This is a genomic window from Streptomyces sp. NPDC001502 (assembly GCF_042894785.1).
Taxonomy (GTDB): Bacteria; Actinomycetota; Actinomycetes; order Streptomycetales; family Streptomycetaceae; genus Streptomyces; species Streptomyces kutzneri.
This window is the reverse complement of sequence record NZ_JBIAVW010000010.1, coordinates 173015-228735: the sequence shown is the minus strand read 5'-3', so window position 1 is coordinate 228735 and position 55721 is coordinate 173015. Positions and strand designations below refer to the sequence as shown.

53 protein-coding genes and 1 pseudogene (2 of these 54 running past the window's edge) are annotated in these 55721 nt (G+C 71.7%); 22 read left to right on the top strand and 32 right to left on the bottom strand.

The window, feature by feature from the left end; genetic code table 11:
- Positions 1-1706, top strand: the 3' portion of a protein-coding gene (gene dnaG / locus ACFY0D_RS19995; RefSeq protein WP_390799494.1) for a DNA primase. Its footprint begins 220 nt before the window's first position; only the last 1706 of its 1926 coding nucleotides appear in the window; its start codon lies beyond the left edge, outside the window; the stop codon is at positions 1704-1706.
- A 7-nt stretch (positions 1707-1713) separates the two neighbouring features.
- Here dnaG and ACFY0D_RS19990 read toward each other — a convergent pair whose 3' ends face one another.
- Positions 1714-2160 carry a gamma-glutamylcyclotransferase family protein gene (locus ACFY0D_RS19990; protein WP_390799493.1) on the bottom strand — a complete coding sequence of 149 codons (447 nt, stop codon included), beginning with the start codon at positions 2158-2160 and terminating at the stop codon, positions 1714-1716.
- Between the two features lie 426 nt (positions 2161-2586).
- Here ACFY0D_RS19990 and ACFY0D_RS19985 point away from each other — a divergent pair, with 426 nt between their 5' ends.
- Together ACFY0D_RS19985 and ACFY0D_RS19980 are read left to right on the top strand one after the other, a co-directional pair.
- Positions 2587-3129 (top strand): hypothetical protein, encoded by a 543-nt coding sequence (locus ACFY0D_RS19985; RefSeq protein WP_390799492.1) that lies wholly within the window; start codon positions 2587-2589, stop codon positions 3127-3129.
- A 130-nt stretch (positions 3130-3259) separates the two neighbouring features.
- Positions 3260-3964, top strand: coding sequence for a class F sortase (locus ACFY0D_RS19980; protein ID WP_390799491.1), 705 nt, complete (start codon positions 3260-3262; stop codon positions 3962-3964).
- A gap of 6 nt (positions 3965-3970) precedes the next feature.
- On the opposite strand, the gene ACFY0D_RS19975 is transcribed toward ACFY0D_RS19980, so the two are convergent.
- The 3 genes from ACFY0D_RS19975 to ACFY0D_RS19965 form a co-directional block, all read right to left on the bottom strand.
- Positions 3971-4747, bottom strand: coding sequence for a TSUP family transporter (locus ACFY0D_RS19975; protein WP_030012032.1), 777 nt, complete (start codon positions 4745-4747; stop codon positions 3971-3973).
- A 36-nt stretch (positions 4748-4783) separates the two neighbouring features.
- Positions 4784-5068: a hypothetical protein gene (locus ACFY0D_RS19970; RefSeq protein ID WP_390799490.1), complete on the bottom strand. Its 285-nt coding sequence runs from the start codon at positions 5066-5068 to the stop codon at positions 4784-4786.
- Between the two features lie 65 nt (positions 5069-5133).
- Positions 5134-6429 (bottom strand): ferric reductase-like transmembrane domain-containing protein, encoded by a 1296-nt coding sequence (locus ACFY0D_RS19965; RefSeq protein ID WP_390799489.1) that lies wholly within the window; start codon positions 6427-6429, stop codon positions 5134-5136.
- Between the two features lie 157 nt (positions 6430-6586).
- Here ACFY0D_RS19965 and ACFY0D_RS19960 point away from each other — a divergent pair, with 157 nt between their 5' ends.
- The 3 genes from ACFY0D_RS19960 to nirD are packed head-to-tail and all read left to right on the top strand — an operon-like array spanning position 6587 to position 10789.
- Positions 6587-7933: an NAD(P)/FAD-dependent oxidoreductase gene (locus tag ACFY0D_RS19960; protein WP_390799488.1), complete on the top strand. Its 1347-nt coding sequence runs from the start codon at positions 6587-6589 to the stop codon at positions 7931-7933.
- 1 nt (position 7934) lies between these two features.
- Positions 7935-10460: a nitrite reductase large subunit NirB gene (nirB, locus tag ACFY0D_RS19955; protein WP_390799487.1), complete on the top strand. Its 2526-nt coding sequence runs from the start codon at positions 7935-7937 to the stop codon at positions 10458-10460.
- On the top strand, positions 10457-10789 hold the full coding sequence (gene nirD, locus ACFY0D_RS19950; protein ID WP_351149440.1) for a nitrite reductase small subunit NirD: 333 nt from the start codon (positions 10457-10459) through the stop codon (positions 10787-10789). The genes nirB and nirD overlap by 4 nt, the downstream gene beginning before the upstream one ends.
- Positions 10790-10807: 18 nt before the next feature.
- On the opposite strand, the gene ACFY0D_RS19945 is transcribed toward nirD, so the two are convergent.
- Both ACFY0D_RS19945 and ACFY0D_RS19940 read right to left on the bottom strand, forming a co-directional pair.
- Entirely contained in the window at positions 10808-11215 is a 408-nt protein-coding gene (locus tag ACFY0D_RS19945) for a VOC family protein (protein WP_390799486.1), read from the bottom strand.
- A gap of 140 nt (positions 11216-11355) precedes the next feature.
- Positions 11356-11820 (bottom strand): group III truncated hemoglobin, encoded by a 465-nt coding sequence (locus ACFY0D_RS19940; RefSeq protein WP_390799485.1) that lies wholly within the window; start codon positions 11818-11820, stop codon positions 11356-11358.
- Positions 11821-12030: 210 nt separating this feature from the next.
- Here ACFY0D_RS19940 and ACFY0D_RS19935 point away from each other — a divergent pair, with 210 nt between their 5' ends.
- Positions 12031-13191 carry an alkaline phosphatase PhoX gene (locus ACFY0D_RS19935; RefSeq protein WP_390799484.1) on the top strand — a complete coding sequence of 387 codons (1161 nt, stop codon included), beginning with the start codon at positions 12031-12033 and terminating at the stop codon, positions 13189-13191.
- Between the two features lie 191 nt (positions 13192-13382).
- Here ACFY0D_RS19935 and ACFY0D_RS19930 read toward each other — a convergent pair whose 3' ends face one another.
- The 3 genes from ACFY0D_RS19930 to dusB form a co-directional block, all read right to left on the bottom strand.
- Positions 13383-14381 (bottom strand): helix-turn-helix transcriptional regulator, encoded by a 999-nt coding sequence (locus ACFY0D_RS19930; RefSeq protein WP_301371298.1) that lies wholly within the window; start codon positions 14379-14381, stop codon positions 13383-13385.
- Between the two features lie 384 nt (positions 14382-14765).
- Complete coding sequence (gene ppdK, locus ACFY0D_RS19925; RefSeq protein ID WP_390799483.1) at positions 14766-17474, bottom strand: pyruvate, phosphate dikinase; 2709 nt, start codon at positions 17472-17474, stop codon at positions 14766-14768.
- A 364-nt stretch (positions 17475-17838) separates the two neighbouring features.
- Positions 17839-18999 (bottom strand): tRNA dihydrouridine synthase DusB, encoded by a 1161-nt coding sequence (gene dusB, locus ACFY0D_RS19920; protein ID WP_390799578.1) that lies wholly within the window; start codon positions 18997-18999, stop codon positions 17839-17841.
- A 33-nt stretch (positions 19000-19032) separates the two neighbouring features.
- On the opposite strand from dusB, the gene ACFY0D_RS19915 reads away from it, so the two are divergent.
- The gene (locus ACFY0D_RS19915) at positions 19033-20484 is read left to right on the top strand and encodes an MFS transporter (protein WP_390799482.1); all 1452 of its coding nucleotides are present in this window, start codon (positions 19033-19035) and stop codon (positions 20482-20484) included.
- 15 nt (positions 20485-20499) lie between these two features.
- On the opposite strand, the gene ACFY0D_RS19910 is transcribed toward ACFY0D_RS19915, so the two are convergent.
- Entirely contained in the window at positions 20500-20955 is a 456-nt protein-coding gene (locus ACFY0D_RS19910) for a MarR family winged helix-turn-helix transcriptional regulator (RefSeq protein WP_390799481.1), read from the bottom strand.
- Positions 20956-21046: 91 nt separating this feature from the next.
- On the opposite strand from ACFY0D_RS19910, the gene ACFY0D_RS19905 reads away from it, so the two are divergent.
- The 4 genes from ACFY0D_RS19905 to ACFY0D_RS19890 all read left to right on the top strand — a co-directional run bounded on the left by ACFY0D_RS19905 (position 21047) and on the right by ACFY0D_RS19890 (position 23982).
- Positions 21047-21391 (top strand): DoxX family protein, encoded by a 345-nt coding sequence (locus tag ACFY0D_RS19905; RefSeq protein ID WP_390799480.1) that lies wholly within the window; start codon positions 21047-21049, stop codon positions 21389-21391.
- A gap of 54 nt (positions 21392-21445) precedes the next feature.
- On the top strand, positions 21446-22504 hold the full coding sequence (locus tag ACFY0D_RS19900; protein ID WP_390799479.1) for an aldo/keto reductase: 1059 nt from the start codon (positions 21446-21448) through the stop codon (positions 22502-22504).
- A gap of 21 nt (positions 22505-22525) precedes the next feature.
- Positions 22526-23119: a TetR family transcriptional regulator gene (locus tag ACFY0D_RS19895; protein WP_390799478.1), complete on the top strand. Its 594-nt coding sequence runs from the start codon at positions 22526-22528 to the stop codon at positions 23117-23119.
- Positions 23120-23268: 149 nt separating this feature from the next.
- Positions 23269-23982, top strand: a complete 714-nt coding sequence (locus tag ACFY0D_RS19890; protein WP_390799477.1) for a VC0807 family protein — start codon at positions 23269-23271, stop codon at positions 23980-23982.
- A gap of 79 nt (positions 23983-24061) precedes the next feature.
- Here ACFY0D_RS19890 and ACFY0D_RS19885 read toward each other — a convergent pair whose 3' ends face one another.
- Positions 24062-25444, bottom strand: coding sequence for a glycine--tRNA ligase (locus ACFY0D_RS19885; RefSeq protein ID WP_373046335.1), 1383 nt, complete (start codon positions 25442-25444; stop codon positions 24062-24064).
- 155 nt (positions 25445-25599) lie between these two features.
- Here ACFY0D_RS19885 and ACFY0D_RS19880 point away from each other — a divergent pair, with 155 nt between their 5' ends.
- The 4 genes from ACFY0D_RS19880 (at position 25600) to ACFY0D_RS19865 (ending at position 28779) form a co-directional block, all read left to right on the top strand.
- The gene (locus tag ACFY0D_RS19880; protein WP_390799476.1) at positions 25600-26571 is read left to right on the top strand and encodes a metal ABC transporter substrate-binding protein; all 972 of its coding nucleotides are present in this window, start codon (positions 25600-25602) and stop codon (positions 26569-26571) included.
- 27 nt (positions 26572-26598) lie between these two features.
- Entirely contained in the window at positions 26599-27393 is a 795-nt protein-coding gene (locus ACFY0D_RS19875) for a metal ABC transporter ATP-binding protein (protein ID WP_390799475.1), read from the top strand.
- Complete coding sequence (locus ACFY0D_RS19870) at positions 27393-28256, top strand: metal ABC transporter permease (protein WP_189736833.1); 864 nt, start codon at positions 27393-27395, stop codon at positions 28254-28256. The genes ACFY0D_RS19875 and ACFY0D_RS19870 overlap by 1 nt, the downstream gene beginning before the upstream one ends.
- 94 nt (positions 28257-28350) lie before the next feature.
- Positions 28351-28779 carry a transcriptional repressor gene (locus tag ACFY0D_RS19865; RefSeq protein WP_365476989.1) on the top strand — a complete coding sequence of 143 codons (429 nt, stop codon included), beginning with the start codon at positions 28351-28353 and terminating at the stop codon, positions 28777-28779.
- On the opposite strand, the gene ACFY0D_RS19860 is transcribed toward ACFY0D_RS19865, so the two are convergent.
- The 5 genes from ACFY0D_RS19860 to ACFY0D_RS19840 all read right to left on the bottom strand — a co-directional run bounded on the left by ACFY0D_RS19860 (position 28776) and on the right by ACFY0D_RS19840 (position 33882).
- Positions 28776-29351: a YcxB family protein gene (locus ACFY0D_RS19860; RefSeq protein WP_390799474.1), complete on the bottom strand. Its 576-nt coding sequence runs from the start codon at positions 29349-29351 to the stop codon at positions 28776-28778. The two genes, ACFY0D_RS19865 and ACFY0D_RS19860, sit on opposite strands and share 4 nt — an antisense overlap.
- Positions 29352-29370: 19 nt before the next feature.
- Positions 29371-30192 (bottom strand): isoprenyl transferase, encoded by an 822-nt coding sequence (locus tag ACFY0D_RS19855; protein WP_301371274.1) that lies wholly within the window; start codon positions 30190-30192, stop codon positions 29371-29373.
- An 11-nt stretch (positions 30193-30203) separates the two neighbouring features.
- Positions 30204-30950, bottom strand: coding sequence for a DNA repair protein RecO (gene recO, locus ACFY0D_RS19850; RefSeq protein WP_030757462.1), 747 nt, complete (start codon positions 30948-30950; stop codon positions 30204-30206).
- Between the two features lie 109 nt (positions 30951-31059).
- Positions 31060-32535 (bottom strand): nucleobase:cation symporter-2 family protein, encoded by a 1476-nt coding sequence (locus tag ACFY0D_RS19845; protein WP_390799473.1) that lies wholly within the window; start codon positions 32533-32535, stop codon positions 31060-31062.
- Between the two features lie 651 nt (positions 32536-33186).
- On the bottom strand, positions 33187-33882 hold the full coding sequence (locus ACFY0D_RS19840) for a TerB family tellurite resistance protein (RefSeq protein WP_390799472.1): 696 nt from the start codon (positions 33880-33882) through the stop codon (positions 33187-33189).
- Positions 33883-34053: 171 nt separating this feature from the next.
- On the opposite strand from ACFY0D_RS19840, the gene ACFY0D_RS19835 reads away from it, so the two are divergent.
- On the top strand, positions 34054-34812 hold the full coding sequence (locus ACFY0D_RS19835; protein ID WP_390799471.1) for an SDR family NAD(P)-dependent oxidoreductase: 759 nt from the start codon (positions 34054-34056) through the stop codon (positions 34810-34812).
- Positions 34813-34924: 112 nt separating this feature from the next.
- Here ACFY0D_RS19835 and leuA read toward each other — a convergent pair whose 3' ends face one another.
- Positions 34925-36688 carry a 2-isopropylmalate synthase gene (gene leuA, locus ACFY0D_RS19830; RefSeq protein ID WP_390799470.1) on the bottom strand — a complete coding sequence of 588 codons (1764 nt, stop codon included), beginning with the start codon at positions 36686-36688 and terminating at the stop codon, positions 34925-34927.
- Between the two features lie 366 nt (positions 36689-37054).
- Here leuA and ACFY0D_RS19825 point away from each other — a divergent pair, with 366 nt between their 5' ends.
- From ACFY0D_RS19825 to ACFY0D_RS19810, 4 genes are all read left to right on the top strand, one after another.
- Positions 37055-38131, top strand: coding sequence for a M4 family metallopeptidase (locus ACFY0D_RS19825; protein WP_390799469.1), 1077 nt, complete (start codon positions 37055-37057; stop codon positions 38129-38131).
- Positions 38132-38140: 9 nt separating this feature from the next.
- Positions 38141-38410, top strand: coding sequence for a protealysin inhibitor emfourin (locus ACFY0D_RS19820; RefSeq protein ID WP_390799468.1), 270 nt, complete (start codon positions 38141-38143; stop codon positions 38408-38410).
- Between the two features lie 52 nt (positions 38411-38462).
- Positions 38463-39281 (top strand): GNAT family N-acetyltransferase, encoded by an 819-nt coding sequence (locus ACFY0D_RS19815; protein ID WP_390799467.1) that lies wholly within the window; start codon positions 38463-38465, stop codon positions 39279-39281.
- A gap of 119 nt (positions 39282-39400) precedes the next feature.
- Positions 39401-40072, top strand: coding sequence for a class I SAM-dependent methyltransferase (locus ACFY0D_RS19810; protein WP_390799466.1), 672 nt, complete (start codon positions 39401-39403; stop codon positions 40070-40072).
- A 115-nt stretch (positions 40073-40187) separates the two neighbouring features.
- On the opposite strand, the gene era is transcribed toward ACFY0D_RS19810, so the two are convergent.
- The 4 genes and pseudogenes from era to ACFY0D_RS19790 form a co-directional block, all read right to left on the bottom strand.
- On the bottom strand, positions 40188-41138 hold the full coding sequence (era, locus tag ACFY0D_RS19805) for a GTPase Era (RefSeq protein WP_389114276.1): 951 nt from the start codon (positions 41136-41138) through the stop codon (positions 40188-40190).
- Positions 41139-41633: 495 nt separating this feature from the next.
- Positions 41634-41945 (bottom strand): annotated as a pseudogene (locus ACFY0D_RS19800) (WxL protein peptidoglycan domain-containing protein); the annotation flags it as partial.
- A 275-nt stretch (positions 41946-42220) separates the two neighbouring features.
- Positions 42221-43516 (bottom strand): beta-xylosidase, encoded by a 1296-nt coding sequence (locus tag ACFY0D_RS19795; RefSeq protein WP_390799577.1) that lies wholly within the window; start codon positions 43514-43516, stop codon positions 42221-42223.
- A gap of 117 nt (positions 43517-43633) precedes the next feature.
- Positions 43634-44671, bottom strand: coding sequence for a GlxA family transcriptional regulator (locus ACFY0D_RS19790; RefSeq protein ID WP_390799465.1), 1038 nt, complete (start codon positions 44669-44671; stop codon positions 43634-43636).
- Between the two features lie 71 nt (positions 44672-44742).
- Between ACFY0D_RS19790 and ACFY0D_RS19785 the strand changes: the two genes are divergently transcribed.
- The gene (locus ACFY0D_RS19785) at positions 44743-46050 is read left to right on the top strand and encodes an MFS transporter (RefSeq protein WP_390799464.1); all 1308 of its coding nucleotides are present in this window, start codon (positions 44743-44745) and stop codon (positions 46048-46050) included.
- Positions 46051-46240: 190 nt separating this feature from the next.
- Here the strand turns inward: ACFY0D_RS19785 and ACFY0D_RS19780 are convergent, their stop codons facing one another.
- The 11 genes from ACFY0D_RS19780 to dnaJ form a co-directional block, all read right to left on the bottom strand.
- Positions 46241-46597, bottom strand: coding sequence for a cytidine deaminase (locus ACFY0D_RS19780; protein ID WP_390799463.1), 357 nt, complete (start codon positions 46595-46597; stop codon positions 46241-46243).
- A gap of 67 nt (positions 46598-46664) precedes the next feature.
- Positions 46665-47027 carry an MmcQ/YjbR family DNA-binding protein gene (locus tag ACFY0D_RS19775; RefSeq protein WP_390799462.1) on the bottom strand — a complete coding sequence of 121 codons (363 nt, stop codon included), beginning with the start codon at positions 47025-47027 and terminating at the stop codon, positions 46665-46667.
- Positions 47024-48328, bottom strand: coding sequence for a hemolysin family protein (locus ACFY0D_RS19770; protein WP_390799461.1), 1305 nt, complete (start codon positions 48326-48328; stop codon positions 47024-47026). The genes ACFY0D_RS19775 and ACFY0D_RS19770 overlap by 4 nt, the downstream gene beginning before the upstream one ends.
- A complete protein-coding gene (gene ybeY, locus ACFY0D_RS19765) occupies positions 48325-48822 on the bottom strand; it encodes an rRNA maturation RNase YbeY (protein WP_150257383.1) in 498 nt (165 codons plus the stop codon). Before ybeY ends, ACFY0D_RS19770 begins: the two co-directional genes overlap by 4 nt.
- Before the next feature lie 13 nt (positions 48823-48835).
- The gene (locus ACFY0D_RS19760) at positions 48836-49885 is read right to left on the bottom strand and encodes a PhoH family protein (protein WP_390799460.1); all 1050 of its coding nucleotides are present in this window, start codon (positions 49883-49885) and stop codon (positions 48836-48838) included.
- 320 nt (positions 49886-50205) lie between these two features.
- Positions 50206-51300, bottom strand: coding sequence for a carbohydrate kinase family protein (locus ACFY0D_RS19755; RefSeq protein WP_390799459.1), 1095 nt, complete (start codon positions 51298-51300; stop codon positions 50206-50208).
- Positions 51301-51528: 228 nt separating this feature from the next.
- Positions 51529-52434, bottom strand: coding sequence for a ribonuclease Z (locus ACFY0D_RS19750; protein WP_390799458.1), 906 nt, complete (start codon positions 52432-52434; stop codon positions 51529-51531).
- Positions 52435-52437: 3 nt separating this feature from the next.
- A complete protein-coding gene (locus ACFY0D_RS19745; protein WP_030010177.1) occupies positions 52438-52797 on the bottom strand; it encodes a histidine triad nucleotide-binding protein in 360 nt (119 codons plus the stop codon).
- A gap of 73 nt (positions 52798-52870) precedes the next feature.
- Positions 52871-53617, bottom strand: a complete 747-nt coding sequence (locus ACFY0D_RS19740) for a 16S rRNA (uracil(1498)-N(3))-methyltransferase (protein ID WP_266596581.1) — start codon at positions 53615-53617, stop codon at positions 52871-52873.
- Positions 53614-54705, bottom strand: coding sequence for a nitronate monooxygenase (locus ACFY0D_RS19735; protein WP_390799457.1), 1092 nt, complete (start codon positions 54703-54705; stop codon positions 53614-53616). The genes ACFY0D_RS19740 and ACFY0D_RS19735 overlap by 4 nt, the downstream gene beginning before the upstream one ends.
- A 156-nt stretch (positions 54706-54861) precedes the next feature.
- Positions 54862-55721: the 3' portion of a molecular chaperone DnaJ gene (gene dnaJ, locus ACFY0D_RS19730; protein WP_030384644.1), read on the bottom strand. The gene runs 277 nt beyond the window's last position; only the last 860 of its 1137 coding nucleotides appear in the window; the start codon falls outside the window, past its right edge — the gene reads right to left on this strand; it ends in the stop codon at positions 54862-54864.

Here is a 55721-nt window from a genome sequence, read left to right as displayed (position 1 = left end):
TCGTCATGAAGATCGACCACCTCTCCTTCTCGGAGGCTGTCGAGCGCCTGGCCGGCCTGGCCGGCATCACCCTGCGGTACGAGGAGGGCGGCTACACCGCCGGCACCAGCGGCCGCGGTGACCGCATCCGGCTGGTCGAGGCGCACAAGGCCGCCGCCCAGTTCTACGTCGACCAGCTGGGCAGCCCCGAGGCGGAGATCGGCCGCAAGTTCCTGGCGGAGCGCGGCTTCGACCAGGCCGCGGCCGCGCACTTCAGCGTGGGCTACAGCCCGGCCGGGTGGGACCACCTGACCCGCTTCCTGCGGGGCAAGGGCTTCAGCGACAAGGAGCTGATCACCTCCGGGCTCGCCCAGGACAGCCGCAGCGGCAAGCCGATCGACCGCTTCCGCGGCCGGCTGATGTGGCCGATCCGCGACATCAGCGGAGAGGTGGTCGGCTTCGGCGCGCGCAAGCTGCGCGACGACGACAACGGGCCGAAGTACCTGAACACCCCCGAGACCGCGATCTACAAGAAGTCCCAGGTGCTGTACGGCATCGACCTGGCGAAGAAGGAGATCGCGAAGACCTCCCGGGCCGTGGTCGTCGAGGGCTACACGGACGTGATGGCCTGCCACATGGCCGGGGTCACCACCGCGATCGCGACCTGTGGCACCGCCTTCGGCGGGGACCACATCAAGATCCTGCGCCGGCTGCTGATGGACAACGCCACCGCCGAGGTGATCTTCACCTTCGACGGCGACGCGGCGGGCCAGAAGGCCGCCCTGCGGGCCTTCGAGGACGACCAGAAGTTCGCCGCGGAGACCTCGATCACCATCGCCCCCGGCGGCATGGACCCCTGCGACCTGCGCCTGGCACAGGGCGACGCGGCCGTGTCCGGCCTGGTGGAGGCCCGCACGCCGCTGTTCGAGTTCGCGCTGCGGCACATCGTCGCCCGGCACAACCTGGAGAACCCGGCGGGCCGGGCGGCCGCCCTGGACGAGGCCGCGCCGGTCGTCGCCCACATCAAGAACATCGCGATCCAGCACGAGTCGGCGGTCCAGCTGGCGGGCATGCTGGGCATCCGCGACGAGCAGTTCGTGGTCAAGCGGGTCGCACAGCTGGCGCGCTGGGCCCGCGAGCGCGGCCAGGGCGACGGTCCGCAGGGCGGCCGGCCGGGCGGGAAGCCGCAGCGGGGCCGCCCGTCCTACGAGGACGTTCCCGCGCCCGCCGCCCAGCCGGCCGGGGGCCCCGCGCTGAACCTGCGCAGCCCGGCCCACCGCACCGAGCGCGAGCTGCTCAAGCTCGCCCTCCAGCGGCCCGCCCTGGTCTCCCCGGCCTTCGACGCGTACGGGATGGACGAGTTCACCGCCCCGCCCTACGCGGCCGTGCGCCAGGCCATCCTGGACGCGGGCGGTGCCTCGCTCGGCACGGACGACTACCTGGCCCGCGTCCGCGAGGCCGCCCCGAACGACACCGTGCGCGCGCTCGTCACGGAGCTGGCGGTCGAGGCCATCCACGCGAAGACGGTGGACGAGATCTACGCGGGGGTCCAGCTGGTCCAGGTGCGGCTGCGCGCCGTCGACCGCCGGGTCCACGAGATCCAGGGCACGCTGTCGCGGCTGGGCCCGCAGGCTCCGCCGGAACAACTGGCGGCCGTCCAGGAGGAGCTGTGGGTGCTCCAGCAGTACGGCCAGCGGCTGCGCAACCGCGGCGCCGAGGGCCTGTAACTGCGGTTCAGCGGCGGTCGAACCAGTCTCCGCCGGGTATCTCGGTGCCCGATTCGCGCAGGTCGCGGGCGATCAGCGGGGCCGCCAGATAGACCCAGGCGCGGACCGTGGTGCCGCCCTGGCGCAGGGCCGGCCGGGCGATCCGGTCGTAGATGTTCCCCGGGCGGCCCGGTCCCTGGTACTCCTCCAGCTGGTCCAGCGCGGCGAGCAGCTTCCCGTACTCACCCGGCGCCGCCGTGATCAGCTCGCCGACGACCACGGTGCCGGGGCGGTGGACCGCGTACGGATATCCGGGCCCGTCGTAGAGCGCCGTGTCCGGGAGGACGGCCGGCTCCTCGGAGGCCGTGCGGCCGCGCAGGAAGAGGTCGTGGTTGACCTCGCCCGGGCGCAGGGTCCCGTAGACGAAGAACGGGAGCGGATCGCTCGGGTCCGGTAGCCGTTCGAGCGATGTCACGGGGCCCTCCCTCGGGTATGGCGCGGCGGTGCGCGGGCCGGGCCGAAAGTCCCGGCTTTCCCGCCCCACCACCGTACGCACCGCTTCAACACGACCTCCCGGCGGCCGTGACCCGCGCCGCCGGGCGAACTGGACGCGCGTATCGTGCCGTCGGGGATGCCGGGTGCGCCCGAACGCAGCCAGGGCACGGGGCTGGGCCTGACCATCGCCCTCGGCCACGGTGGGGCTCCCGCCGCGTGACCCCCCGGCAGCCGGAGTCACCCGGACGGCGCGGGGCGCTCCGATGGCCGCAGCACCCGCGTTGACCTGCGAAGACATCCCGCAGGTGGGCCGAGGGAAGGCATACCTGACGGAACATCAGCAGGCGCGCGGCGGGCGGGCCGGGTTTCCTCGGAAACACGACCCCGTGTCTCCAGGAGAGTCCCCATGCGCCGACGTACCGCACACCTGCTGACCGCGACCGCGCTGACCGCCGCCGCGTTCACCGGGCCGGTCGCCGGCGCGGTGGCCGCCGCGGACCTCGGCGTGGTGGGCTTCGCACCCGGGGACTTCGCGCCGCTGGAGGTGTGGCCCAAGTCCGCCGCCCCCGGCGCCACCGTCACCGTGAACACCACGGCCTGCGGCAGCGGCAGCCACGCGGACGGCGATGCCACCACGGTGGGCGGCGGCCGGTTCAAGCTGGTCCCGGGCACCCACAAGGAGGTGGTCGTGGGGCAGTTCCAGATCGCCCACGGCACCCGCGGCGGCACCTACGGCATCGGCGTGACCTGCGCGAACGGCAAGTTCGCGACCGGCAACCTGATCGTCACCGAGCGCGGCCCGCAGGGCCACGTCAACACCGGGGTGGGCGGTGGCACGACCACCACCACCGACCCCGCCAAGATCGCGGCGGGGGCGGCCGTACTGGCCGCTGCCGCCGTCGGCGGTACCTGGCTCCTGCGTCGCCGGGCGAGCGGCACGCGGAGCTGACGGACGCCCACCGCGGCTCCGGCCGCGGTCCGACCGGTACCGTCCCCCGTCGCCCGCCCCGCGAGGTCCCCCCCGTTCGCGGGGCCGGGCGACGGCCAGTCACCCCGAAACGGAAGCCGAGGGGGTACGCATGGGTGGCGATTTCGGTGGCGCGCGGGGCCGCGACCGCCCGGGATCCGCAGCGCACCCCAGGCGGCGAGCGGCGGGCCGGGCGGTCCGCACCCCCACCGCCCGCCACGGCGGACTCGTCGCGCTCGCCGCCTGCGTCGGCATCTGGCTCGTGACCAGCGGTTCGCGTGAACCCGTCGGACCGCCGCTGCCCTCCCCCGCCGAGTCACTGACCGCCGCCGGCGTGGTGGGCCCCGGGATCGCCCCGCTCCCCGGCTCCCCGCCGGCCCGGATCCGGATCCCCTCCATCCGGGTCGACGCCCCGCTGACCGGGCTCGGCCTGGACCCGCGCGGCAGCCTCGAAGTGCCGCCGCCGGACCGGCGCGACCTGGCCGGCTGGTACCGCGACGGCACCACGCCGGGCGCCACCGGCACCGCCGTCGTCGCCGGGCACGTGGACGACGCGGCCGGGCCGGGGGTCTTCTACCACCTGGGCGCGCTGCGCCGCGGGGCCTCCATCGAGATCCCGCGCGCGGACGGCCGTACGGCGGTGTTCACGGTGCACGCGGTCGAGGTGTACGACGCCAAGGCCTTCCCCGACACCCGCGTCTACGGGCCTTCGGCGCGCGCCGAGCTGCGGGTGATCACCTGCGGCGGCGGCTTCTCGCCGCGCACGGGCTACCGCGGCAACGTGGTGGTCTTCGCACACCTCACCGGGACGTACTAGGGGGTCCTATCCCCACTGCTCGAAGCCGAGCTTGAGCACCAGCGCGCCCACGACCGTCAGCAGCACGCCCCGGACGAAGCCGCTGCCCTTCTTGAGCGCCATACCGGCGCCGATCATGCCGCCGGCCAGGTTGAACACCGCCATCAGCGCGGCCAGCTGCCACAGCACCATGCCCTGGTAGGCGAACATCGCGAGCGCCCCGGCGTTGGTGCAGCAGTTCACGATCTTGGCGGTGGCGGAGGCGGTGACCAGGTCGAGGTGGAGCAGTGCCGTGAGCGCGAGCACCAGGAAGGTGCCGGTGCCGGGCCCGATGAGGCCGTCGTAGAAGCCGATGCCCAGGCCCGCGAGCCCGATGGCGAGCAGCACCCGCTGCCGGCTGACGGGTGCGGTCGAGGGGGCGGTGCCGAAGCCCGGCTTGAAGATGACGACGCCCGCGACGATCACGAGTACCACCATGATCAGCGGGCGGAGAGCGTCCTTGCTGATGCCGCCCGCGAGTGCGGCACCGCCCATGGAACCGGCGAGCGCGGCCAGGCCGATGCGGACGGCCAGTTTCACGTTCACCGGGGCCTTGCGGGCGTACGTCACGGCCGCCCCGGCGGTGCCGACGATGGCCACGGCCTTGTTGGTGCCGAGGACGGTGGCGGGGTGGGCGTTCGGCAGGCCGAGGAGGAGCGCGGGCAGGAGCAGCAGGCCGCCGCCGCCCACCACCGCGTCGATCCAGCCGGCCGCGGCCGCGGCCACGCACAGGACGATGATCATGGTCGTTGATATGTCAGGCACGGCTCGACCCTACGGAGCAGTTGGGTGCAGTGACCATCAATCCCCGGAAACTTGCGCAAAGGTTGAGGTTGGCCGGGCCGGCGCGCGGTCCGGGGCCACCGGAGCCGCCGGGTCCACGGCCGCCGTCAACACGGTCGCGGCCAGCACACTCGCCGCCCCCAGCCCCGCCGCCAGCCGCCGCGCGGGCGGTACGCAGGCCAGCGCGGCCAGGGCGGCCCGTACCGGTGACGGGCGGCGCGGCTTGCGGTGCCGGGCCACGGCCGCCGCAGGAGCCCCGGCGCCGACGGGTACGGAGAGGGCGACGTGCAGCGGGTGACGCATGGGGCGGTGACTCCTCGGGGAAACGCGGGACACTCAGGCAGGGGGGCGGGCCGTGGGCACGCAGCTCAGAAGCTGAAGCACTCCGAATGGATACGGCCGGCCGGCACCCCGGCCCGCAGCAGCGCGGCCCGGGTCGCCTCGGCCATCCCCGGCGGCCCGCACAGGTACACGTCGTGCTCGGTCAGGTCGGGCACCAGCGCGGTCAGCGCCTGCGGGGCCAGCGGGTCGTAGGCCGCTCCGGACGGCCCGAGCAGGTAGTGCAGACCGGCCTGCCGCTCGGCGGCGATGGCCTCCAGCTCGGCCCGCAGCACGAGGTGCTCCTCGGCCCCGGCCCGGTAGAGCAGGGTGATGTCCCCGGGGCCCCCGGGCAGCGTCTCGAACAGGGCCCGCATCGGGGTGATTCCGACCCCGCCGGCGATCAGCAGCACCTTGGGCCGGGTCCGCCGCGCGGCGGTGAGCGCGCCGAACGGCCCGGTGGCCAGCACCCGCGTCCCGGGGCGCAGCCGGCGGATCCGGCGGGAGTGGCCGCCGAGCCCCTTCACGGTGATCCGCAGGGCGTTCCCGCGGACGGGCGCGGACAGCGAGAACGGCAGGGCGGTGTGCCACAGCCGCCGCTGGAGGAACCGCCAGCGCAGGAACTGGCCCGGCTCCGCCCGCAGTTCCGCGAGGTGCTGTCCGTAGACGACGACGGAGACCACCCCGGGCCCCTCGACCCGGACGTCCGCGACCCGCAGCGCGTGCCGCAGGGCCTGCCGTACGGGAACCACGGCGCGGTACCAGATCAGCAGGACGGCGACCACGGTGTGGGCGAGCGCCCAGAACCAGGCGGCCGCGGCCAGATCGGGCCCGGCGAGCTGGTGCCCGAAGGCGAGGGCGGCGGAGAGGTAGACGAGCAGGTGCACCCCGCGCCAGGTTTCGTGCGGCACCCGGCGGCGTACCGCCCGGGCGGAGGTCACGCCGACCGCGGCCAGGAGGACGGTCCCGGCTGCGGCGGCGGCGAGCGCGGGGTAACCGAGCAGCTCCGAGGCGGCGGAGACCACGTCGGTTCCCTCGTGCACGGCGTAGCCGAGCAGGGCGAAGAGCCCGTGCCCGAAGACGAGCAGCAGGACGTACCGGCCGCCGAAGGCGTGCCAGCGGGCGAGCCGGTCGGCGCCGACCCCGTGCTCGACGGCGGGTACCCGGGCCATCAGGAACAGCAGCACCAGCACCCCGTACCCGGCGAGCAGGCCGGACAGGTGCGCGGCGGTGGCGAACAGCGCGTCGGGCCGGGCCGAGGGCCGCACCTGCGCCGCCCAGAGCAGGGTCACCACCCCCGCACCGGCCAGCATCCCGCCCCTCACCCGCACCACCGCATTCCGCATACGGATCACGCTAAGGCCGCAGGTGGCGGCCCTGATGACCCTTAAGGCGGCCTTGAGGAAGGCCTCACCGACCCTTAACCCGGGTGCTGAGGCGGGCGTTCCGTCCGGGTAACAGAGGCGATGCCGTGGGGAAACAGCGGCCGCGCACGCTCGTGGCATGACCTCGGAACAGCGTGTGGTGGTGATCGGCGGCGGCCTCGCGGGCCTGCGGCTCGCGCAGCGGCTCGGCCAGGCCGCGGCGGTGACCGTCCTCGGCGAGGAAACCCACGTGCCGTACAACCGGGTCCTGCTCGCCGAGGTCCTCGCGGGCCGGTACGCCCCGGAGGTGACGGCCCTCCCGGCGCCCGGCCCGGTGCTGCGGCGAGGGGTCCGGGCGGTGCGCGTGGACCGCGCGGAGCGGGCCGTGCGCTGCGACGACGGCACGGTGGCCCGGTACGACACGCTGGTGCTGGCCACGGGGTCGAACGCGGTGCTCCCGGCGCTGCGCGGGCTGTTCGAACCCGACGGGCGGGACCTCCCGGACGGGGTGCACGCGTTCCGCACGATGGACGACTGCCTGGCCCTCTCGGCGGCCGTGCGGCCCGGGGTCCGCGTGGTGGTGATCGGCGGGGGCCTGCTGGGCGTCTCGGCGGCCCGTGCGCTGGCCGCGCGGGGGGCGCAGGTGGTCCTGGCCCAGCAGGGCGAGCGGCTGATGGAGCGCCAGCTGGACGCGGACGCCTCCGCCCTGCTGCACGCGCACCTGACCGGACTCGGCGTCGAGATCCACACGGAATGCCGGGTCCGCGGCCTGATCACATCTGCGGCGCCGCTGCAAGGGGCTCTGCCCCAGGACCCCCACGCCTCAAATGCCGGCGAGGCCGCGCAAAATCCAGCCCCTGCGGCGTTTGAGGAGCGGGGTCTGGGGCGGAGCCCCAGCAGCGGCGCCGCGCAAAGTCATCGCAAGGTCACGGGGGTCGAGCTCGCCGACGGCTACCGGCTCGACGCCGATGTCGTCGTGCTCGCCTGCGGCGTACGCCCCCGCACGGGCCTCGCCCAGGCCGCCGGCCTGGAGGTCCGCAAGGGCATCGTCGTCGACGACCACCTCCGCACGAGCGACCCCCGCATCCACGCCATCGGCGACTGCGCCGAGCACGCCGGCCAGGTGTACGGCCTCGCGGGCGCCGCCCTGGAGCAGGCCGACGCCCTGGCCTCGCTCCTCACCGGCGAGCCCACGCAGTACACCGGCACCCGCGCCCTCACCCGGCTCACCCTCACCACCGACGGGGACCGCTCCCTCGATCTCGCCGCCTTCGGCGAGACCACCCCCCTCCCCGGCGACGACGTGGTCCGCCTCGCCGACGCCACCCGCCGCACCTACCGCAAGGTCGTCCTGCGGGGCGACCGCCTCGTCGGCGGCGCGCTGCTCGGCGAGCTCTCCACCGTGGGGGCCCTCGCCCGCACCTGGGAGGGCGAGGAATCACCGCACGACCTGTTCCACCTGCTCACCGACGACGGAGGCCACTGACATGACCGAGCCCCTGCCCACGATCGTGCTCATCGGGCACGGCATGGTCGGCCAGCGCTACCTCGAAGCACTCGCCGAGCGCGGGATCACCGCCACGCACCGGATCACCGTGCTCTGCGAGGAGCCCCGGCCCGCCTACGACCGCGTGCACCTGACCTCGTACTTCTCCGGCAGCACCGCCGAGGACCTGTCCATGACGCCCGCCGGGTTCATGGAGGAGCACGGCATCGCCCTCCACCTCGACGACCCCGCCGAGCACATCGACCGGGCCGCCCGTACCGTCACCTCCCGGTCCGGGCAGGTGTTCGCGTACGACGTCCTGGTGCTGGCCACCGGCAGCTATCCCTTCGTGCCGCCGGTCCCGGGCAAGGACGCCCCCGGCTGCTTCGTCTACCGCACGATCGAGGACCTGCTCGCGATCGAGGAGTACGCGAAGAGCCGCGGCTCCGGCGCGGTCGTCGGCGGCGGTCTCCTCGGGCTGGAGGCCGCCGGCGCCCTCCAGGGGCTGGGCCTCGCCACCCGTGTCGTCGAGTTCGCCCCGCGCCTGATGCCCGTACAGGTCGACGAGGGCGGCGGCGCGGCCCTGCTGCGCACCATCGAGTCCATGGGGCTGACCGTCCACACCGGCGTCGGCACCCAGGAGGTGGTGACCGGCGAGGACGGTCACGTCAGCGGAATGCGGCTCTCCGACGGCTCCGTCGTCGACACCGACCTCGTCGTCTTCTCCGCCGGTGTCCGCCCCCGCGACCAGCTGGCCCGCGACGCCGGACTGGACGTCGGCGAGCGCGGCGGCATCGCGGTCGACGCCCGCTGCCGCACCTCCGACGCGCACGTCTACGCCATCGGCGAGTGCGCCCTCGCCGTCGACGGCCGGGTCTACGGACTGGTCGCCCCCGGCTACGAGATGGCCGAGACGGCCGCCGACGATCTGCTGGGCCGCGAGAAGGAGTTCACCGGAGCCGACCTCTCCACCAAGCTCAAGCTCCTCGGCGTGGACGTGGCCTCCTTCGGCGACGCCCACGGCGCCACCCCGGACAGCCTCGACGTCGTCTGGTCCGACTCCCGCTCCGGGGTCTACAAGAAGCTGGTCGTCTCCCCCGACGGGGTCCTCCTCGGCGGGGTGCTGGTCGGCGACGCGGACTCCTACGGGCTGCTGCGCCCGCTCACCGGCAGCGTCCCGCCCGTGGCCCCCGAGCAGCTGGTCCTGCCCGCCGGGGTCGGCGCCCCGGTCGCGCTGGGCCCGTCCGCGCTCCCCGACCACGCGGTGATCTGTTCCTGCCACAACGTCACCAAGAAGGCCATCGCCGCCTGCGCCACCCTCGCCGAGGTCAAGAAGTGCACCAAGGCGGGCACCGGCTGCGGCAGCTGCGTCAAGGTGATCGGCCAGCTGCTGCCCGCCGCCACCGACAAGGGGCTGTGCGGCTGCTTCCCCTTCACCCGGGCCGAGCTCTACGAGATCGTCCGCACCCGCCGGCTGACCTCGTACGAGGAGATCCTCGACGGCCACGGCCGCCCGGAGGCCCGCGGCGGGGACGGCTGCGAGGTCTGCAAGCCCACCGTCGGCTCGATCATCGCCTCGCTGGCCCCGACCCTCGGCGCGAGCGGCTACGTCCTGGACGGGGAGCAGGCCGCCCTCCAGGACACCAACGACCACTTCCTCGCGAACATGCAGCGCAACGGCTCCTACTCGGTCGTCCCCCGCATCCCCGGCGGTGAGATCACCCCCGACAAACTGATCGTGATCGGTGAGGTGGCCCGGGACTTCGGCCTCTACACGAAGATCACCGGCGGCCAGCGGATCGACCTCTTCGGGGCGAGCGTGGACCAGCTCCCCCGGATCTGGGCACGGCTCGTCGACGCCGGGTTCGAGTCCGGGCACGCGTACGGGAAGGCCCTGCGCACGGTGAAGTCCTGCGTGGGGCAGACCTGGTGCCGCTACGGGGTCCAGGACAGCGTCCGGATGGCCATCGACCTGGAGCTTCGCTACCGGGGGCTGCGCGCCCCGCACAAACTGAAGTCGGCGGTCTCCGGCTGCGCCCGCGAGTGCGCGGAGGCGCAGAGCAAGGACTTCGGCGTCATCGCGACGGCGAGTGGCTGGAACCTGTACGTGGGCGGCAACGGCGGGGCCACCCCGCGCCACGCCGACCTGCTGGCGCAGGACCTGTCGGACGCGGAACTGGTCCGGCTGATCGACCGGTTCCTGATGTTCTACATCCGCACCGCGGACCGGCTGGAGCGGACCTCCACCTGGCTGGAGCGGCTGGAGGGGGGCCTGGCCCACCTGCGGGACGTGGTCGTGCACGACTCGCTCGGGCTGTGCGCGGAGCTGGAGGCCCTGATGGCCGACCACGTGGCGCACTACCGGGACGAATGGGCCGAGACGCTCCAGGATCCGGAGCGGCTGCGCCGGTTCGTGTCCTTCGTCAACGCGCCCGGCGCCCCCGACCCGACCGTGAAGTTCGTCCCCGAGCGCGACCAGGTCAAGCCCGACCTGGCCGTCCTGACCATAGGAGGACCCGTCCGATGACCGTGGAACTGCAGGTTGCGCAGGGCTGGCTGACGGTGTGCGAGCTGTCCTCGCTCATCCCCGGGCGCGGGGTGGCGGCGCTGCTGCCCGACGGGAGCCAGGCCGCGGTGTTCGTCGACCGCGCGGGGCGCCCGTACGCCATCGGCAACCAGGACCCCTTCACCGGCGCGCACGTGCTCTCGCGCGGGCTGGTGGGGACGGCGGGGGGCCGGCCCTTCGTGGCTTCCCCGCTGCTGAAGCAGCGCTTCGACCTGGAGTCGGGGCGCTGCCTGGACGACGAGGAGACGGTGGTCCGCACCTACCCGGTCCGGACCGCCGCGACCTCGTGACCGCAGGCGGTGACGCCGTCAGCCCTGGACCATCGACGGGTCCATCCACATGATCTCCCAGGTGTGACCGTCGAGGTCGTCGAAGGCACGGCCGTACATGACGCCGTGGTCCTGGGCGGGGCGGGGTTCGGTGGCGCCGGCCGCCAGGGCTCCGTCCACCAGCTCGTCGACCGCGGTGCGGCTCCCGGCGCTCAGACAGAGCAGCACCTCGGACGTCTTCGTGGCGTCCGCGATCTCCTTGTGGGTGAAGTCCTTGTAGCGGGCCTCGGTCAGGAGCATCGCGACGATGGTGTCGCTGATGACCATCGAGGCGCAGTTCTCGTCGGTGAACTGGGCGTTGAAGGTGTAGCCCAGCTTGCCCCAGAAGGCCTTGCTGGCGTCCAGGTCCTTGACCGGCAGGTTGACGAAGATCATGGTGGCGGACATCGAGGTCTCTCTTCTCTCGTGTGCGGTGCTCGGTGCGTGCTGCCCGGTGCTTTCGAGAGGTAGACCGCGGGTCTCCGGGAAACTCATCGCTTCCAGCGAAGTTTCTTCGAATTTTCTTTCCTGATCTACGAAATCGCAGGTCAGGCCATAGATACGAGGCTCAGCTCCAGCACCGCCAACGGGATGAAGCCGACCGCGTCCTCGCCCTGGAGCGAGGCCCCTGGCCCGGCGAGGCGCTGGTGGAGGGCCAGCGCGATCCGCTCCCCCTGCCCCTTGGCCCGCTCGGCGTTCGGCCCCCGGTGCAGTCCGTCGATCGCGGCCCTCCACAGCTGCACCCAGCGGCCGAAGTCGGCGGCGGTCAGCTCCCGCACCGCGTGCAGAGCGGCGTGCGGGGCGAAGGCGTCACGCCGGTAGTCGGCGGTGCGGAAGAGGGCCCGCTCCCAGAAATCGGTGATCCGGGGCAGGTGGGACTCCAGGTCCGTGCCCGCGAGTTCGGTGAAGAAGGGCCCGATCCGCGGGTCGGCGAACGCGGCCGCGTAGAAGCGGCGCAGCACGACGTCGAGGTCGGCACGGCCTGAGATGTCGGCGGCGGCGAAGTGGTCCATTGCTGCACCATCCTCCCCCACCGGGAGCCCGTCCCGGGCGGAAAGTCCCGCGGTGCGCCCCGCCGTGGCGCGGTCGGCGTATTGCACGTCGAGCGGTCGCCCGCGCGTCATGGGGAGTTGGCGCCACGGCAACTGGCGCCTCCTAGGTTCCTCGACGCGTGCGACCCCGCGTCCGATCGGCCGCGGGGCCTTCCTCCCACAGGAGTGACCGTGGAACGTCGTACCTTCCTGCGCGGCGCAGTGATCGGTTCGTCTGCCGCCGCCTTCGGCGGCACGTTGATGCACGGGGCCGCCTACGCCGCCCCCGCCCAGCCGGGTGCCGGACCCTACGGGGCGCTCGGCGCGGCCGACGCCAACGGCATCATGCTCCCCAGCGGCTTCACCAGCCGGGTCATCGCCCGCTCGGGCCAGACCGTCAGCGGCACCTCGTACGGCTGGCACAGCGCCCCCGACGGCGGTGCCTGTTTCGCCGACGGCTCGGGCTGGATCTACGTGTCGAACTCGGAGATCAACCCCTCCGGCGGCGCGAGCGCCGTCAGGTTCAACTCCTCCGGCACCATCACCGGCGCCTACCGCATCCTGTCCAACACCCGGCAGAACTGCGCGGGCGGCAAGACCCCCTGGAACACCTGGCTGTCCTGCGAGGAGGTCGACCGCGGCTTCGTCTACGAGACCGACCCGTACGGGGTGAACGCGGCCGTGCAGCGCCCTGCGATGGGCCGGTTCAAGCACGAGGCGGCCGCCGCCGACCCGGTGCGCAAGGTGATCTACCTGACCGAGGACGAGACCAACGGCTGCTTCTACCGCTTCATCCCGACCACCTGGGGCAGCCTCTCCTCCGGCACCCTCCAGGTCCTGAAGGCCGGCACCGCCACCTCCGGCTCCTTCACCTGGCAGAACGTCCCGGACCCGGACGGTTCGCCGACCGTGACCCGCAGCCAGGTCTCGGGCTCGAAGAAGTTCAACGGCGGCGAGGGCTGCCACTACGCCAACGACACGGTCTGGTTCACCACCAAGGGCGACAACCGGGTCTGGCAGCTGAACCTCGCGAACAGCACGTACGAGCTGGCCTACGACGACTCGCTCGTGCCCGGCGGGGCGGCCCCGCTGACCGGCGTCGACAACGTCACGGGGTCCTCGTACGGCGACCTGTACGTCGCCGAGGACGGCGGCAACATGGAGATCTGCGTGATCACCCCGGACGACGTGGTGGCGCCCTTCCTGCGGATCACCGGCCAGTCCTCCTCGGAGATCACCGGCCCGGCCTTCTCCCCGGCCGGCAACCGCCTCTACTTCTCCAGCCAGCGCGGCACGAGCGGCAGCTCCTCCGCCGGCATCACCTACGAGGTCACAGGCCCCTTCCGCGTCTAGATCTAGCCCCGCCGGCGCTCCTCTCCAGCCCCGCCCGGCCATCTTCCAGCCTCGCCGGCGTTTGAGGCGCGGGGGCTCGGGGGCTCGGGGGCAGCGCCTCCGCAACGGCGCCGTACCCGATCGCACGACCGCCGCGCCCCGACGGGTACGAACCCCGCCGGGGCGCGGCATCGTTGAACGACGCGGCAGCGTCACGAGGCCACGGCCCCACCCTTCAGCAGCGCAGCCCCCAGCGGCGTCACGGTGTGCAGCACCGCGTTCCCCCGCCGCAGCGTGGTCACCAGCCCCGCCTCCCGCATCACGCACGCGTGCTGGCTCGCGGAGGCCAGCGAGACCCCGGCCCGGCGCGCCAGCTCACTGGTGGTCGCCCCGTCCCCTATGGCCCGCAGCACGACCGAGCGGGTGTGCCCGACCAGCTTGCCCAGGGTGCGCTGGCGCTGCTCCTCCACGGGCCGCGCCGCCTCACCCCCGGCCGGCGCCGAGGCCAGCTGCGCCGCGGCCGGGTAGACCAGCACCGGCGGCAGCTCCGGATCGTGCAGGGTCACCGCGGTGCGCCGGCAGAAGAAGGACGGCTGGAGCAGCAGCCCGCGCCCCCGCAGCCGTACGTCACGGTCCACGGGGTAGTCGCACTCCAGCACCGGCGCCCGCCAGCGCAGCATGGGCGGCAGCGAATCCAGCAGCTCGTCCGCGCCGCCGTCCAGCAGGGCCCGGCCGCGCGCGGCGCGCTCGGCCTCGATCTGGGCCTGGATATGCGTCCAGTACGGCTCCACGGCGGCCCGGTGGTACGCGCGGAGCTCGCCCATGAGCCGCGGCAGCTGCTTGTCACCGCCGTCCATGAACTCCCGTAGCCGCGGCGTCATCGGCGCACCGGCCGCCAGCAGCTGCAGCTCGCGCCGCATGCGCTCGGGACGGATCCCGCGCAACGCGTCGAGGCCCACGTCCCACCCGTACTGCCCCTCCACAGGGGTCAGGAAATCGGGGAAATAACCACGACTCGGTATGAGCATACCGAGCGTGCGTGTTTCACTATTCAACCTGCTCCGGGTTTCCGTACGCCATTCACCGAACAACCGGGCGTCACGCCGGTCTCTTAAGCGGTGAAAGCTCAGAATCGTTTCCCACAACGCATCGGGACGCCCTGCCATCCGTACGCGTGCCAGGTCCACTCCAGTGAAATGGATACGCAGCACCGAACCCCCACCTGTGCAACCGCAATCCCCCCGCCCCATGAGTATGCATGCCGTCACACGTTGTCACCACGCCCTTTCGGCCACAGTTGAAACCCCTTTCGGCGGGGGCGTGACAACCGAAATCCTGTACTCCGCCGGGCACACTCCGGTGCGACCGAAACGCTCCGCGAAGGCCGTGGGGGGCTTTGCGGGGCCTGGCGGTCGGTCGCACCGGGAAGCGCCGACGTGCCCGGCAGAATGACAGCGGCGGTGGACGGGTGGGGATCCGTCCACCGCCTGCTGGCGTAAAGATTTGTTGAACAACAAAAATAGGCGCGCCCGCCCCCGGGCAGTCAGGGAACCCGGGGACAGGCGCGGTCTATGGGGCCCTTGGCGGGCCGTGGGTCAGCGGCTGTCGCTGCCCTTCGCCTCGGCGGCCGCACGGCCGGCCTCAAGGCGCGCCACCGGAATCCGGAAGGGCGAGCAGGAGACGTAGTCGAGGCCGACCTCGTGGAAGAAGTGGACGGACTCGGGGTCGCCGCCGTGCTCACCGCAGACGCCGAGCTTGAGGTCGGGGCGCGTGGCCCGGCCCAGCTTGGCCGCGTGCCGGACGAGCGAGCCGACGCCGTCCTTGTCGATGGTCTCGAAGGGCGAGACCCCGAAGATGCCCTTCTCCAGGTAGGCGGTGAAGAAGCTGGCCTCGACGTCGTCGCGGGAGAAGCCCCACACCGTCTGGGTCAGGTCGTTCGTGCCGAAGGAGAAGAACTGCGCGGCCTCGGCGATCTGGTCGGCCGTCAGGGCGGCGCGCGGCAGCTCGATCATCGTGCCGATGGTCAGCTTGAGGCTGGTGCCGGTCGCGGCCTCGACCTCGGCGATGACCTGGACGGCCTCGTCGCGGACGATCTCCAGCTCCTGGACGGTGCCGACGAGCGGGACCATGATCTCGGCGCGCGGGTCGCCCTTGGCGTTCTTGCGCTCGGCCGCGGCCTCGGCGATCGCCCGGACCTGCATCTTGAACAGGCCGGGGATGACCAGGCCGAGGCGGACACCGCGCAGACCCAGCATCGGGTTCTGCTCGTGCAGCTTGTGCACGGCCTGGAGCAGGCGCAGGTCGTTCTCGTTGTGGTCCTTGCGGGACTCGGCGAGGGCGACGCGCACCGACAGCTCGGTGATGTCGGGCAGGAACTCGTGCAGCGGCGGGTCCAGGAGGCGGACGGTGACGGGCAGGCCGTCCATCGCCTCGAACAGTTCGACGAAGTCCTTCTTCTGCAGCGGCAGGAGGGCACTGAGTGCCTCCTCGCGCTCGCCGTCGGTGTCCGCGAGGATCAGTCGCTCCACGAGTTCACGGCGCTCACCGAGGAACATGTGCTCGGTGCGGCACAGGCCGATGCCCTGGGCGCCGAAGCGGCGGGCACGCAGCGCGTCCTCGGCGTTGTCGGCGTTGGCGCGCACCCGCAGGCGGCGGACGCGGTCCGCGTAGGCCATGATCCGGTGCACGGCGGCGACGAGCTCGTCGGCGTCGTCGGCGCCGGCGTGCATGCGGCCCTCGAAGTACTCGACGACCGGGGACGGTACGACGGGTACCTCACCGAGGTAGACCTTGCCGGTGGAGCCGTCGATGGAGACGACGTCGCCCTCTTCGATGACCGTGTCGCCGACCGTCATGCGGCGGCGCTTGGTGTCGACGTCGAGCTCCTCGGCGCCGCAGACACAGGTCTTGCCCATGCCGCGGGCGACGACGGCGGCGTGCGAGGTCTTGCCGCCGCGCGAGGTCAGGATGCCCTCGGAGGCGATCATGCCGTCCAGGTCGTCCGGGTTGGTCTCGCGGCGGATCAGGATGACCTTCTCGCCGGAGCGGGACCACTTGACGGCCGTGTAGGAGTCGAAGACGGCCTTGCCGACCGCCGCGCCCGGGGAGGCGGCGATACCGCGGCCGAGCAGGGTGGTCTTCGCGTCCTCGTCGAAGCGCGGGAACATCAGCTGCGCCAGCTGGTGACCGGTGACGCGCTGGAGGGCCTCGGCCTCGTCGATCAGGCCCTGGTCCACGAGCTGGGTGGCGATGCGGAAGGCGGCGCCGGCGGTGCGCTTGCCGACACGGGTCTGGAGCATCCACAGCTGGCCGCGCTCGATGGTGAACTCGATGTCGCAGAGATCCTTGTAGTGGGTCTCCAGCGTCGTCATGATCGTCATGAGCTGGTCGTACGAGGCCTTGTCGATGGCCTCCAGGTCCGCGAGCGGCACGGTGTTGCGGATGCCCGCGACGACGTCCTCGCCCTGGGCGTTCTGCAGGTAGTCGCCGTAGACGCCCGCGTGGCCGCTGGCGGGGTCGCGGGTGAAGGCGACGCCGGTGCCGGAGTCGGGGCCGAGGTTGCCGAAGACCATGGAGCAGATGTTGACCGCGGTGCCCAGGTCGCTCGGGATGCGCTCCTGGCGGCGGTAGAGCTTGGCGCGGTCGGTGTTCCACGAGTTGAAGACGGCCTCGACGGCGAGGTCGAGCTGCTCGCGGGCGTCCTGCGGGAACTCGCGGCCGGCCTGCTTGGCGACGATCTTCTTGAAGCGGGTGACCAGCTTCTTCAGGTCGGCGGCGTCGAGGTCGGTGTCGACGGTGACCTTCTTGGCGGCCTTGGCCTCGTCGAGGGCTTCCTCGAAGAGCTCGCCGTCGACGTCCAGCACGGTCTTGCCGAACATCTGGATGAGGCGGCGGTACGAGTCCCACGCGAAGCGCTCGTTACCGGCCTGGGAGGCAAGGCCGGTCACGGACTCGTCGGAGAGGCCGATGTTCAGGACGGTGTCCATCATGCCGGGCATCGAGAACTTCGCACCGGAGCGCACGGAGACCAGCAGCGGGTCGTCCGACTGTCCGAGCTTCTTGCCCATCTTCGCCTCAAGGGCGGCAAGGTGGGCACTGACCTCTTCGCGCAGCGCGGCCGGGGCCGTACCGCTCTCGAGGTAGACCTTGCAGGCCTCGGTGGTGATGGTGAAGCCGGGAGGGACCGGCAGACCCAGGTTGGTCATCTCGGCGAGGTTGGCTCCCTTGCCGCCGAGAAGGTCCTTGAGGTCGCGGTTGCCCTCGGTGAAGTCGTAGACGAACTTCTGATCTTTGTTTTCCGACACGGGTCTCGACTCCTCGAGGCTCGGTGGCTGCCCTGACGGCCAGGAACATACCCAGATCGAAGGCTTCTGGGTACGTCCACTTGGTCGTCATACGGCTGTAACCACCCGTGCGCCAGCAGATCGAAAGTAACTCATGGGTAATCAGAAAGTACGAAGAGCCTTCACATCCCGAAGGATGAGGGGGCTCCTGAGGCCTGTTCACGCTCGGATGAGCGATCATCGATACATTTGCCTTCAAGTCTTGAACGCACAAAGGGTGGCACCCAGTGCCACCCTTTGAAAGTCTTACCCGTGACTTCTGTGCTCATCTGAGCGAAACCCTTCCCATGCGTGGCGTATATCACGCACCACGGAGGGCGATTTGTCAGCCTCCGGAGGTGTCCAGTTCAGCGTCCTCGCTCACACCCGCGCAGTCGTACGGGTCCTTCAGCCAGCCCTCGGGCAGGACAACTCGGTTGTTTCCGGACGTCCGACCGCGAGGCCCGTCCGCGCTCTCCGGCCATGCTTGATCCAGATCGAGCTCGCTCAGATGAGCGTCCAGCTCGGCCAGGGAAGAGGTGACCGCGAGCTTCTTGCGCATCTCGGAGCCCACCGAGAAGCCCTTGAGGTACCAGGCCACGTGCTTACGGAAGTCGATCACCCCGCGCGCCTCGTCGCCGATCCACTCCCCCAACAGCTGTGCGTGGCGGTGCATGGTGGTCGCCACCTCGCGCAGGGTGGGCTTGTGGAAGTCCTCGGGGCGCCCCTCGAAGGCCGCCACCAGGTCGTTGAACAGCCACGGCCGCCCCAGGCAGCCGCGTCCCACGACCACGCCGTCGCAGCCGGTCTCGCGGACCATGCGCAGCGCGTCCTCGGCGCACCAGATGTCGCCGTTGCCGAGCACCGGGATCTCCGGCACGTGCTCCTTGAGCCGCGCGATGGCGTCCCAGTCGGCGGTGCCGCCGTAGTGCTGGGCGGTGGTCCGGCCGTGCAGGGCTATCGCGGTGACCCCCTCCTCGACGGCGATCCGGCCGGCGTCGAGGTAGGTGAGGTGGTCGTCGTTGATGCCCTTGCGCATCTTCATGGTGACCGGAAGGTCGCCGGCGCCCGCGACGGCCTCGCGCAGGATCGCGCGCAGCAGGTTCCGCTTGTAGGGGAGGGCCGAGCCGCCGCCCTTGCGGGTCACCTTGGGGACCGGGCAGCCGAAGTTGAGGTCGATGTGGTCGGCGCGGTCCTCTTCGACGATCATGCGGACCGCCTTGCCGACCGTGGCCGGGTCCACCCCGTACAGCTGAATCGAGCGAGGCTTCTCGGTCTCGTCGAAGTGGATCAGCTGCATGGTCTTCTCGTTGCGCTCGACCAGGGCGCGGGTCGTGATCATCTCGCTCACGAACAGCCCCTTGCCGCCCGAGAACTCCCGGCAGAGGGTACGGAACGGGGCATTGGTGATGCCGGCCATGGGTGCGAGCACCACCGGGGGCTGCACGGTGTGCGGGCCGATCGCGAGGGGCGGAGGGAGCGTGGTCATCCGCCCATTGTCCCGCATGCCGAGGGGGTGCGGGGGACGTAGCATCGGCGCATGATCGAGCCGAGTCCCCGGCAGCGCATGCTCGTCCTCGCGATCTGCTGCATGAGCCTGCTGATCGTCAGCCTCGACAACACCGTGCTCAACGTCGCCCTGCCCTCGATGCGCCGTGACCTGGACGCCTCGGTCGCGGGGCTGCAGTGGAGCATCGACGCCTACACCCTCGTACTGGCCTCCCTGCTGATGCTCGCGGGCTCCACGGCCGACCGGATCGGGCGCCGGAAGGTGTTCGTGGCCGGTCTGGTGGCCTTCACCGGCGGCTCCCTGCTCTGCTCGCTCGCTCCCAGTCTCAACTGGCTCATCGTCTTCCGGATGGTGCAGGCGGTGGGCGGCGCGATGCTCAACCCGGTGGCGATGTCGATCATCACCAACACCTTCACCGATCCCGCCGAGCGGGCCCGGGCCATCGGCGTGTGGGGGGCGGTCGGGGGCATCTCCATGGCGGCGGGGCCCCTGATCGGCGGGGTGCTGGTGGACTCCGTGGGCTGGCGCTCGATCTTCCTGATCAACCTGCCGATCGGGCTGGCGGCGTTCGCGCTGACCCTGCGGCACATCCCCGAGTCCCGGGCGGCCCGGCCGCGCCGCCCGGATCCGCTGGGGCAGGTGCTGGTCATCGCCCTGCTGGGCAGTCTGACGTACGGGATCATCGAGGCGCCGGCCGCCGGCTGGCGCTCGCCGCTGATCATGGGGTGCGCGGTGGTGGCCGTCGCCTCGTTCCTGGGGCTGCTGATCCACGAGCCCCGCTGCAAGGAGCCGCTGATCGATCTCCGGTTCTTCCGGAGCGCGCCCTTCAGCGGGTCGACCGTGATCGCGATCAGCGCCTTCGCCGGGCTCGCCGGCTTCCTCTTCCTGAACACGCTGTACCTCCAGGACGTACGGGGGCTCAGCGCCCTGCACGCCGGGCTCTACATGCTGCCGATGGCCGGTCTGACCGTCCTGTTCGCCCCGCTGGCCGGGCGGCTGGTGGGCAGCCGCGGGCCGCGGATCTGCCTGCTGATCGCGGGGGTGTCGATGGCGGCGAGCGGGCTGCTGTTCGCCCTGTTCGAGGCCGAGACGTCCAACCCGCTGCTGTTCACCGGGTACATGCTGTTCGGGCTCGGCTTCGGCATGGTGAACGCACCGATCACCAATACGGCGGTGTCCGGGATGCCGCGCTCCCAGGCCGGGGTCGCGGCCGCCATCGCCTCCACCAGCCGGCAGACCGGCGGCACCCTGGGCGTCGCGGTGATCGGCTCGGTGCTGGCGGCCGGGCTGGCGAACGGCGCGGACTTCTCGGCGGCGGCCCAGCCGGCCTGGTGGATCATCACGGTCTGCGGGCTGCTCGTCCTGGTCGTGGGCGCGGCGACGAGCGGCACCTGGGCCCGCGCGACGGCGGAACGGACCGCCCGCACCCTGGAGGAGGCGGTCGGCACCACCGCGACGACGACGGGTTCGCCGCGCGGCTGAGGCGTCTCTTCCGGGCTACTCGCCGCAGTTGAAGTCCTCGGCCGAGGTGTTGACCCGGTCGAGGAGGCCGCGCAGGAGGTCGCGCTCCGCGCCCGACAGGCCCGCGAAGATGCCGCTCTCGACCTCGTCGAGGGCGGTGTTCGTCTTGTGGAGGGCCGTTTCGCCGGCGTCGGTGATGGCCACGTTGTGACGGCGGCGGTCGGCCGGGTCCCGGCGGCGTTCGGCCAGGCCCTCGCCCTCCAGGTCGTTCAGGATCCCGACGAGCACGCTCGGGTCCACCTCCAGCCGGTCGGCGAGCGCCCGCTGGCTCATGGGGCCGCCCTCCAGGTGCATCAGCGTCATCGCGTGCCGCGGGGTGAGCCCGGCCGCGCCGAGTGCCCGCTTCATCCGCGTCTGGGTGACCGATCCGTGCCAGGCCAGCAGCAGGCCCAGCCGCTGGGGAGGGTGCGGTCCGTCCTGATCTGCCGTCATGGTCCACATCGTAGCAACCAGGAAATGATTGCATTGGAGATATCGTTGATGCTATTCAATGGTTTCACATCACCGACCGTTGGAGTCCTTCATGTTCATCGCCTACGCCGTCGTCGGCGTCCTGCTCGCCCTCGTCCTCACCGCCTCGGCCACCTTCACCCTCCAGCGCAACGACCAGATCGTGGCGAGCATGCAGAAGGTCCAGGTCCCGGACTCGTGGCTGCCGCGCCTGGCCACGCTCAAGGCCGCGGGCGCGATCGGCCTGGTGGCCGGCCTGTGGGTGACTCCGCTCGGCGTGGCCGCGGCCGTCGGCGTGACCCTCTACTTCATCGGCGCGGTCATCAGCCACCTCCGGGTCAAGGACTACGAGCTGGCACCGGCGGCCGTACTGACCCTGGTCTCGGCGGCCGCCCTGGTGCTGCGGATCCTCGCCTGACCCTGACGAGTGACAGATATTGAAATCTGTCACTCGTCATGCCATTCTCGTTCCATGACGAAGAACGAGAGCACCTACGTGACCGCCGACCGCCGCACTCTCGGCAGCACCGGCCCCACCGTCTTCCCGCTGGGGCTGGGCTGCATGGGGATGTCCGCCCTCTACGGGGAGGCGGACCGCGCCGAGTCGATCGCGACCATCCACGCCTATCTGGACGCCACCCCCGACGGCACGCACACGCTGCTGGACACCGGCGACTTCTACGGCATGGGGCACAACGAACTGCTGATCAACGAGGCCCTGCGCACGGCGCCCGCCGAGGCCCGCGAGCGGGCGCTGACCAGCGTCAAGTTCGGCGCGCTGCGCACGGTCGAGGGCGGCTTCACCGGTTACGACGGCCGGCCGGAGGCCGTCAAGAACTTCCTGGCCTACTCGCTCCAGCGGCTCGGCCGGGACCACATCGACATCTACCGGATCGCGCGCGTGGACCCGGACGTGCCGATCGAGGAGACCGTCGGCGCCATCGCCGAGGCGGTCGAGGCCGGGCACGTGCGCCACATCGGCCTCTCGGAGGTCGGCGCGGACACCCTGCGCCGGGCCGCCGCCGTGGCCCCGATCTCCGACCTCCAGATCGAGTACTCGCTGATCTCCCGCGGCATCGAGGCCGAGATCCTGCCGACCGCCCGCGAGCTCGGCATAGGGATCACGGCGTACGGGGTGCTGTCCCGCGGCCTGATCAGCGGCCACTTCACCCGCGACCGCGCACTGACCCCGGGCGACTTCCGCGGCATGAGCCCCCGCTTCCAGGGCGGCAACCTCGACCGGAACCTCGACCTGGTGGAGGCGCTGCGCAAGGTGGCCGAGGGCAAGGGCGTGAGCGTCGCCCAGACCGCGATCGCCTGGGTGCTCGCGCAGGGGCCGCGGCACGGGGTCGACATCGTGCCGCTGGTGGGCGCACGGCGCCGGGACCGGCTCGCCGAGGCACTGGGTGCCATGAACGTCTCCCTCGACGCCGCCGACCTGGCCGCCGTCGAAGAGGCCGTCCCTGCGGGCGCCGCGGCCGGCGAGAGGTACCCGGCGGCCCAGATGGCCCACCTCGACAGTGAGCACTGAGCTGACGGTACGGTCGTACCCATGCCTCCCGCTGCTGCCGAGCCCCTGACTCCCGAGCGCATCCTCGCGACCACCGAGGAGGTGCTGCGCCGCTTCGGTCCCACCAAGGCGACCGTGGTGGACGTGGCCCGCGCCCTGGGTGTCAGCCACGGCAGCGTGTACCGGCACTTCCCGTCGAAGGCGGCGCTGCGCGAGGCCGTCACGGACCGCTGGCTCGCCAGGAGCGTGGTCATGCTGGAGGAGATCGCCTCGGCCCCCACCGGGAGCGCCCCCTCCAAGCTGGAGGCGTGGCTGGAGGCCCTCTTCGAGGCCAAGCGCCACAAGGCCGGCGACGACCCGGAACTGTTCGCCACCTACACCGTGCTGCTCGCCGAGAACAGCGGCGTGGTGGACGCGCACCTGACCGAGCTGATCGACCAGCTGGGCCGGATCATCGCCGAGGGCGTCGCGGCGGGCTCGCTCGCCGCCGACGATGTGCCGGCGGCGGCCCGCGCGGTGTTCGACGCCACCGGCCGCTTCCACGACCCGCAGTACGCGGCCGACTGGCTCTCACCGACGATCATCACCGAGTTCGAGGCGGTCACCGCCCTCGTAGTCCGGGGCCTGCGCGCCTGACGCGGGGCCGCCACCAGCCGGAATCCGTCCGGAATCAGTCAGTCCGGACAACTTGATGATCATTTTGGGCGCGTTTGGGTTGTCCGCGTCCCGTCAATGTCCCTACGGTCCCCCTACCGCACGTCATCAGGCACGTTCCAGGGGGAACCTTGTCCACTCCGGCAACTCACGTCGCACAACCGGCACCTCCGAAGCGCTCGGGCGGCGCCGCCGCCCTCGGCTGGATCCTGACCATCGGGCTCAACGTGGTCGCGCCGATCATCACGTACAACGTCCTCACCGAGGACCACGGCTGGAGCGAGTTCTCCGCGCTGCTGCTCAGCAGCGCGTGGCCGGTGCTCGACAGCGTCATCAGCCTGGCCTGGCGGCGCAAGCTCGACGAGTTCGCCGTCGTCACCCTGGTGTTCCTGGTGATCACCGCCGTCGTCTCGCTCGTCGGCGCGCACTCGGCCCGCGCGCTGCTCATCAAGGACTCGGGGGTCACCGGGCTCTTCGGGCTGCTCTGCCTGGGAACGCTGCTCGCGCCGCGCCCGCTGATGTTCTATTTCGGCCGCAAGTTCGCCACCGACGGCACCCCGGAGAGCACCGCCTGGTGGAACGGCCTGTGGCAGTACGAGGGCTTCCGCACCACCATGACCCGGATGACCCTGGTGTGGGGCCTCGCGTACGTCGCCGAGGCGATCGTCCGCGTCGTGCTGGCCTACACGCTCAGCACCAGCACCATGGTGGTGCTCAGCCCGATCATGATCTACGGCGTGCTGGCCGCACTCGGCGTGTGGACCGCCCTGTACGGGAAGCGGTCCCAGGCCGAGGGCGAGCGCCGCGCGGCCGAAGCGGCGGCCCAGGCGGCAGCGGCCTCCTGATCCGGGCCCGCCCCGCGAAAAGACCGGTGGCCCGGTGCGCTCGCAGCGCACCGGGCCACCGGTCTTCGTACAACAGGACCTAGCAGCCGAGCAGGCGGCTGCCGAGGTAGGTCTGGATCTGGTCCAGGGAGACGCGCTCCTGCTTCATGGTGTCGCGCTCGCGCACGGTCACCGCGTTGTCGTCCAGGGTGTCGAAGTCGACGGTGACGCAGAACGGCGTACCGATCTCGTCCTGGCGGCGGTAGCGGCGGCCGATGGCGCCCGCGTCGTCGAACTCGATGTTCCAGAACTTGCGCAGGTCGGCGGCCAGGCCCTTGGCCTTCGGCGACAGCTGCGCGTTGCGGGACAGCGGCAGGACGGCGACCTTGACCGGGGCCAGGCGCGGGTCGAAGCGCATCACGGTGCGCTTCTCCATGACGCCCTTGGCGTTCGGGGCCTCGTCCTCGTTGAACGCGTCGAGCATGAAGGCGAGCATCGCGCGGTTCACACCGGCGGCCGGCTCGATGACGTACGGGGTGTACTTCTCCTTCGTCTCCTGGTCGAAGTAGACGAGCTCCTGGCCGGAGGCCGCGGAGTGCGCCTTCAGGTCGAAGTCGGTGCGGTTGGCGACGCCCTCCAGCTCGGAGAACTCGTTGCCGCCGAAGTTGAAGCGGTACTCGATGTCGGCCGTGCGCTTCGAGTAGTGGGAGAGCTTCTCCTTCGGGTGGTCGTACCAGCGGATGTTCTCCTCACGGATGCCGAGGTCGCGGTACCAGTTCCACCGCTCCTGCATCCAGTACTCCTGCCACTGCTCGTCCTCGCCCGGCTTGACGAAGAACTCCATCTCCATCTGCTCGAACTCGCGCGTGCGGAAGATGAAGTTGCCCGGAGTGATCTCGTTCCGGAAGGACTTGCCCATCTGCGCGATGCCGAACGGGGGCTTCTTGCGCGAGGTGGTCTGCACGTGGGCGTAGTTGGTGAAGATGCCCTGGGCGGTCTCGGGGCGCAGGTACGCCTTCGAGCCGGTGTCCTGGGTCGGGCCGAGGTGGGTCTCCAGCATGCCGGAGAACTGCTTGGGCTCGGTGAACTGGCCCTTCACACCACAGTTGGGGCAGTTGATGTCGGCGAGACCATTGGCGGGCAGACGGCCGTGCTTGGCCTCGTACGCCTCTTCAAGGTGGTCCGCGCGGTGGCGCTTGTGGCAGGAGGTGCACTCGGTCAGCGGGTCCGAGAAAGTGGCGACGTGGCCGGAGGCCACCCAGACCTCGGGGGCCAGGATCACGGAAGAGTCGAGGCCGACGATGTCCTCGCGCCCGGTGACCATGGCCTTCCACCACTGGCGCTTGATGTTCTCCTTGAGCTCGACACCGAGCGGACCGTAGTCCCAGGCGGCCTTGGAGCCGCCGTAGATGTCACTGCACGGGAAAACGAAGCCACGGCGCTTGCTCAGGCTGACGATGGTTTCGATCTTGTCGGCGGCCACGGTGCTCTCTTCATTACGAGGACGAACGGCGAAGTCTTTAGATTACCGGCGCCCGCACCCCCCCTTTCAAATCGGTTCCCCTTCCACGCCCGCCCACACAGGCCTCCCACCTGGGTTTTTGACAATCGTTTCCATCTTTGATGAAAATGGATGTCATGAACGTACGACGCCTCATACCCACCGCCGCCCTCGCCGGAGCCGTCGCCCTCGGCGCCACGGCCCTGACCGCCTGCTCCGGAGCCGGCGCCACCGGCAGCAAGGACGGCAAGGTCGGCGTGACGGCGTCGTTCTACCCGCTGCAGTTCCTGGCCGAGCAGATCGGCAAGGACCACGTGAAGGTCGACGGCCTGACCAAGCCCGGCGTCGAACCGCACGACCTGGAGATCACCCCGAAGCAGACCGCGCAGCTCGGCGAGGCCGACGTGGTCCTGTACCTCAAGAGCCTGCAGCCCGCCGTCGACAAGGCCGTGGCCCAGTCCGGCGTGAAGAACATCGTCGACGCCGCGACCCTCACCGAGCTGGAGGTCCACGGCTCCGGCCACGACCACGGCGCCGAAGAGGCCCACGCCGAGGGCGAGGACCACGACCACGGCCACGGCGAGGGCGGCAAGGACCCGCACGTCTGGCTCGACCCCGTCAAGTACGCGGAGATCGCCAAGGGCGTCGGCGCCGCCCTGGAGAAGGCCGACCCCGACCACGCCGCGGACTACAAGAAGAACACCGACGAGCTCGTCGGCAAACTGGCCGCGCTGGACACGGAGTTCAAGGACGGTCTGAAGAACACCGCCTCCAGGACCTTCATCACCACCCACTCCGCCTTCGGCTACCTCGCCGAGCGCTACGGCCTCGACCAGGAGGGCATCTCCGGCGTCGACCCCGAGTCCGAGCCGAGCCCGGCCCGGATGAAGGATCTTCAGGCCGTCGCGAAGAAGGACAATGTCACCACCGTGTTCTTCGAGACCCTGGCCAGCGACAAGACGGCCAAGACCCTCGCGGCGGACACGGGCCTGCAGACCGATGTCCTGGACCCGCTCGAAGGAATCACCGACACGTCCCAGGGCGCTGACTACTTCGAGGTCATGCGGTCCAACCTGAAGAACCTCCAGAAGGCGCTCGGAGCCAAGTAGATGACAGCAGCAACGGAGGCGCGAGCCATGCAGTCCACACCGGGGCAGGCAGCGGACCAGCCGCCCGTCATATCCCTGCGCGGGGCCACGGCCTCGCTCGGCTCGCGCCCCGTGCTGCGCGGGATCGACCTCACCGTCCACCGCGGTGAGGTCGTCGCGCTGCTCGGTGCCAACGGCTCCGGCAAGTCCACGGCCGTGCGCGCCGTGGTCGGCCAGGTCCCGCTGGCCGACGGAACCCTCAGCCTCTTCGGCACGGACTTCAAGCGCTTCCGCGACTGGTCGCGCATCGGATACGTCCCCCAGCGCACCACCGCCGCCGGCGGCGTCCCGGCCACCGTCCGCGAGGTCGTCTCCTCCGGCCGGCTCGCCCGCTCCCGCTTCGGCCTCCTGCGCAAGGCCGACAGGGCCGCCATAGAGCACGCCCTGGCCCTGGTCGACATGGACTCGTACGCCGACGCCTCGGTGGACGCCCTCTCCGGCGGCCAGCACCAGCGCGTGCTCATAGCCCGGGCGCTCGCCGTCGAACCCGAGCTGCTGATCATGGACGAGCCGATGGCGGGCGTGGACCTCGCCAACCAGGAAGTCCTGGCGAACGCCCTGCGCGCGCAGGTCGCCGCCGGCTCCACCGTCCTGCTCGTGCTGCACGAGCTGGGCCCGCTGGAGCCCCTGATCGACCGCGCCGTCGTCCTGCGCGACGGCTGCGTCGTCCACGACGGCCCGCCCCCGGAGGCCGTGGGGCAGCACGCCCTGCCCGGCCACGACCACGTACACCCCCACGCGGCGCACGACGCCGGGCCCCTGCGGACGGGACTGCTGAGCTGATGGACATCCTCGACTACGCCTTCATGCAGCGCGCACTGATCGCGGCGGCCCTGGTCGGCATCACGGCGCCCGCCATCGGCACGTACCTCGTCCAGCGACGCCAGGCGCTCATGGGCGACGGCCTCGGCCACGTCGCCATGACCGGTGTCGCGCTCGGCTTCGTGCTCCAGACCAGCCCGGTCTGGATGGCGACGCTCGTCGCCGTCGTCGGCGCCGTCGGCATGGAACTGATCCGGGCCCGCGGCAGGACCAGCGGGGACGTCGCCCTCGCCATGCTCTTCTACGGCGGCCTCGCGGGCGGCGTCATGATCATCAACCTCGGGGGCGGGCAGACGGCCAGCCTCCTCGGCTCCATGTTCGGCTCGATCACCACGGTCGCCGCCGAGGACGTGACCGCGATGGCGATCCTCGCCGCCTTCGTCCTCGCCGTGGCCATCGGCCTGCGCAGGCAGCTCTTCGCCGTCTGCCAGGACGAGGAGTTCGCCCGGGTCACCGGCCTGCCCGTGCGCGCCCTGAACCTGCTGATCGCGGTCACCGCCGCCGTCACCGTCACCGTCGCGATGCGCATCGTCGGCCTGCTGCTGGTCAGCGCGATGCTGGTGATCCCGGTCGCGGCCGCCCAGCGCCTCACCCGCAGCTTCGCGGCCACGCTGGGCCTGGCCATGGCCATCAGCGTGACCGTCTCGCTGACCGGCACGGCGGCCACCTACTACATCAACGTGCCCTCGGGCGCGACGATCGTGCTGCTCGCGATCGGCGTCTTCATGGTGATGACCGCCCTCTCCGCCCCCCTGGCCCGGCGCCGGGCCAGAGCCGCACTCGCGGCCGAAGAGGTCTGCACGCGCGACGATGTGAAGGTCTAGGCCGTCTTCCGGATCTCGCCGGGCCCGGCGAGATCCGGAAGACACGGCCTGGCGGGCTGGCACAATGGCCGCAGGCCTATACGAGGAGGAACCGGTGGCGACTGCGCCTGGCGAGATGAATACCGCGCCAGTACGAGGACGATCCACCCGGCAGCGGGCCGCGGTCGCGGCGGCGCTGGACGAGGTGGACGAGTTCCGCAGCGCCCAGGAACTCCACGACATGCTCAAGCACCGTGGCGACTCCGTGGGCCTGACCACCGTCTACCGCACCCTCCAGTCCCTCGCGGACGCCGGCGAGGTCGACGTGCTGCGCACCAGCGACGGCGAGTCCGTCTACCGCCGGTGCTCCACCGGGGACCACCACCATCACCTGGTCTGCCGCAAGTGCGGCAAGGCCGTCGAGGTGGAGGGCCCGGCCGTGGAGAAGTGGGCGGAGTCCATCGCGGCCGAGCACGGCTACGTGAACGTGGCGCACACGGTGGAGATCTTCGGCACCTGCGCCGACTGCGCCGCCGCGTCCTAGACCCGCTTCAGGTTCTGGGCCAGGATCGCGCGCATGCGGTCGATGTCGTCCGGGTGCCGGGCGCCCCGCTTCGGCAGTGTCGCCACGGCAGCCGCACGCGTGCCCCCGAACAGGACGAACAGCTCCGGCGTCTCCGTGTACTGCGCGAAGAGCGTCCAGTCCATCGTGTACGACATGGTCTCGCCCGTGGTCGCGGTGCCCCGCTCGTCGGCCACCGTGCGGCACTCCCCGTACGGCTCCGCCACGGAGTACAGCCGGCGGGCCGTGCTGCGCCGGATCCAGAAGACGCCGAAGACCGCGACGGACAGGGCCGCGACCGCCGAGACCACGATCACGGACGGCCGGGAGCCGTCGAGCAGGCCCAGCCCCACGGTGGCGACGGCCGTCAGCAGCGGCAGGAGCAGCGTCTCCGCCCGGCCCGCCGGCGTCCGGCGGGCCCGGGCCCGAACTGCTCCCCTGATGTCGGCGAGCGTCAGCCGGTAGGTGAAGGCGACCTGCTCCTGCTCCTCCGTCACCCCGGCCCGGCCGGTCTGCTCCGCCACCTGCCGACTGTGATCCCCGCCCATGTTCATGCGGTGAGGATACGGCAGCTCAGCCCGCCGAGCCCTCGGCCTGGTTCGGGACGGCGCCGCCGAAGCGACGGTCGCGCTGGGCGTACTCCAGGCAGGCCGCCCAGAGGTTCCGGCGGTCGAAGTCCGGCCACAGCACGTCCTGGAAGACCATCTCGGCGTACGCGCTCTGCCAGAGCAGGTAGTTGGAGGTGCGCTGCTCGCCGCTGGGGCGCAGGAAGAGGTCCACGTCCGGCATGTCCGGGTAGTACATGTACTTCGCGAAGGTCTTCTCGTTCACCTTCGACGGGTCCAGCCTGCCGGCCGCCACGTCACGGGCGATGGCCTGAGCCGCGTCCGCGATCTCCGCACGCCCGCCGTAGTTGACGCAGAAGTACAGGGTCATGGCGTCGTTGTCGACGGTCTGCTCCTGCGCGACCTGGAGCTCCTGGACGACCGACTTCCACATCTTCGGCATGCGGCCGACCCAGCGGATGCGGATGCCCAGCTCGTTCATCTCGTCGCGGCGGCGCCGGATGACATCGCGGTTGAAGTTCATCAGGAAGCGGACCTCGTCGGGCGAGCGCTTCCAGTTCTCCGTCGAGAAGGCGTACAGGGAGAGGTTCTTGACGCCCATCTCCAGGCAGCCCTTGAGCACGTCGAGCACGACGCCCTCGCCGACCTTGTGGCCCTCGGTACGCGGCAGACCGCGCTCCTTGGCCCAGCGGCCGTTGCCGTCCATGACGACCGCGACGTGGTTCGGGACCAGCTCGCCGGGGATCTTCGGCGGGACCGCGCCGGACGGGTGCGGCTCGGGAACCTTGTACTCGCGGCGAGAGCGCCCCAGAATCCCGCGTCGTGCCATGTGTCCAGCTCCTATTTCTCGACGTATCGCAGGGAGCGTAGCCCGCGCTCCAGATGCCAGTGCAAATAGGCGGAGACCAGCCCGCTGCCCTCCCGCACGTGACGCGCCTCGCACGCGTCGGCATGCCCCCAGTCGCCCGTCAGCAGGGCGCTGAGCAGGGCGATGGCCTCTGATGAGGGTACGACGCTGCCGGGCACCCGGCAGTCCCCGCATATGACTCCGCCCGCGGCGACGGAGAAGTGCCGGTTGGGTCCGTGGATGCCGCACTTCGCGCAGTCCTCGAAGCTGGGCGCGTAGCCGTTGACGGCGAGGGAGCGCAGCAGGAAGGCGTCGAGGATGAGGTGGGGCTCGTGCTCGCCGCGCGAGAGGGTGCGCAGGGCTCCGACGAGCAGCAGGTACTGCTGCACGGCCGGCTCGCCCTCGTTCTCGGTGAACCGCTCGGCGGTCTCCAGCATGGCGGTGCCGGCGGTGTAGCGGGCGTAGTCGGTGACGATGCCGTTGCCGTACGGCGCGATGATCTCGGTCTGGGTGCAGAGCGGGAGGCTGCGGCCGATCAGTTCGCTGCCCCGGGCGAAGAACTGCACGTCGGCGTGGGAGAAAGGTTCCAGCCGGGCGCCGAATTTGGACTTGGTGCGCCGGACCCCGCGGGCGACGGCCCGCACCCGTCCGTGGCCGCGGGTCAGCAGCGTGATGATGCGGTCCGCCTCACCCAGCTTCTGGGTGCGCAGCACGATGCCGTCGTCGCGGAACAGACTCATGCGCCCATTGTCCCGTACGGCGGCGGAACCACGGGCAGCGTGTCCCCGCCGTGAACGGCAGCGGCCCCGGCCGGGCGCGGGGCCCGGCCGGGGTCACCCCTTGGGAGGGTCAGGAGGCCGGCGTCCGGGCTTCTTCGCCCTCACCCGACGGGGCCGGTACGGCTGCCGCGGACTCCTCGCCCGCCGTCGGCTGGGCGGGCAGTTCGACCTTCGGGGCGTCGTGGGCGCCTTCCTTGCCCAGGCCGTTGAAGACCAGGTTGAGGACGATGGCGGCCGTGGCACCGAGCGTCACACCGCTGTTGAGCAGCGAGGACAGGTCCGGGTCCATGTGCTTGCTGAAGAGGACCGGGACGGTCGCGGGGAGCAGGGCGAAGGCGAGGGAGACGCCGACGATCAGCGCGTTCTTCTCCTCCTTCAGGTCCACCTTGGCCAGGGTCTGGATACCGGCCAGGGCGACCATGGCGAACATGACGGTCGCGGCGCCGCCGAGGACTCCGTGCGGGACGGCGGCGACGATCGCGGCGGCCTTGGGCAGCAGACCCAGGACGATCATGAAGACACCCGCGGCGACCACCACGAACCGGCTCTTCACCTTCGTCATCCGCACCAGGCCGACGTTCTCGGCGAAGGCCACGTACGGGAAGGAGTTGAGGACACCGCCGAGCGCGGTCGCGGCGCCGTCGGCACGCAGGGCGCGGGCCACGGTCTCGCTGTCGACCTCCTTGCCGACGATGTCACCGACGGCGTAGGTGTCACCGGTCGTCTCGACCATGGTGATCAGCATGACGATGAGCATCAGGACGATCGGGAACCACTCGAACTTCGGGGCACCGAAGTGGAAGGGGGTGGTGATCCCGATCCACTCGGAGCTGCTCACGTCGCCGAACTTCGCGTCGCCGAGCAGGAAGGCGACGGTGGTGCCGACGACCAGGCCGAGGAGGATCGAGATGCTGGAGAGGAACGGCTTGCCGATCTTCATCAGGATGAGGATGAAGAGCATCGTGCCGCCGGCGTAGGCGAAGTTCTTCGGGTCTCCGAAGTCGGGGCTGCCGAGGCCGCCGGCCGCGTCGTTGAGACCGACCGGGATCAGGACGATGCCCAGCACGGTGATCACCGTGCCGGTGACGACCGGCGGGAACAGCCGCATCACCGTCCGGAACGCCTTGGCCGGGAGCCAGGCGAAGGCGAAGGTGGCGATACCGGCGGTGATCACCGCGCCGTAGATGACCAGCAGGGCGGCGGTACCGCCGCCGGCGCCGAGACCTATGGCGATCATCGGGGAGACCGCGGTGAAGGTCACGCCCTGGATCAGCGGCAGGCGCGCACCGATCCGGCCGATGCCCCAGGCCTGGATGATCGAGGCGATACCGCAGGTGAAGAGGTCCGCGTTGATCAGGTAGACCAGCTGTTCAGGGCTCAGCTTCAGCGCGTTGCCGACGATGATCGGAACGATCACCGCGCCGGCGTAGAAGGCGAGTACGTGCTGGAAGCCGTACAGCGCGAGCTTGGGGAGGGGGAGCACCTCGTCGACCGGGTGCGTGCTCTGCTCTCCGTCGGTGGAAAGCCGGGCGGCGACACGTGCCATCTCAGCCTTGCCCTTCAAGGTAGGTAAGTGAGAGGAGATCTGGTTATCCCTGGGCGTAGTGGGTCGCTAACCCGTTGGTACGCCAGGGTTGTCAGTGCATTCACGTTGAGGTGAATCGAAGCCGCGCTGTGTTAACGGCGCCGTCTTGTCGTGTGACCGGAATTGAACGCCTGTGGGTGGCCTCACACATATCGTCGACTTCGACAAACTGTTGACGTTCAGGCCTGTTCGATCTGTAGGTTTCTCCAGTGGTGCGGAGCCCTCGGCAGGGGTATGAGCGCAGCGGCGCGGAGCCGGACGTTCTCGCCGCGCACCCGTGAAGCATCTGCCCCGTGACGTGCGGATACGGAGTTTGCGGCCCTTCGGAGGGGCAAACTCGAAGCCACTGTTCCGGCCGTCCGACTGGTGGACACATCGGGCACGGCGCGTGCGCCCGCACCCTTCACACGGCGTTCACACGTCCCGAAATGGGCCCCGTGAGGCCGGATCGTTACGTCGCGGAAGGCCGTTTCGGACGGAACGGGCCCGTCCGGAGTCCACGGATCGGACACGAGCGGCCCTGCGCGATGAATGCGCACAGGGCCGCTCGGGGTCAAGGATCCGTTTTCGGATCCGTTTCCGGATCCGCGCCGGATCCGTGGAACACGCCCGTCAGGGAGCGCGTACCGCCGACAGCAGTCGGGTCACCTCGTCCGTGTCGATCCGCAGCGCCGCGCCGACCGTCGCGAGCACCTCGCGCTCGGCCGGGGTGTACGGGCCGTCCGCGAGTGCGATACGGGCCCCCTGGAGCAGGATCGATTCGCGGCCCGGGCCGGCCAGGTGCGGGGCCAGCGGTTCCAGGGCTTCGTGGAGCTCTATCGACAGCGCGGCCCCGCAGCACTCCGGGACGTCGTACAGCCCGAGCCGGCCCTCGTCCGTGGACAGCGCCTCCACGAGGGACTCCAGCTGCTCCTCGGTGCAGTCCTGGAAGCCCGCGGTCCGTACGGCGCCCACCGCGGCCTCCAGCGCGCTGCGCGAGGCCGTTCCGCCCGCGGTGAGCACGGCCAGCGCCACGGTGTGCACGGCGTCGCGCAGGAGGGCCGTGAAGCGGGTCGTGGTGAGGTGGTCCAGGACGTCGGTGGCGAAGCGCGCACGGCAGCCCTGGCACTCGATGACGGGCCCGGCCTGCCCGCGGGGCAGCAGCGGCACCCCGAGGACGGTGAACCGGCGCCGTCCGGTCCTCCTGCGGTAATTGCGGTCCCCACCGCAGGCGGGGCAGAAGAACTCCCCGTCCCCCACGGTGCTCCAGGTGGTACGGGTGCCCCAGACCGTCAGCTTCCGGCCGTCCCCACCCCGAACTGGCAGCACGTCGCACCTCCGTAACCTTCCGGCAACATCGCCGGGTGGGCGTGATGTTAGCCACATCGGTGAGGATGCGTCAGTCGTGTGACAAGACAACATGTCCCGGGCCCCGGACTTGGCCGGTCTGCGTCCCCGGCGTCCCCCCGTCCCCTCGCCGCCCCCTCTAGGGTTCGCCGCATGAACGAGAAGTCCTGTCTGGTCACCGGCGCCGCGAGCGGGATCGGCCGGGCCACCGCCCTGCTGCTGGCCCGCTCCGGGGCCCGGGTGACCGCGGCCGACATCAACGGCCCCGGGGTCGAGGCCCTGCGTACGGAACTGGCCGACGAGGGGTACGCGATCACCGCGGTCGCCGGTGACGTCGCCGATCCGCAGGCCAACCGCGCGATGGTCGCGGCCGCCGTCGGGGCCTACGGGCGCCTGGACGTCGCCGTGGCGAACGCCGGGGTGCTCCCCCTCTCCGACGTACGGGAGACCAGTCCCGAGGACTGGGATCACGTCATGGCGGTCGACGGCCGCGGAATGTTCCTGACCTGCAAGTACGCCATCGAGGCGATGACCGCGCAGCCGCGCCCCGGCGGGGCTCTGGTCTGCGTGTCCTCGATCTCGGGAGTGGCCGGGCAGGCCCGCCAGGCCGCGTACGGACCCGCGAAGTTCGTGGCGTCGGGGCTGACCAAGCACCTCGCGGTGGAGTGGGCCGCGCACGGGATCCGGGTCAACGCGGTGGCACCGGGAACCATCCGTACGGAGCGGGTGATCGCGCTGCAGGACGAGCCGGGCGGGCCGGAGTACCTGTCGGAGATCACGGGGGCGCACCCGATGGGCCGGCTCGGGGAGCCCGAGGAGGTGGCCCGTGTCATCGCCTTCCTGGCCTCGGACGCGGCCTCGTTCGTGACGGGCGTGATCCTGCCGGTGGACGGCGGCTACCTGGCCCGCTGACCCCGGCCGGCGGGCCGGACCATGGGCCGGACCACGGGTCGCCGGGCCCGCGTGGGAACGAGAGAACCCCGCCCCCTCCGGAAGGGAGGGGGCGGGGTTCACGTACGAGGGATCAGCGGCCCGCGCGGTTGACGGCCGAGATGACCGCCTTCAGGGAGGCGCGGGTGGTGTTGGCGTCGATGCCGATGCCCCACAGGACACGGCCGTCGATCGCGCACTCGATGTACGAGGCGGCCACGGCGGAGGCGCCCTCGCTCATGGTGTGCTCGGTGTAGTCCAGCAGGCGGGCGTCGATCCCGATGCCGGCCAGCGCGTCGAAGAAGGCCGAGATCGGACCGTTGCCGGTGCCGTCCAGGACCGTCTCCACACCGTCCACGACCGCCTCGACGGTCAGCGTGTCCGTGCCGTCCTTGTCGGTGGCCGTCGAACCGGAGCGCAGCTGGATGCGGCCCCACGGGTTCTCGGGGTTGGGCAGGTACTCGTCCTCGAAGACCGACCAGATCGCCTTCGGCGTGACCTCTCCGCCCTCGGAGTCGGTCTTGGCCTGGATGATCCGGGAGAACTCGATCTGCATGCGGCGCGGCAGGTCCAGCTTGTGGTCGTTCTTCAGGACGTACGCGATGCCGCCCTTGCCGGACTGCGAGTTGACCCGGATGACCGCCTCGTAGGAGCGGCCGACGTCCTTCGGGTCGATCGGCAGGTACGGGACCGCCCATTCGATGTCGTCGACGGTCTTGCCGGCGGCGGCCGCGTCGGCCTCCATCGCGTCGAAGCCCTTCTTGATGGCGTCCTGGTGGGAGCCGGAGAAGGCGGTGTAGACCAGGTCGCCCGCGTAGGGGTGGCGCGGGTGGACCTCCATCTGGTTGCAGTACTCGCTGGTGCGGCGGATCTCGTCGATCTGCGAGAAGTCGATCTGCGGGTCGATGCCCTGGGAGAACAGGTTCATGCCCAGGGTGATCAGGTCGACGTTGCCGGTGCGCTCGCCCTGCCCGAACAGGCAGCCCTCGATGCGGTCGGCGCCGGCCATCAGGGCCAGCTCGGCGGCGGCGACGGCGGTGCCGCGGTCGTTGTGCGGGTGCACGGAGATGCAGACGTGCTCGCGGCGGGTCAGGTTGCGGGCCATCCACTCGAAGCGGTCCGCGTGCGTGGACGGCGTCGAGCGCTCCACGGTGGCGGGCAGGTTCAGGATGATCTCGCGGCCCTCGGCCGGCTGCCAGACGTCACAGACGGCCTCGCAGACCTCCAGGGCGAAGTCCAGCTCGGTGTCGGTGAAGATCTCCGGGCTGTACTGGTAGCCGAAGGTGGTCTCGGGACCCAGCAGCTTGTCCGCGTACTCCATGACCAGGCGGGTGCCGTCGACGGCGATCTGCTTGATCTGCTCCTTGGAACCGCGGAAGACGACCCGGCGGAAGGTCGGGGCGGTCGCGTTGTACAGGTGGACGGTGGCGCGCCTGGCGCCGACCAGGGACTCCACGGTCCGCTCGATCAGGTCCTCGCGGGCCTGGGTCAGTACGGAGATGGTGACGTCGTCCGGGATCGCGCCCTCTTCGATGATGGAGCGCACGAAGGCGAAGTCGGTCTCGCCGGAGGAGGGGAAGCCGACCTCGATCTCCTTGTAGCCCATGCGCACCAGCAGGTCGAACATCTCGCGCTTGCGGGCGGGGGTCATCGGGTCGATCAGCGACTGGTTGCCGTCGCGCAGGTCGGTGGAGAGCCAGCGGGGGGCCTTGGTGACGCGGGCGTCCGGCCAGGTGCGGTCGGGGATGTCCACCTGCTCGTACGAGCCGTACTTGTGGATCGGCATCCCGGAGGGCTTCTGGGTGTGGGTCGCGTTCGTGATGGGCGTGGGGCGACCGACAAAAGGCTGCTGGCTCATGGCGTTGGGCTCCTCGCGTGTCCGCGTGTAGTTCGCTGGGACGGCCGACGGCGGTAGTGAAAACCGCAACACCAAACTCCGCGGGGAGGGGGTCGGCCTACGACTACAGACCCTCGCCGCGGCAGCTAAGGAGAAGCAGCCCGAAACGCATGATGGGCCGAGCCTAGCCGAGCCGCGCCGTAACGCGAGGACCTGTTTCAGTATGCAAGACCCGAGGGTCCGATTTGCACCAAATGTGAGCCAAGCCTCTTTCGCTCCGGCTGGGTCCGGTTGTTCCGTCAATCCAGCGTTACCGCTTTCAGACAAGTGAATGAATCATGGTCGCAGGTAGTGACACCGCCATGACCCACTGCCACATTGCCGGGCATGAATGCCTCCCACGCTCGCCGCCATCACCCCGTCTTCTGCACGGTCGTACCGCCGCACCTCCTCGACAAGGCCGCCCTGTCCGAGGACTCCCGCCGTGCCGACCTCGCCCAGCGCACCCTGGAGCGGGACTCCCTGCTGCGCACCCGGCGCCGGGTCACCGCCGTCCGGGGAATCGTCCCCACCCTCGCCGCGCCGGCCTCCGACGACCCGGAGCGGACGATCTACGACGCCCAGCACCGCACCCGGCTGCCCGGAACGAAGGTCCGCGGGGAGGGCGACCCGCTGAGCAAGGACGCCACCGTCAACCGCGCCTACGCGGGGCTCGGGGCGACGTACGAACTCTTCCTGAAGGGCTTCGGCCGGCGCTCGATCGACGACTCCGGGCTCCCCCTGGACGCGACCGTCCACTACGGCGAGGACTACAACAACGCCTTCTGGGACGGCCAGCAGATGGTCTTCGGCGACGGCGACGGGGACCTCTTCCTCGACTTCACCGTGTCGGTGGACGTCATCGGCCACGAGCTGACCCACGGGGTCACCCAGTACACGGCGAACCTGACCTACCGCGGCCAGTCGGGCGCCCTGAACGAGTCGATGTCGGACGTCTTCGGCTCACTGATCAAGCAGTACTCACTGGAGCAGACGGCCGAGGAGGCCGACTGGCTGATCGGGGCCGGCCTGCTCGGCCCCAACGTCACCGGGGTCGCGCTGCGCTCGATGAAGGCCCCGGGCACCGCGTACGACGACGACGAGCTCGGCAAGGACCCGCAGCCGGCCACGATGGACGACTACGTGAACACCCACAGCGACAACGGCGGCGTCCACATCAACTCCGGCATCCCCAACCACGCCTTCTACATCGTGGCGACCGAGCTGGGCGGCAAGGCCTGGGAGCGGGCCGGTCAGATCTGGTACGACACCCTGACCGGCGGCGACCTCACCCCCCGGGCGGACTTCGCGGACTTCGCCCGGCTCTCGACCGCGGCGGCCGTGACCCGTTACGGGGACGGCGGCGCGGAGCACCAGGCGCTCCAGAAGGCGTGGTCCGCGGTGGGTGTCCCGCTCGCCGGGTAGAGGGCTCCCATGCGCATTCAGGTGATACGGACGGGCGGCTTCGCGGGCATCGAGCGCCGGGCCGAGGTGGACACATCGGGCCGGCCGGACGAGAACGAGTGGCAGGCCCTGGCCCAGCTCGCGCTGCGGCCCGGTCCGCCGGGCGACCCGGCGGACCGCGTACGGGACGGCTTCTCGTACCGCATCACGGTGGACGGGCGGACGGTGGCCTGCGCGGAGCCCAACCTGTCGGACGCCCAGCGGGCGCTGATCTCGCGCGTGCTGAAGGAGGGCGCCTGAGCGGGTCCGGAAAGGAGGTGCCCGCGCGGCGCCCCTTTGTTTGGATGGCCGGATGACCGACCACATGATCGATTCGACGCTGTCCGAGCTGGAGCGGTACTACGACACGGTGCCGCGGGTGGGCGGGGCCCGCGCCGAGGACTTCGGCGCGCTGACCCTCTTCGTCCAGGAGGGCACGGGCTGGCCGTACTACGCGCGGCCCGCACTCGGCGGCCCCGAGGCGACCCGGGCCGACGTGGAACGGGTCTGGGAGCGCCAGCGGGAGCTGAAGGTCCCCGAGGCCTTCGAGTGGGTGGCCGAAACCAGCCCCTCGCTACGGGCCGCGGTGGAGGCGGCGGGACTCCATGTCCACGCGCACCCGCTGATGGTCCTGGACCCCTCGGCCGAAGTCCTTCCCCCGCACCCGGAAGTCCGCCTGCTCGACGCCGACGACCCGCTGCTCGCCGCCGCGGTGACGGTCCCGTCCCTGGCCTTCGCGGCCCCGGGAACGGCGGTCGGCGAGGCGGGCCCCGCCGAACTGGCGGCGGCGCTGACGGATCCGGTGGCCGAGGCGGGCCGGGCCCGGGTGTCCGGGAAGCTGGCGGCGGGCAGCACGGTCCTGGCCGCGGCCGTACGGGACGGCGTGGTGCTCTGCGCGGGCCAGTACAACCCGGTCGGCGACGTCGTCGAGGTGGTGGGCGTCGGCACGCTGCCGTCGGCCCGCCGCCAGGGCCTGGCCCTCGGGGTCACGGCCGCCCTGGTCGCGGAGGCACGGGCGCGCGGGGCCCGCACCGTCTTCCTGTCGGCGGGCGACGAGGACGTGGCCCGCGTCTACGCCCGCATCGGCTTCCGCCGGGTGGCCACGGCCCTGATCGCCGAACCGCAGGTGTGACGCGCCCGCTCGGGCAGCGGGCTGCGTTCCTCTTTGCCGGGTCGGCAACAAAGTTTGCCGCAGGCCGCCGGGCGGGCGGAGCATCGGCCCTGCCGGCACCCGTACTGGAAGAGGAAGCCATGACCGAGCACGCGCACACCCACCCGCACGCCCAGCACCACCCCGAGCCCGGGACGGCTGCGGGCGAGGAGTTCTGGGACGGCCGGTACGGGGAGAACCACCGCATCTGGAGCGGCGAGGCCAACGCCATGCTGGTGCACGAGGTGTCCGCCCTCGCCCCGGGCCGCGCCCTGGACCTGGGGTGCGGGGAGGGCGCCGACGCCGTATGGCTGGCCCGCCGCGGGTGGACGGTCACCGGGACCGACATCTCCGGGGTCGCCCTCGGCCGGGCGGCCGAGCACGCGGCGGAGGCCGGGGTCACCGACCGCGTCTCCTTCGCACGGCACGATCTGACGGAGTCCTTCCCGCAGGGGGAGTTCGATCTCGTCTCCGCGTGCTTCCTGCACAACTACGGGGACTTCCCCCGTGACGCGGTCCTGCGCAGGGCCGCCTCGGCCGTGGCCCCCGGCGGCACCCTGCTGGTGGTCGGGCACGCGGGCTGGGCGCCGTGGCAGGAGGAGCGGGAGGAGGCGCACTTCCCCACGCCCGAGGAGGTCCTCGCGCAACTGGAGCCCGTCACGGCGGGCTGGGAGGTGCTGCGGGCCGAGGAGACCGAGCGGGTCCAGAACCAGCCCGACGGAACGCCCGGGACCCGTACGGACAACGTGGTCCGGGTGCGCCGGCCCGCGTAGCCGGACCGAACGACGGCCGGACGGACGGAACGACGAACGGACGCCGCCCCGCACGGGGGCCGGCGTCCGTTCGTCGTCGTGCCGTGGTGTCGTCGCTTCGTGCGCGGTTCGCGCCTCAGAAGCCGAGCTTGCGCAGCTGCTTGGGGTCCCGCTGCCAGTCCTTGGCGACCTTCACGTGCAGGTCGAGGAAGACCGGGGTGCCGAGCAGCGCCTCGATGTGCTTGCGCGACTTCATCCCGACCTCCTTCAGGCGGGAGCCCTTCGGGCCGATGATGATGCCCTTCTGGCTCGGCCGCTCGATGTAGACGTTGGCGTGGATGTCGAGCAGCGGGCGGTCCGCCGGACGGTTCTCGCGCGGGATCATCTCCTCGACGACCACGGCGATGGAGTGCGGGAGCTCGTCCCGGACGCCCTCCAGCGCGGCCTCGCGGATCAGCTCCGCGACCATGACCATCTCGGGCTCGTCGGTGAGGTCGCCCTCGGGGTACAGCGGCGGGCTCTCCGGCAGCAGCGGCGCGATCAGGTCGGCCAGCAGCTGGACCTGGGTGTCGCCGACCGCCGAGACGGGAACGATCTCGGCCCACTCGAAGCCCAGCTCCTCGGCGAGCTGGTGGACGGCGATGAGCTGCTCGCCCACCACCTTCGACTCGACCAGGTCGGTCTTGGTGATGATGGCGATCTTGGGGGTCTTCTTGATCCCCGCGAGCTCCTTGGCGATGAACTTGTCGCCGGGGCCGAGCTTCTGGTCGGCCGGCAGGCAGAAGCCGATGACGTCGACCTCGGCCCAGGTGGTCCGTACGACGTCGTTGAGGCGCTCGCCGAGCAGGGTGCGCGGCTTGTGCAGGCCGGGCGTGTCCACGAGGACGAGCTGGGCGTCGGGGCGGTGCACGATGCCGCGGACGGTGTGGCGGGTGGTCTGCGGCCGGTTGGAGGTGATCGCGACCTTGGTGCCCACGAGTGCGTTGGTGAGGGTCGACTTCCCCGCATTGGGGCGGCCGACGAAACAGGCGAACCCCGCACGGTGCGGGGCGGTGGACTCGGGGGAACGATCGCTCATACGGGCCATTCTCCCCGATGCGGCTCCCAGCGCCGACCAGATCACGGCGGCAAGGGCCGGTACGGCCGTGAGCGAGGGGTACTCGGCGAGGTCCGCACGGCCCTGAGCTGTGGTTCCGTCGGCCCGGGCACGCACCGTGACCTCGGCCCATTCCGCTCTGGGCGCGCCCTCCCAACGGGCGTCGAGCCGTACTTCCTGACCCGGCAGCAGTTCGGCGGGCAGCCCGCCGAGCTCGCGGGCGAGGAGCGGGCGGCCGAGGGCGCCGGTGGCGGTGAGGGCGGCCCGGGGGCGGAGGGTGACATTGCCGATGTTGTGGAGCGTGTACGAGACGTCCGCGCCGGAGCCGCGCCGGTTCACGGTGACCCCCCGGACGGTGAGGGCGGGGGCGGTGGGGCCGGTCACCCGCAGGTACAGCCGGGCGGCGACGGCCTGCTGTACGCCGATCCCCCGGCCGGTGTCGGCCGCGGCGGCCGGCCGTTCCTCCAGGGCCACGACGGCGCCGGGGTGGTCCCCCGGTTCCGCCCGGTCGGGGACGGTGAGGGTGAAGCGGACGGAGACCGACGAGCGGGCCGCCACGGTGAGCCGCTCCCGGTCGAGCTTCGCCCACGCGGCGGTGGCCAGCCGCGGCTCGTCGGGTCCGCGCAGGGCGAAGCCGCCGTCGCGGGCGGTGTTGTAGGCGTCGGCGGCGTACAGCCGGAAGGTGCGGGGCCGGTCGGTGCGGTTGGTCAGGGTGACGGCATCGGTGACGGCCTGGCCGGGCGCGGCGGCGAGGTAGAAGCAGGGCCGCTGCCCGACGCTGTTCGCGGCGGGCAGCACGGACCACTGACCGCTGTCGGCGGTGGCCGTCCCGGCGGGGGCGAGAACGAGGGCGAGCAGGGCGGCGGCGCACAGCACCCGCGCCGCGGCCTTCCCCGGGGCTCCGCCCCGGACCCCGCGCCTCAAACGCCGGCGGGGCTGGATCTCCAGCCCGTCCAGGCGGCGCCTCCCAGCGGTGGCTGGGGGAGTTCGAGGACCGGGTCCGGGCAGCGCCCGGTTACGGGAAGGGGCGGGGTGGGGGAGAGCTCCGCGCAGCGGCAGCCGCGGGCGGCCCGTCACGACAGGGTCAGCGTCAGGACCGCCGTGTACGCACCCGGCGGGGTGTACGGCGGCACCTTGAGGGTGACCGTGGCGTCGATCGTGAAGGTCCCGCCGACCAGGGGCGCGTCGGGGGTGGAGGCGAGGAGCGCCCCGTCGGCCCCGACCACACCGGCACTGCCCGGCGTACAGACGCTCCGGCTCCCCTCGGCCGCCACGCACCTCGGGGTCCAGGACAGGGAGGCGCCCGGGATGCGGATCCCGCCGGGTCCGGTGAAGTCGGTGACCTTGCCGATGAGGGACCAGCCGGCCGGGCCGCCGCGGGCGTCAGTGACGGTCACCGTCCCGATCCGGCCGGGGGCGGCGCCGCCGTCGCCGTAGGGGACGGCGCCCAGCGTGATGTCCTCGCCCGTCTGGGTCATGCCGAGGGCGCCCGGCTCGACGGTGGCCGTGACCTTCCGGGTGGCGGAGGACGGCGGTGGAGCCGCGTCGATGACCGTGTACGCGGCCGGGCCCGAGCCCTGGCCCGCCGTCCAGGCGCCGCCCTCGTAGGCGATCACCGCGGTGGTGGCCTTGTCCGTGACCGGCAGCTCGACCAGGGCCGTGCCCCGCTCGTCGGCGGTGGCGCTCACCCGGTCGGCGGTCTCGGCGGCGCCGGCCCGGCCGGCCACCGTGACGGCCGCGCCCGGCGGGAAGCCCGCGGCGGTGACCTTGACCTTGGCGCCCGGCCGGCCCTGGGCCGCGCCGAGGAAGACGCTGCGCAGGTTGGCCGTCGGCAAGGCGGTCGCGGTCAGGCGGGCGGAGAGGGGGGCGGCGGACGCGGCATCGGCGGTGCAGGTGGTGTCGAGGTCCAGCAGGTGGCTGGTGTGCAGGGTGTAGCCGCCCGGGGCGAGCGTGGTCTCGCCGGGCGCGGTGACGGTGAACGTGCCGGTCATCGTGACGGCGGGGAGGGCCGCGCCCGCCGGGACGGGGTCGTTGCGCTTGGCCCCGACCACGGTGACCTCGCCGCTCTGGGCGCCCGCCAGCAGGATCCGGCCGGTCGGGGTCAGCACGTCGGCGGGGAGTTCGCCGCCGACCGGGTTGAGGGCGGGGGTCCGGACCACCTGGTAGGTCACGGTGACGGTGTCGCCGACCTGCGGGGCCGGGTTGTCGACGGTGATCCGCGCGGTGGTCGGCCCGTCCGCGGGCGGGAGCCCGGCCTCCTGGGGCGCCGGGCAGTGCGTCGGGAAGTCCACCTGGCCGGGGGGTGTCTCTCCCTCGGCCGCGGCGGGTGCGCTCAGCGCGCTCCCGGTCGTGGCCGCCAGCACGGCCATGCCCACGGCCGCCGGCCATCTCCGCTTCCGCGCCCCTGTTCGCACTGCCCGCCCCTTAGGTTCCCGCGCGCCCGAGCCCGGCGCAGGGGGCTATTCACGAGCGGGGGGCGGGAGAAGTCAATGCGCGGGTCCGGCAGTAACTGATGGCCCATCAGGAGATGGCAGGTTGCCCGACTCGCCTGCCTCACGGAACGTGCGCCGGTAGGCCGTCGGGCTCACCCCCAGCGCCGCCTGTACGTGCTTGCGCAGCGACTGGGCCGTACCGAAGCCGCTGTCCCGCGCCACCTGCTCCATCGGCAGCTCCGTCTGCTCCAGCAGCTGCCGGGCCCGCTCCACCCGCCGGCCGACGATCCACTGGCCGGGGCTGACGCCCGACTCCTCGCGGAACCGGCGCGTGAACGTCCGTACCGACATGGCCTCCTGCCGGGCCAGGTCGGTCAGCCGGAGCGGTTCATGCAGCCGGTCCAGGACCCACGCGCGGGCCGCCGTGGTGGTGGCGAGCTGCGGCTCCGGCATCGGGCGCGCGATGAACTGCGCCTGCCCGCCCTCCCGGTGGGGCGGTACGACGGTCCGCCGGGCCACCTCGTTGGCGACGGCCGCGCCGTGGTCGCGGCGCACGATGTGCAGGCACAGGTCGACGCCGGCGGCGACTCCGGCCGAGGTCAGCACGTCCCCGTCGTCGGTGTAGAGGACGTCCGGGTCGACCCGGACGGCCGGGAAGAGCCGCTGGAAGTGCTCGGCGGAGGCCCAGTGGGTGGTGGCGGGGCGGCCGTCCAGGTACCCGGCCGCGGCGAGCACGTAACCGCCCGTGCAGATGGAGACGAGCCGGGTGCCGGGCCTGATGTGGGCGAGGGCCGCCGCGAGCTCGTCGGTGAGCCGGCCCTCCTCGTGCACCGGGCCCAGCTCGTACGAGGCCGGCACCACCACCGTGTCGGCGGTGGCCAGCAGCTCCGGGCCGTGCTCGACGTGGATCGCGAAGTCGGCGTCCGTGCGCACCGGCCCCGGGGCGAGCCCGCACGTGAGGATCTCGTACAGCGGCCGCCCGGCCGGGTCCTTGGCCCGCCCGAAGATCCGGTGCGGGATACCGAGCTCGAAGGGCAGCAGCCCGGTGAGGGCGAGGACGGCGACCCGGTGTGCCTTCTTCTCCGACTCCATGGCCCGATCGTAGCGAAGCATGACAGTCAAGCCACTTTCGTACGGTCCCCAGGTGGCCGGAAGCTGTCGGCGTGCCCCAGACAGCCCCCGCCTCCGCTCCCGTGGACCGCCGCTTCCCACGGCGGCCCGCCCGCGTCCACCGCGCCTGGTTCGTCGCCGCCGTCACCTTCGTGACGATCATCGGCGCGGCCGGCTTCGCCTCCCTGCCCGGACTGCTCATCGAGCCGCTGCACGCGGAGTTCGACTGGTCGCGCGGGACCATCGGCCTCGCCGTCTCCGTCAACCTCGCGCTGTACGGGCTCACCGCCCCCTTCGCCGCGGCCCTGATGGACCGCTTCGGTATCCGCCGGGTCGTGGCCCTGGCCCTGCTCGTCATCGCCTCGGGCTCGCTGGCCACGGTCTGGATGACCGCGCCGTGGCAGCTCGTGCTGTTCTGGGGCGTCCTCGTGGGGCTGGGCAGCGGCTCCATGGCCCTGGCCTTCGCCGCAACGGTGACGAACCGCTGGTTCACCGCCCGGCGCGGGCTGGTCACCGGCATCCTCACCGCGGCCGGAGCCTCCGGCCAGCTGGTCTTCCTGCCGCTGCTGGCCTGGCTGGTCGACCACCACGGCTGGCGCCCGGCGACGGTGACGGTCTCCCTGTCGGCCCTCGCCGTCACCCCCTTCGTGTGGCTGCTGCTGCGCGACCACCCTGCGGACGTGGGGCTCGCGCCGTACGGCGGCACGTACGCGCCGAAGCCGGCCCCGGTCCCGGGCGCGGCCCGGCGCGCCCTGCGGGTGCTCCTCGACGCGGCCCGGACCGGCCCGTTCTGGCTGCTGGCGGGCACCTTCGCGATCTGCGGGGCCTCGACCAACGGCCTGGTCAAGACCCACTTCGTGCCCGCCGCCCACGACCACGGCATGCCGGTGACGGCGGCCGCGGGGCTGCTGGCGGTGGTCGGCGTGTTCGACGTGATCGGCACGGTGGCCTCGGGCTGGTTCACGGACCGCTTCGACTCGCGGCGGCTGCTGGCCGTCTACTACGCCCTGCGCGGGGTCTCGCTGCTCTTCCTGCCGATGCTGCTGGCGCCGACGGTGCGGCCGCCGCTGCTCTTCTTCATCGTCTTCTACGGCCTGGACTGGGTCGCGACCGTCCCGCCGACGATCGCCCTGTGCCGCGAGCACTACGGGGACGACGGCGCGATCGTCTTCGGCTGGGTCCTGGCCTCGCACCAGATCGGCGCGGCGCTGGTGGCCTTCCTGGGCGGCCTGACCCGCGACCTCACGGGCTCGTACGACACCGTCTGGTACGCCTCGGGCGCGCTGTGCGCGATGGCTGCGCTGATGGCGATGACGATCCGCCGTAGGCCTCCGGCGGCCCGCGCAGTCCTGGTCCAGTAGCTTCGCCGGCACCGTCGGCATCGGCCGGGACCACATCCGGCCCCGCCGGCGTTTGAGGCGCGGGTCCGGGCGGAGCCCGGTGCCCGGCGGAGCCGGGTTTCCTGGGGCTCCGCTCCAGACCCCGCGCCTCAAACGCCGGCGGGGCTGAAATGCGGCCGGGCGGGAGTTCGTCGGTTGCCCCGCCGGGAGGCTAGGGGCCGGCCGGGGTCGTGGACTTCAGGGTGCCGTCCGGGCCGGCCAGGAGGACCGGGGTGTCCGGGCCGCCGAGGTCACGGACGGCCGCACGGTCCGCCTCGGCCGGGGCGTCGGCCGTGCTGACGACGGCCGCCGCCTCCAGCGACCGCGCACCGCTCGCCACCGCCATCGCGACCGCGGTCTGCAGCGCGCTCAGCTTCAGGGAGTCGAGCGCCACCGTCCCGGCGACGTACGTGCGGCCCGTCTCGTCCCGCACCGCCGCCCCCTCGGGCACCGCGTTGCGGGCCCGGGCGCTGCGCGCCAGCGTGATGATCTTGCTGTCCTCGGGGTCGATCCCGGTGCTGTCGGTCATGGTCGAAAGCATAGGGAGCCGCCCTGCGCCCCCGCACGACCACCCCGCCGCCACGGCGGGCGCACCGTCACGGCCGGTCCAGCCGCAGCCGCTCCGCCCTCGGCAGACCCGCGACCACCAGGTCGTACGAGTCCTCCACCAGCTCCCGCACCAGCTGTTCCGGCAGGCCGCCCGGCCCGCCCGCCGTCACCGTGTTCCAGTGCCGCTTGTTCATGTGGTAGCCCGGGACGATCGCCTCGTGCTCCTCGCGCAGCCGTACCGCCAGCTCCGGGTCGCACTTCAGGTTGACCTTGAGCGGCTCCGCGTCCAGCGCCGACAGCGCGAACACCTTGCCCAGCACCTTGAACACCGAGGTCTCCGGCGTGAAGGGGAACTCCTCCACCGCCGCGTTGAAACCCAGGCAGAACGCGCGCAGTTGCTCCGGGGTCATTCCCCCTCCTCCCCCGCGGTCTCCGCCGCGGCCACCGGCTCCACCAGAACCGTCACGATCTTGTTCCGTCGGCCCGCCGGGGATTCGGCGGTCAGCCGCAGCGGACGCCCGTCCGGCAGTTCCACCACCGAGGAGGCGCCCGCGATCGGCACCCGTCCCAGCGCCTTCGCCAGCAGTCCGCCGACCGTCTCCACGTCCTCGTCGTCGAAGGCCTCGACCTTGAACAGCTCGCCCAGGTCGGTGATGTCGAGGCGCGCGGTGACCCGGTAGCGGTCCTCGCCGAGGTCCTCGACCGGCGGGAGTTCCCGGTCGTACTCGTCCGTGATCTCGCCGACGATCTCTTCGAGGATGTCCTCGATGGTGACGATGCCGGCCGTGCCGCCGTACTCGTCGATGACGACGGCCACGTGGTTGCGCACCTGCTGCATCTCGCGCAGCAGATCGCCCGCGTTCTTGGTGTCCGGCACGAAGACGGCCGGCCGCATGGCGGTCGAGACCAGGTCGGACTCGGCCTCCCGGCTGATGTGCGTCTTGCGGACCAGGTCCTTCAGGTAGACGATCCCGACTATGTCGTCCTCGTTCTCCCCGGTCACCGGGATGCGGGAGAAACCGGAGCGCAGCGCGAGCGTGGTCGCCTGACGGACCGTCTTGTACCGCTCGATGCAGACGAGGTCGGTGCGCGGCACCATCACCTCGCGCACCAGCGTGTCGCCGAGCTCGAAGACCTGGTGCACCATGCGGCGCTCGTCGTCCTCGATCAGCGATTCCTTCTCCGCGAGGTCCACCATCGCGCGCAGCTCGGCCTCGGAGGCGAAGGGCCCCTTGCGGAAGCCCTTCCCGGGCGTGAGCGCGTTGCCGATGAGGATCAGCAGCTGCGGGATCGGCCCCATGATCCGGGCCAGCGGTACGAGGACGTACGCGGCCGCGGTCGCCGTGTTCAGCGGGTGCTGGCGGCCGATCGTGCGCGGGGAGACGCCCACGGCGACGAAGGAGACCAGCACCATCACGGCGATGGCCACGAGCAGCGCGGTCCAGTTCTCGCCGAACTCGTCGAGGCAGACGTACGTGACGAGCACCCCGGCCGCCATCTCGCAGGTGACCCGGACGAGCAGGGCCACATTGAGGTAGCGGGTGGGGTCGCCGGCGACCTGGGCGAGCTTCTCGCTGCCGCGCCGGCCCTCCCGTACGGCCTGCTCGGCCCGGAAGCTGGAGATGCGGGCGATGCCGGACTCGGCGCAGGCCGCGAACCAGGCCACCACCACCAGCAGCACCGCCCCGGTGATCAGCTGGGGGGCGTTCACGAGACGGTCGGAGCCGGGGACGGACCGGTCATGCCGCGCTCACCGCGCCAGCCGTCGACGATGGCCGCCTGGAGGCCGAACATCTCCGCCTTCTCGTCCGGCTCCTCGTGGTCGTAGCCGAGCAGGTGCAGCACTCCGTGGACGGTCAGGAGCTGGAGCTCCTCGTCCATGGAGTGCTGCGTCGGGGCTTCCTCGCCCTGCCGCTTGGCGACCTCGGGGCAGAGCACGATGTCGCCGAGGAGCCCCTGCGGGGGCTCCTCGTCGTCCTTGGCCGGCGGACGGAGCTCGTCCATCGGGAAGGACATGACGTCGGTCGGACCGGGCAGATCCATCCACTGGATGTGGAGCTGCTCCATGGCGTCCTCGTCGATGACGATGACGGACAGCTCGGAGAGCGGGTGGATCCGCATCCGGGTGAGCGCGTAGCGGGCGATGTCGAGGATCGCCTGCTCGTCGACCTCGGTTCCGGACTCGTTGTTGACGTCGATCGACATGGTGCGCTGAGTTCTACTTCCGCTGGTGGCCGTTCACGGCCTGCTGGCTGTCGTCGTACTTCTCGTACGCGTCGACGATACGGCCGACCAGCTTGTGCCGGACGACATCCTCGGACGTGAGCCGCGAGAAGTGGATGTCCGGGACCCCTTCCAGGATGTCCTGTACCTGGCGCAGACCGCTCCTGGCGCCACCCGGAAGGTCGATCTGGGTGACGTCACCGGTGATCACGATCTTCGAGTCGAAGCCGAGCCGGGTCAGGAACATCTTCATCTGCTCGGTGGTCGTGTTCTGCGCCTCGTCGAGGACGACGAACGCCTCGTTGAGCGTGCGTCCGCGCATGTACGCCAGGGGTGCCACCTCGATCGTGCCCGCCGCCATCAGCCGCGGGATCGAGTCGGGGTCGATCATGTCGTGCAGCGCGTCGTAGAGCGGGCGCAGGTACGGGTCGATCTTGTCGAATAGGGTGCCCGGCAGGAAACCGAGCCGCTCCCCCGCCTCGACGGCGGGCCGGGTCAGGATGATCCGGCTGACCTGCTTGGACTGGAGGGCCTGGACGGCCTTGGCCATGGCGAGGTAGGTCTTGCCGGTACCGGCGGGGCCGATGCCGAAGACGATCGTGTTCTTGTCGATCGCGTCGACGTAGCGCTTCTGGTTGAGGGTCTTGGGTCGGATGGTGCGGCCGCGGCTGGAGAGGATGTTCTGGGTGAGCACCTCCGCCGGCGTCTCGGCAGGCCCGTCGCCGTCGCCGTTGCCGTTGCCGCTCGCCTTGAGCATGGCGATCGAGCGTTCCACTGCGTCCTCCGTCATCGGCTGCCCGGTGCGGAGCACCAGCATCATCTCGTCGAAAAGCCGCTGGATCAGGGCGACTTCCGCCGCTTCACCGATCGCGCTGACCTGATTGCCCCGAACATGGATGTCGGCCTTCGGGAAGGCCTTCTCGATCACGCGCAACAGGGCGTCGCCCGAGCCGAGCACGGTCACCATCGGGTGCGTGGCCGGAACGGTGAAATGGGCTCGCGCCTGCCCCGGCGCAGGGATGTGGGCTGTCGGTGTCTGAGTCATGGGCCGGCACTGTGGCCTGCGCATACCTCCCGCTGAGGGGCCGCGCCGATCGACGACCTCCGGAGTACCAAGCGTACGTCTCCGCCGCTGCTTCCCCGAGAGGTTTTACCGCCCGATCGCGCCGCTAGGGGGTGTCGTGCCGATCAGGCCGGATCAGGGAGCGGTGGCCGGTGCCATGGGGTCTCCCCAGGCCCGCCAGGGCCGGGGGGGAGGATCGCAAGGCGGACGAGGGAGGCGACGCGGAGCGTCGCCGACCGAGGACAACGCGGCGAGGCGCGGCACCGGCCGCCGCGAGCCCGGCCTGACCGGCAGGACACCCCCTAGACCGAGTGCCGGAAGCCGATCGTCGGTACGGCCCTGCGCCGGGCCGCCGGGGCCCCGCCCGGCGGGACCAGGTCGTCCAGGAAGCCGTACCGGCCGCGCAGCTCCCGCGGGGCGTCCCGCCACCAGTGGGCCACCTCCGGCCAGCCGGGGGCCGACAGGGAGCCGCCGAACTCCTGCACCGACAGGGCCGCCGTCAGCCCGGCGAAGGCCAGCCGGTCCGCGAGCGGCCAGCCTGCCAGGGTGCCGGTCACGAAGCCCGCCACGTAGACGTCGCCCGCGCCCGTCGGGTCCAGCTCGTCCACCGTGATCCCGGGGACGTGCGCGGTCTCCCCGGTGCGCCCGTCCACCGCGTACGAGCCCTCCGCGCCCATCGTCACCACCGCGATCGGCACCTTCTCGGCCAGCGCCCGGGCCGCGGCTCTCGGACAGTCGGTCCGGGTGTAGCGCATCGCCTCGCCCGCGTTCGGCAGGAAGGCCTCGCAATGCTCCAGGTCGGCCAGGGCCCCCAGGTCCCAGCGGCCGCTCTCGTCCCATCCCACGTCCGCGAAGATCCGCGAGCCGCGCCGGGCGGCCTCGCCGATCCACTCCTCGCCGCGGCCGGGTCCCAGCGCGGCCACGGCCGCGCGGGCCCGGGGCGGGCACTGCGGGAAGGGCCCGGGGCCCGCCGGCGGAGGAGCCTCGTGGCCGTGCGAGACCATCGTGCGCTCGCCCTCGTAGGCCATCGAGACGGTGACGGGGCTGTGCCAGCCGGGGATGGTGTGCGACATGGACAGGTCGATGCCCTCGCCCTGTTCGAGGGCGTCCCAGCAGTACTCGCCGTAGTGGTCGTCCCCGAAGGCGGCTGCCAGCGAGGTGCGCAGGCCGAGCCGGGCCAGGGCGGTGGCCATGTTGGCGACGCCGCCGGGGCTGGAGCCCATGCCGCGCGCCCAGGACTCCGTACCGCGCACCGGGGCCGAGTCGAGGCCGGTGAAGATGATGTCGAGGAAGACCGTTCCGGTCAGGAAGACGTCACAGCCGGGTTCCTGGGGGTCACGCAGCGGACCGAGCGGGTCCACTGCTGCTGCGCGGATTTCGTAGTCCCGACCGGTCACGGCGATCTCCCCGTTGTTTCTCGAAGGCCCGTTTCTGCATGACGTTTTCCAGTGGAAAGCTGCCAGCCCTGCCCATCCCGGGCGGGACCAAAACCCAGTGTGGCGCAGATCACCCTCGAAGAGCCCTTCGTCACACGGCCCACTCGGCCCACTCGGCCCACTCGGACCGCTCGGACCGCTCGTACCGCGGCGAAGACGGCCCGGGCAGGGCCCGGGCCGTGTACTCCGTCAGCCCCGCTTGGGCAGGGGCACCCGCATCAGGTCCGCGGCCACCGTGAGCTCGCCCTCGAAGCCGGCCGCGCGGGCCTGGCGCTCGAACTCGGCCGGGTCGGTGTAGCGCTGCGAGAAGTGCGTCAGCACGAGGTGCCGTACGCCCGCGTCCCGCGCCACCCGCGCCGCCTGGCCGGCGGTCAGGTGCCCGTGGTCGGTGGCCAGCCGTTCGTCCTCGTCGAGGAAGGTCGACTCGATCACCAGCATGTCGCAGCCCTCGGCCAGCGCGTCCACACCGGGGCAGAGCCGGGTGTCCATGACGAAGGCGAACCGCTGCCCGGGCCTGGGCTCGCTGACCTCGTCCAGGGTGACCGCCCCGAGCCGCCCCTCACGCTGGATCCGGCCCACGTCCGGGCCCTTGATGCCGTGCCGCGCGAGCAGCTCGGGCACCATGCGGCGCCCGTCGGGTTCGGTGATCCGGTAGCCGAAGGACTCGACCGGGTGCGAGAGCAGCCGGGCTTCCAGGACGTACGAGGCCCCCTGGGCCAGCGGGCCGTCCCCGGCCACCGGCTCCTCGCGGAGCGGGACGGTCTCCCGGTAGGCCGTGGCGTAGCGCAGCCGGTCGAAGAACTTCTGCCCCGAGGCCGGGTAGTGCGCGGTGACGGGGTGCGGGACCTGGTCGAGGTTGATCCGCTGGATCACCCCGGCGAGGCCGAGGCTGTGGTCACCGTGGAAGTGGGTGACGCAGATCCGGTTGATGTCGTGTGCGGCGACCCCGGCGCGCAGCATCTGGCGCTGGGTGCCCTCGCCCGGGTCGAAGAGGATGCCCTCGCCGTCCCAGCGCAGCAGGTAGCCGTTGTGGTTGCGGTGGCGGGTGGGCACCTGGCTGGCCGTGCCCAGCACCACGAACTCTCGTACGGACACGTGCTATCCGGGGGGCCACTGGAGGCCGCGGCCGCCGAGGACGTGCGCGTGGGCGTGGAAGACGGTCTGCCCGGCGCCGGAGCCGGTGTTGAACACGACCCGGTAGCCGTGTTCGACGATCTTCTCGTCGAGGGCGACCTGGCCGGCCTCGCGCAGTATGTCGGCGGCGACGGCCGGTTCGGCCTCCACGAGGGAGGCCGCGTCGGCGTAGTGCACCTTGGGGATGACGAGCACGTGCGTGGGCGCCTGCGGGTTGATGTCCCGGAAGGCGACCGTGGTCTCGGTCTCCCGTACCACGGTCGCGGGGATCTGCCCCGCGACGATCTTGCAGAACAGGCAGTCGGCCTGCGGTTCCCCGGCCATTGCTGAGCCTCCCGTGACGGTGATCGGTCCGGGCATCGTATCCAGCCGGACGCCTGCAGCGGGCGTGGTCGCGTCAGGACCAGCGGCCCGTGCGGGCCAGCAGCACCGCCGTGGCCGCCGTCCCGGCCGTGGAGGTCCGCAGGACGGAACGGCCCAGGCGGTAGGGGTGTGCCCCCGCGGCGGCGAAGACGGCCAGCTCCTCCGGGGAGACGCCACCCTCCGGGCCGACCACCAGCACGACGGAGCCGGCCTTCGGGAGCTCGGCCGTGGCCAGCGCCCCGGAAGGGGTGTCGCGGTCCTCGTGGAGCACCATCGCCAGATCGGCGCCGGCCAGCAGGGCCGCCACCTGCTTGGTGGACATCGCCTCGGCCACCTCCGGGAAGCGCACCCGGCGGGACTGCTTGCCCGCCTCCCGGGCCGTGGCCCGCCACTTGGCCAGGGACTTGGCCCCGCGGTCTCCGCGCCACTGCGTGATGCAGCGCGAGGCCTGCCAGGGCACGATCGCGTCCACGCCGGTCTCGGTCATCGTCTCGACGGCCAGCTCGCCCCGGTCCCCCTTGGGCAGGGCCTGGACCACCGTGATCCGGACCTCCGGCTCCGGCTCCTCCGCGACGGTGTGCAGGTCCATGACGACCAGCCGGTCCTTGCCCTCGGCGGCCTTGACCACGCCCTCCGCCCAGTGGCCGCGCCCGTCCGTGAGGACCACGTCCTCGCCCGGGTTCAGGCGTTTCACGGACACCGCGTGCCGGCCCTCCGGGCCGTCCAGGACGAACTCCGGCCCCGCGGGGACCTCTTCCACCACGAACACCGGGGCGGTCATGACGCACTCCTCATCTGCATTGCCTTCAACGTGCTCTGTGCCTGGGCCAGTTCGGCCGCCAGCACCTCCACCAGCTCCCCCGCCGGCAGCGGTCGCGCCAGCCGGTGCCCCTGGCCCGCCCACAGGGCCATGCCCTGCGGGTCCCCGGCCGCGGCGGCGGCCTTGCGCAGCCCCGAGGTCAGGTGGTGGACCTGCGGGTACGCGGCCGGGGCGTACGGCCCGTGCTCGCGCATGAAGCGGTTGACCAGAACCCGCGCCGGCCGCCCGGAGAAGGCCCGGGTCAGCTCGGTGCGGGCGAACAGCGGGTCCGTCAGCGCCTTCTTGTGGACCGGGTCCGCCCCCGATTCCGGGCAGGCCAGGAAGGCGGTCCCGAGCTGCGCCGACTCCGCGCCCGCCGCCAGCAGGGCCGCGATCTGCGAGCCCCGCATGATCCCGCCCGCCGCGATGATCGGGAGCGCCACGGCCTCCCGTACCTGCGCCACCAGCGCGAGGAGGCCCACGGTCGCCGTGCCGTCGATCTGCGGGTCGTCCCGGTGGGTGCCCTGGTGGCCGCCGGCCTCGGCGCCCTGGACGCAGACGGCGTCCGCACCCGCGTGCTGGGCGCTGCGGGCCTCCTCGACGGAGGTCACCGTGACGACGGTGTACGTACCGGCCTTGCGCAGGGCCGCGAGGGCCGCGAAAGCGGGACAGCCGAAGGTGAACGAGACCACCGGGACCGGGTCTTCGAGGAGGATGGCGAGCTTGGCGTCGTAGCCGTCGTCGCTGGTGCCGATGATGTCCTCCTCGGCGAGCGAGATCTCGTACCAGCTCGCCTCACCGGCCAGCTGCCCCCGGTAGGCCTCCACGGCGGCCGGATCGACGTAACCGGTCTGCGGCATGAAGAGGTTGACACCGAAACGGCGCCGGGTCAGCGCGCGCACCTGCTTGATCTCCTGGTACATCCCGTCGGCGGTCTTGTAGCCGCCGGCCAGGAATCCCAGCCCGCCCGCCTCGCACACGGCGGCGGCGAGCACGGGACAGGAGGCGCCGCCCGCCATGGGAGCCTGCACGATCGGGTACGGGGAGAGACCGTTCGGTGCCGAGGACATGGACTGCATCGTGCCACGTCCCGCGCATGGGGCCGAATCATGGCATTCGCCTGGCATAGTCGGCTTCCCGACCGGCTTCCGGCCGCCGCCGGGCCCATGTGACGAGCCCGGCCGGGGAATCCCCAGGCCGGGCTCGTGACGGTGGATCGCGGTCGGTCAGCGACCGTTGAACGCGTCCTTCAGCCGGCTGAACAGACCCTGCTGACCCGGCGCGAACTGACCCATCGGCCGCTCCTCGCCGCGCAGCTTCGCCAGCTGGCGGAGCAGGTCCTCCTGCTGGGCGTCCAGCTTGCCCGGGGTGGTGACCTCGACGTGCACGATCAGGTCGCCGCGTCCGCCACCACGCAGGTGGGTGACGCCGCGCCCGTGCAGCGGGATCGCCTGGCCGGACCCGGTCCCGGGCCGGATGTCGATCTCCTCCAGCCCGTCCAGCGTCTCCAGCGGGCACTTGGTGCCCAGCGCGGCCGCCGTCATCGGGATGGTGACCGTGCAGTGCAGGTCGTCCCCGCGCCGCTGGAAGGTCGGGTGCGCCAGCTCGTGGATCTCCACGTACAGGTCGCCGGCGGGGCCGCCGCCGGGGCCGACCTCACCCTCGCCCGCGAGCTGGATCCGGGTGCCGTTCTCGACACCCGCCGGGATCTTGACCGTGAGGCTGCGGCGGGAGCGGACCCGGCCGTCGCCCGCGCACTCGTGGCACGGGGTCGGGACCACGGTGCCGAAGCCCTGGCACTGCGGGCAGGGGCGCGAGGTCATGACCTGGCCCAGGAAGGACCGGGTGACCTGCGAGACCTCACCGCGGCCGCGGCACATGTCACACGTCTGCGCCGAGGTGCCGGGAGCGGCGCCTTCACCGGAGCAGGTGTTGCAGACGACGGCCGTGTCGACCTGGATGTCCTTGGTGGTCCCGAAGGCCGCCTCGTCCAGCTCCAGGTCCAGACGGATCATCGCGTCCTGGCCGCGCCGGGTCCGCGAGCGCGGGCCGCGCTGCGAGGCCTGGCCGAAGAAGGCGTCCATGA

What these genes read in the sequence shown, in the direction of transcription:
- ACFY0D_RS19985 (WP_390799492.1), top strand. Translation starts at nt 2,587, where the DNA reads ATGCGCCGACGTACCGCACACCTGCTGACCGCGACCGCGCTGACCGCC.
- ACFY0D_RS19980 (WP_390799491.1), top strand. Translation starts at nt 3,260, where the DNA reads ATGGGTGGCGATTTCGGTGGCGCGCGGGGCCGCGACCGCCCGGGATCC.
- ACFY0D_RS19970 (WP_390799490.1), bottom strand. Translation starts at nt 5,068, where the DNA reads ATGCGTCACCCGCTGCACGTCGCCCTCTCCGTACCCGTCGGCGCCGGG.
- ACFY0D_RS19965 (WP_390799489.1), bottom strand. Translation starts at nt 6,429, where the DNA reads ATGCGGAATGCGGTGGTGCGGGTGAGGGGCGGGATGCTGGCCGGTGCG.
- ACFY0D_RS19960 (WP_390799488.1), top strand. Translation starts at nt 6,587, where the DNA reads ATGACCTCGGAACAGCGTGTGGTGGTGATCGGCGGCGGCCTCGCGGGC.
- nirB (WP_390799487.1), top strand. Translation starts at nt 7,935, where the DNA reads ATGACCGAGCCCCTGCCCACGATCGTGCTCATCGGGCACGGCATGGTC.
- nirD (WP_351149440.1), top strand. Translation starts at nt 10,457, where the DNA reads ATGACCGTGGAACTGCAGGTTGCGCAGGGCTGGCTGACGGTGTGCGAG.
- ACFY0D_RS19945 (WP_390799486.1), bottom strand. Translation starts at nt 11,215, where the DNA reads ATGTCCGCCACCATGATCTTCGTCAACCTGCCGGTCAAGGACCTGGAC.
- ACFY0D_RS19940 (WP_390799485.1), bottom strand. Translation starts at nt 11,820, where the DNA reads ATGGACCACTTCGCCGCCGCCGACATCTCAGGCCGTGCCGACCTCGAC.
- dusB (WP_390799578.1), bottom strand. Translation starts at nt 18,999, where the DNA reads ATGCGGGACAATGGGCGGATGACCACGCTCCCTCCGCCCCTCGCGATC.
- ACFY0D_RS19915 (WP_390799482.1), top strand. Translation starts at nt 19,033, where the DNA reads ATGATCGAGCCGAGTCCCCGGCAGCGCATGCTCGTCCTCGCGATCTGC.
- ACFY0D_RS19910 (WP_390799481.1), bottom strand. Translation starts at nt 20,955, where the DNA reads ATGACGGCAGATCAGGACGGACCGCACCCTCCCCAGCGGCTGGGCCTG.
- ACFY0D_RS19905 (WP_390799480.1), top strand. Translation starts at nt 21,047, where the DNA reads ATGTTCATCGCCTACGCCGTCGTCGGCGTCCTGCTCGCCCTCGTCCTC.
- ACFY0D_RS19900 (WP_390799479.1), top strand. Translation starts at nt 21,446, where the DNA reads ATGACGAAGAACGAGAGCACCTACGTGACCGCCGACCGCCGCACTCTC.
- ACFY0D_RS19895 (WP_390799478.1), top strand. Translation starts at nt 22,526, where the DNA reads ATGCCTCCCGCTGCTGCCGAGCCCCTGACTCCCGAGCGCATCCTCGCG.
- ACFY0D_RS19880 (WP_390799476.1), top strand. Translation starts at nt 25,600, where the DNA reads ATGAACGTACGACGCCTCATACCCACCGCCGCCCTCGCCGGAGCCGTC.
- ACFY0D_RS19875 (WP_390799475.1), top strand. Translation starts at nt 26,599, where the DNA reads ATGCAGTCCACACCGGGGCAGGCAGCGGACCAGCCGCCCGTCATATCC.
- ACFY0D_RS19870 (WP_189736833.1), top strand. Translation starts at nt 27,393, where the DNA reads ATGGACATCCTCGACTACGCCTTCATGCAGCGCGCACTGATCGCGGCG.
- ACFY0D_RS19860 (WP_390799474.1), bottom strand. Translation starts at nt 29,351, where the DNA reads ATGAACATGGGCGGGGATCACAGTCGGCAGGTGGCGGAGCAGACCGGC.
- ACFY0D_RS19855 (WP_301371274.1), bottom strand. Translation starts at nt 30,192, where the DNA reads ATGGCACGACGCGGGATTCTGGGGCGCTCTCGCCGCGAGTACAAGGTT.
- recO (WP_030757462.1), bottom strand. Translation starts at nt 30,950, where the DNA reads ATGAGTCTGTTCCGCGACGACGGCATCGTGCTGCGCACCCAGAAGCTG.
- ACFY0D_RS19845 (WP_390799473.1), bottom strand. Translation starts at nt 32,535, where the DNA reads ATGGCACGTGTCGCCGCCCGGCTTTCCACCGACGGAGAGCAGAGCACG.
- ACFY0D_RS19835 (WP_390799471.1), top strand. Translation starts at nt 34,054, where the DNA reads ATGAACGAGAAGTCCTGTCTGGTCACCGGCGCCGCGAGCGGGATCGGC.
- leuA (WP_390799470.1), bottom strand. Translation starts at nt 36,688, where the DNA reads ATGAGCCAGCAGCCTTTTGTCGGTCGCCCCACGCCCATCACGAACGCG.
- ACFY0D_RS19825 (WP_390799469.1), top strand. Translation starts at nt 37,055, where the DNA reads ATGAATGCCTCCCACGCTCGCCGCCATCACCCCGTCTTCTGCACGGTC.
- ACFY0D_RS19820 (WP_390799468.1), top strand. Translation starts at nt 38,141, where the DNA reads ATGCGCATTCAGGTGATACGGACGGGCGGCTTCGCGGGCATCGAGCGC.
- ACFY0D_RS19815 (WP_390799467.1), top strand. Translation starts at nt 38,463, where the DNA reads ATGACCGACCACATGATCGATTCGACGCTGTCCGAGCTGGAGCGGTAC.
- ACFY0D_RS19810 (WP_390799466.1), top strand. Translation starts at nt 39,401, where the DNA reads ATGACCGAGCACGCGCACACCCACCCGCACGCCCAGCACCACCCCGAG.
- era (WP_389114276.1), bottom strand. Translation starts at nt 41,138, where the DNA reads ATGGCCCGTATGAGCGATCGTTCCCCCGAGTCCACCGCCCCGCACCGT.
- ACFY0D_RS19795 (WP_390799577.1), bottom strand. Translation starts at nt 43,516, where the DNA reads ATGGCCGTGCTGGCGGCCACGACCGGGAGCGCGCTGAGCGCACCCGCC.
- ACFY0D_RS19790 (WP_390799465.1), bottom strand. Translation starts at nt 44,671, where the DNA reads ATGGAGTCGGAGAAGAAGGCACACCGGGTCGCCGTCCTCGCCCTCACC.
- ACFY0D_RS19780 (WP_390799463.1), bottom strand. Translation starts at nt 46,597, where the DNA reads ATGACCGACAGCACCGGGATCGACCCCGAGGACAGCAAGATCATCACG.
- ACFY0D_RS19775 (WP_390799462.1), bottom strand. Translation starts at nt 47,027, where the DNA reads ATGACCCCGGAGCAACTGCGCGCGTTCTGCCTGGGTTTCAACGCGGCG.
- ybeY (WP_150257383.1), bottom strand. Translation starts at nt 48,822, where the DNA reads ATGTCGATCGACGTCAACAACGAGTCCGGAACCGAGGTCGACGAGCAG.
- ACFY0D_RS19760 (WP_390799460.1), bottom strand. Translation starts at nt 49,885, where the DNA reads ATGACTCAGACACCGACAGCCCACATCCCTGCGCCGGGGCAGGCGCGA.
- ACFY0D_RS19745 (WP_030010177.1), bottom strand. Translation starts at nt 52,797, where the DNA reads ATGGCCGGGGAACCGCAGGCCGACTGCCTGTTCTGCAAGATCGTCGCG.
- ACFY0D_RS19740 (WP_266596581.1), bottom strand. Translation starts at nt 53,617, where the DNA reads ATGACCGCCCCGGTGTTCGTGGTGGAAGAGGTCCCCGCGGGGCCGGAG.
- ACFY0D_RS19735 (WP_390799457.1), bottom strand. Translation starts at nt 54,705, where the DNA reads ATGTCCTCGGCACCGAACGGTCTCTCCCCGTACCCGATCGTGCAGGCT.